60 protein-coding genes and 3 rRNA genes are annotated in these 48,211 nt (G+C 32.9%); 23 read left to right on the plus strand and 40 right to left on the minus strand.

Annotated features, from left to right (window positions below):
- The 14 genes from ACKI32_RS06940 to ACKI32_RS07005 form a co-directional block, all read left to right on the plus strand.
- Positions 1-122: ribosomal RNA gene (locus ACKI32_RS06940) — 23S ribosomal RNA — on the plus strand; the annotation flags it as partial.
- Positions 123-253: 131 nt separating this feature from the next.
- Positions 254-371, plus strand: a 5S ribosomal RNA gene (rrf, locus tag ACKI32_RS06945).
- Between the two features lie 61 nt (positions 372-432).
- A 5S ribosomal RNA gene (gene rrf, locus ACKI32_RS06950) occupies positions 433-550 on the plus strand.
- Positions 551-714: 164 nt separating this feature from the next.
- Entirely contained in the window at positions 715-1,677 is a 963-nt protein-coding gene (locus tag ACKI32_RS06955; protein ID WP_407414950.1) for a transcription initiation factor IIB, read from the plus strand.
- Between the two features lie 56 nt (positions 1,678-1,733).
- On the plus strand, positions 1,734-2,207 hold the full coding sequence (locus tag ACKI32_RS06960) for a hypothetical protein (protein ID WP_407414851.1): 474 nt from the start codon (positions 1,734-1,736) through the stop codon (positions 2,205-2,207).
- A 307-nt stretch (positions 2,208-2,514) separates the two neighbouring features.
- On the plus strand, positions 2,515-3,639 hold the full coding sequence (locus ACKI32_RS06965) for a tyrosine-type recombinase/integrase (protein WP_407414853.1): 1,125 nt from the start codon (positions 2,515-2,517) through the stop codon (positions 3,637-3,639).
- Positions 3,640-4,299: 660 nt separating this feature from the next.
- Entirely contained in the window at positions 4,300-4,458 is a 159-nt protein-coding gene (locus ACKI32_RS06970) for a hypothetical protein (RefSeq protein WP_407414855.1), read from the plus strand.
- Between the two features lie 202 nt (positions 4,459-4,660).
- On the plus strand, positions 4,661-4,963 hold the full coding sequence (locus tag ACKI32_RS06975; RefSeq protein WP_407414857.1) for a hypothetical protein: 303 nt from the start codon (positions 4,661-4,663) through the stop codon (positions 4,961-4,963).
- Positions 4,944-5,168 carry a hypothetical protein gene (locus tag ACKI32_RS06980; protein ID WP_407414859.1) on the plus strand — a complete coding sequence of 75 codons (225 nt, stop codon included), beginning with the start codon at positions 4,944-4,946 and terminating at the stop codon, positions 5,166-5,168. The genes ACKI32_RS06975 and ACKI32_RS06980 overlap by 20 nt, the downstream gene beginning before the upstream one ends.
- Positions 5,161-5,295, plus strand: coding sequence for a hypothetical protein (locus ACKI32_RS06985; protein WP_407381376.1), 135 nt, complete (start codon positions 5,161-5,163; stop codon positions 5,293-5,295). Before ACKI32_RS06980 ends, ACKI32_RS06985 begins: the two co-directional genes overlap by 8 nt.
- A 31-nt stretch (positions 5,296-5,326) precedes the next feature.
- Positions 5,327-5,884: a hypothetical protein gene (locus ACKI32_RS06990; protein ID WP_407414861.1), complete on the plus strand. Its 558-nt coding sequence runs from the start codon at positions 5,327-5,329 to the stop codon at positions 5,882-5,884.
- Positions 5,885-5,916: 32 nt separating this feature from the next.
- Positions 5,917-6,420: a hypothetical protein gene (locus tag ACKI32_RS06995; protein ID WP_407414863.1), complete on the plus strand. Its 504-nt coding sequence runs from the start codon at positions 5,917-5,919 to the stop codon at positions 6,418-6,420.
- Between the two features lie 12 nt (positions 6,421-6,432).
- Positions 6,433-8,127 (plus strand): hypothetical protein, encoded by a 1,695-nt coding sequence (locus ACKI32_RS07000; protein WP_407414865.1) that lies wholly within the window; start codon positions 6,433-6,435, stop codon positions 8,125-8,127.
- Positions 8,128-8,536: 409 nt separating this feature from the next.
- The gene (locus ACKI32_RS07005; protein ID WP_407414867.1) at positions 8,537-8,794 is read left to right on the plus strand and encodes a hypothetical protein; all 258 of its coding nucleotides are present in this window, start codon (positions 8,537-8,539) and stop codon (positions 8,792-8,794) included.
- Positions 8,795-8,840: 46 nt separating this feature from the next.
- Here ACKI32_RS07005 and ACKI32_RS07010 read toward each other — a convergent pair whose 3' ends face one another.
- Genes ACKI32_RS07010 through ACKI32_RS07025 form a run of 4 tightly spaced genes read right to left on the minus strand, consistent with a single transcriptional unit; the run spans position 8,841 to position 11,809 of the window.
- Entirely contained in the window at positions 8,841-9,452 is a 612-nt protein-coding gene (locus ACKI32_RS07010) for a pyridoxamine 5'-phosphate oxidase family protein (RefSeq protein WP_407414869.1), read from the minus strand.
- Positions 9,453-9,457: 5 nt separating this feature from the next.
- On the minus strand, positions 9,458-10,426 hold the full coding sequence (locus ACKI32_RS07015) for a zinc-binding dehydrogenase (RefSeq protein WP_407414871.1): 969 nt from the start codon (positions 10,424-10,426) through the stop codon (positions 9,458-9,460).
- On the minus strand, positions 10,427-11,452 hold the full coding sequence (acgM, locus tag ACKI32_RS07020) for a radical SAM/SPASM domain protein, ACGX system (RefSeq protein ID WP_407414873.1): 1,026 nt from the start codon (positions 11,450-11,452) through the stop codon (positions 10,427-10,429).
- A 60-nt stretch (positions 11,453-11,512) separates the two neighbouring features.
- Positions 11,513-11,809, minus strand: a complete 297-nt coding sequence (locus ACKI32_RS07025; protein WP_407414875.1) for a hypothetical protein — start codon at positions 11,807-11,809, stop codon at positions 11,513-11,515.
- Positions 11,810-11,962: 153 nt separating this feature from the next.
- On the opposite strand from ACKI32_RS07025, the gene ACKI32_RS07030 reads away from it, so the two are divergent.
- Complete coding sequence (locus ACKI32_RS07030) at positions 11,963-12,343, plus strand: winged helix-turn-helix transcriptional regulator (RefSeq protein WP_407414877.1); 381 nt, start codon at positions 11,963-11,965, stop codon at positions 12,341-12,343.
- Between the two features lie 46 nt (positions 12,344-12,389).
- Here ACKI32_RS07030 and ACKI32_RS07035 read toward each other — a convergent pair whose 3' ends face one another.
- From ACKI32_RS07035 to ACKI32_RS07060, 6 genes are all read right to left on the minus strand, one after another.
- Positions 12,390-13,799, minus strand: coding sequence for a phage terminase large subunit (locus ACKI32_RS07035; protein WP_407414879.1), 1,410 nt, complete (start codon positions 13,797-13,799; stop codon positions 12,390-12,392).
- Entirely contained in the window at positions 13,792-14,601 is an 810-nt protein-coding gene (locus tag ACKI32_RS07040; RefSeq protein ID WP_407414881.1) for a hypothetical protein, read from the minus strand. Before ACKI32_RS07040 ends, ACKI32_RS07035 begins: the two co-directional genes overlap by 8 nt.
- A 13-nt stretch (positions 14,602-14,614) precedes the next feature.
- Positions 14,615-14,863 carry a hypothetical protein gene (locus ACKI32_RS07045; RefSeq protein ID WP_296812631.1) on the minus strand — a complete coding sequence of 83 codons (249 nt, stop codon included), beginning with the start codon at positions 14,861-14,863 and terminating at the stop codon, positions 14,615-14,617.
- Between the two features lie 135 nt (positions 14,864-14,998).
- Positions 14,999-15,196, minus strand: coding sequence for a hypothetical protein (locus tag ACKI32_RS07050; protein ID WP_407414884.1), 198 nt, complete (start codon positions 15,194-15,196; stop codon positions 14,999-15,001).
- A gap of 362 nt (positions 15,197-15,558) precedes the next feature.
- Positions 15,559-16,038, minus strand: a complete 480-nt coding sequence (locus ACKI32_RS07055; RefSeq protein WP_407414886.1) for a GNAT family N-acetyltransferase — start codon at positions 16,036-16,038, stop codon at positions 15,559-15,561.
- Positions 16,039-16,155: 117 nt separating this feature from the next.
- On the minus strand, positions 16,156-16,965 hold the full coding sequence (locus ACKI32_RS07060; protein WP_407414888.1) for a pseudomurein-binding repeat-containing protein: 810 nt from the start codon (positions 16,963-16,965) through the stop codon (positions 16,156-16,158).
- Between the two features lie 99 nt (positions 16,966-17,064).
- On the opposite strand from ACKI32_RS07060, the gene ACKI32_RS07065 reads away from it, so the two are divergent.
- Positions 17,065-17,715: an MmcQ/YjbR family DNA-binding protein gene (locus ACKI32_RS07065; protein ID WP_407414890.1), complete on the plus strand. Its 651-nt coding sequence runs from the start codon at positions 17,065-17,067 to the stop codon at positions 17,713-17,715.
- Here the strand turns inward: ACKI32_RS07065 and ACKI32_RS07070 are convergent.
- The 7 genes from ACKI32_RS07070 to ACKI32_RS07100 form a co-directional block, all read right to left on the minus strand.
- Positions 17,704-18,102: a hypothetical protein gene (locus ACKI32_RS07070; RefSeq protein ID WP_407414892.1), complete on the minus strand. Its 399-nt coding sequence runs from the start codon at positions 18,100-18,102 to the stop codon at positions 17,704-17,706. The two genes, ACKI32_RS07065 and ACKI32_RS07070, sit on opposite strands and share 12 nt — an antisense overlap.
- 110 nt (positions 18,103-18,212) lie before the next feature.
- Positions 18,213-19,139: a hypothetical protein gene (locus tag ACKI32_RS07075; protein WP_233144885.1), complete on the minus strand. Its 927-nt coding sequence runs from the start codon at positions 19,137-19,139 to the stop codon at positions 18,213-18,215.
- A gap of 12 nt (positions 19,140-19,151) precedes the next feature.
- Positions 19,152-20,090: a hypothetical protein gene (locus ACKI32_RS07080; RefSeq protein ID WP_407414894.1), complete on the minus strand. Its 939-nt coding sequence runs from the start codon at positions 20,088-20,090 to the stop codon at positions 19,152-19,154.
- An 11-nt stretch (positions 20,091-20,101) separates the two neighbouring features.
- A complete protein-coding gene (locus tag ACKI32_RS07085) occupies positions 20,102-20,596 on the minus strand; it encodes a hypothetical protein (protein ID WP_407414896.1) in 495 nt (164 codons plus the stop codon).
- Positions 20,597-20,938: 342 nt separating this feature from the next.
- Positions 20,939-22,033, minus strand: a complete 1,095-nt coding sequence (locus ACKI32_RS07090; RefSeq protein ID WP_407414898.1) for a helix-turn-helix domain-containing protein — start codon at positions 22,031-22,033, stop codon at positions 20,939-20,941.
- A gap of 21 nt (positions 22,034-22,054) precedes the next feature.
- Positions 22,055-23,461, minus strand: a complete 1,407-nt coding sequence (locus ACKI32_RS07095) for a hypothetical protein (RefSeq protein WP_407414900.1) — start codon at positions 23,459-23,461, stop codon at positions 22,055-22,057.
- 13 nt (positions 23,462-23,474) lie between these two features.
- Entirely contained in the window at positions 23,475-23,657 is a 183-nt protein-coding gene (locus ACKI32_RS07100; protein ID WP_405309040.1) for a hypothetical protein, read from the minus strand.
- A 110-nt stretch (positions 23,658-23,767) separates the two neighbouring features.
- Here ACKI32_RS07100 and ACKI32_RS07105 point away from each other — a divergent pair, with 110 nt between their 5' ends.
- The gene (locus ACKI32_RS07105) at positions 23,768-24,958 is read left to right on the plus strand and encodes an MvaI/BcnI family restriction endonuclease (protein ID WP_407414903.1); all 1,191 of its coding nucleotides are present in this window, start codon (positions 23,768-23,770) and stop codon (positions 24,956-24,958) included.
- Here the strand turns inward: ACKI32_RS07105 and ACKI32_RS07110 are convergent.
- The gene (locus ACKI32_RS07110) at positions 24,955-26,271 is read right to left on the minus strand and encodes a DNA cytosine methyltransferase (protein WP_405309038.1); all 1,317 of its coding nucleotides are present in this window, start codon (positions 26,269-26,271) and stop codon (positions 24,955-24,957) included. The genes ACKI32_RS07105 and ACKI32_RS07110 overlap by 4 nt on opposite strands.
- Positions 26,272-26,438: 167 nt before the next feature.
- Here ACKI32_RS07110 and ACKI32_RS07115 point away from each other — a divergent pair, with 167 nt between their 5' ends.
- Positions 26,439-26,606, plus strand: coding sequence for an AbrB/MazE/SpoVT family DNA-binding domain-containing protein (locus tag ACKI32_RS07115; protein ID WP_405309037.1), 168 nt, complete (start codon positions 26,439-26,441; stop codon positions 26,604-26,606).
- A 127-nt stretch (positions 26,607-26,733) separates the two neighbouring features.
- Positions 26,734-27,450, plus strand: coding sequence for a helix-turn-helix domain-containing protein (locus tag ACKI32_RS07120; protein WP_405309036.1), 717 nt, complete (start codon positions 26,734-26,736; stop codon positions 27,448-27,450).
- Between the two features lie 94 nt (positions 27,451-27,544).
- Here ACKI32_RS07120 and ACKI32_RS07125 read toward each other — a convergent pair whose 3' ends face one another.
- The 17 genes from ACKI32_RS07125 to ACKI32_RS07205 form a co-directional block, all read right to left on the minus strand.
- Complete coding sequence (locus tag ACKI32_RS07125; RefSeq protein ID WP_405309035.1) at positions 27,545-27,811, minus strand: transcriptional regulator; 267 nt, start codon at positions 27,809-27,811, stop codon at positions 27,545-27,547.
- A 76-nt stretch (positions 27,812-27,887) separates the two neighbouring features.
- Complete coding sequence (locus ACKI32_RS07130) at positions 27,888-28,016, minus strand: hypothetical protein (protein WP_407414906.1); 129 nt, start codon at positions 28,014-28,016, stop codon at positions 27,888-27,890.
- Between the two features lie 87 nt (positions 28,017-28,103).
- On the minus strand, positions 28,104-29,210 hold the full coding sequence (locus ACKI32_RS07135) for a hypothetical protein (RefSeq protein ID WP_407414908.1): 1,107 nt from the start codon (positions 29,208-29,210) through the stop codon (positions 28,104-28,106).
- Between the two features lie 628 nt (positions 29,211-29,838).
- Complete coding sequence (locus ACKI32_RS07140) at positions 29,839-30,798, minus strand: hypothetical protein (protein ID WP_407414910.1); 960 nt, start codon at positions 30,796-30,798, stop codon at positions 29,839-29,841.
- On the minus strand, positions 30,791-31,822 hold the full coding sequence (locus ACKI32_RS07145; RefSeq protein WP_407414912.1) for a hypothetical protein: 1,032 nt from the start codon (positions 31,820-31,822) through the stop codon (positions 30,791-30,793). The genes ACKI32_RS07140 and ACKI32_RS07145 overlap by 8 nt, the downstream gene beginning before the upstream one ends.
- Positions 31,823-31,835: 13 nt before the next feature.
- Complete coding sequence (locus ACKI32_RS07150; RefSeq protein WP_407414914.1) at positions 31,836-32,693, minus strand: hypothetical protein; 858 nt, start codon at positions 32,691-32,693, stop codon at positions 31,836-31,838.
- Positions 32,694-32,697: 4 nt separating this feature from the next.
- Positions 32,698-33,687 (minus strand): hypothetical protein, encoded by a 990-nt coding sequence (locus ACKI32_RS07155; RefSeq protein WP_407414916.1) that lies wholly within the window; start codon positions 33,685-33,687, stop codon positions 32,698-32,700.
- A gap of 14 nt (positions 33,688-33,701) precedes the next feature.
- On the minus strand, positions 33,702-34,298 hold the full coding sequence (locus ACKI32_RS07160) for a glycosyltransferase family 2 protein (protein ID WP_407414918.1): 597 nt from the start codon (positions 34,296-34,298) through the stop codon (positions 33,702-33,704).
- On the minus strand, positions 34,288-34,551 hold the full coding sequence (locus ACKI32_RS07165) for a hypothetical protein (RefSeq protein ID WP_407414920.1): 264 nt from the start codon (positions 34,549-34,551) through the stop codon (positions 34,288-34,290). The genes ACKI32_RS07160 and ACKI32_RS07165 overlap by 11 nt, the downstream gene beginning before the upstream one ends.
- A gap of 24 nt (positions 34,552-34,575) precedes the next feature.
- Entirely contained in the window at positions 34,576-34,827 is a 252-nt protein-coding gene (locus ACKI32_RS07170; protein ID WP_407414922.1) for a hypothetical protein, read from the minus strand.
- Positions 34,828-34,989, minus strand: a complete 162-nt coding sequence (locus ACKI32_RS07175; RefSeq protein WP_407414924.1) for a hypothetical protein — start codon at positions 34,987-34,989, stop codon at positions 34,828-34,830. It abuts the gene before it with no gap.
- The gene (locus ACKI32_RS07180; protein ID WP_296811474.1) at positions 34,974-35,165 is read right to left on the minus strand and encodes a hypothetical protein; all 192 of its coding nucleotides are present in this window, start codon (positions 35,163-35,165) and stop codon (positions 34,974-34,976) included. The genes ACKI32_RS07175 and ACKI32_RS07180 overlap by 16 nt, the downstream gene beginning before the upstream one ends.
- 66 nt (positions 35,166-35,231) lie before the next feature.
- Positions 35,232-36,008 (minus strand): hypothetical protein, encoded by a 777-nt coding sequence (locus ACKI32_RS07185; protein WP_407414926.1) that lies wholly within the window; start codon positions 36,006-36,008, stop codon positions 35,232-35,234.
- A 1-nt stretch (position 36,009) separates the two neighbouring features.
- Positions 36,010-37,197, minus strand: coding sequence for a hypothetical protein (locus ACKI32_RS07190; protein WP_407414928.1), 1,188 nt, complete (start codon positions 37,195-37,197; stop codon positions 36,010-36,012).
- 267 nt (positions 37,198-37,464) lie between these two features.
- Positions 37,465-38,118 (minus strand): flavodoxin family protein, encoded by a 654-nt coding sequence (locus ACKI32_RS07195; RefSeq protein ID WP_407414930.1) that lies wholly within the window; start codon positions 38,116-38,118, stop codon positions 37,465-37,467.
- A 33-nt stretch (positions 38,119-38,151) separates the two neighbouring features.
- Positions 38,152-38,277, minus strand: a complete 126-nt coding sequence (locus tag ACKI32_RS07200) for a hypothetical protein (protein WP_407414932.1) — start codon at positions 38,275-38,277, stop codon at positions 38,152-38,154.
- Between the two features lie 330 nt (positions 38,278-38,607).
- A complete protein-coding gene (locus tag ACKI32_RS07205; RefSeq protein ID WP_407414934.1) occupies positions 38,608-39,555 on the minus strand; it encodes a hypothetical protein in 948 nt (315 codons plus the stop codon).
- Positions 39,556-39,677: 122 nt separating this feature from the next.
- Between ACKI32_RS07205 and ACKI32_RS07210 the strand changes: the two genes are divergently transcribed.
- Complete coding sequence (locus tag ACKI32_RS07210; protein ID WP_407414936.1) at positions 39,678-40,241, plus strand: TMEM175 family protein; 564 nt, start codon at positions 39,678-39,680, stop codon at positions 40,239-40,241.
- 18 nt (positions 40,242-40,259) lie between these two features.
- Here ACKI32_RS07210 and ACKI32_RS07215 read toward each other — a convergent pair whose 3' ends face one another.
- Complete coding sequence (locus ACKI32_RS07215; protein ID WP_407414938.1) at positions 40,260-41,570, minus strand: hypothetical protein; 1,311 nt, start codon at positions 41,568-41,570, stop codon at positions 40,260-40,262.
- A 214-nt stretch (positions 41,571-41,784) separates the two neighbouring features.
- Between ACKI32_RS07215 and ACKI32_RS07220 the strand changes: the two genes are divergently transcribed.
- Together ACKI32_RS07220 and ACKI32_RS07225 are read left to right on the plus strand one after the other, a co-directional pair.
- A complete protein-coding gene (locus ACKI32_RS07220; protein WP_407414940.1) occupies positions 41,785-43,572 on the plus strand; it encodes a DUF4209 domain-containing protein in 1,788 nt (595 codons plus the stop codon).
- A gap of 58 nt (positions 43,573-43,630) precedes the next feature.
- The gene (locus ACKI32_RS07225) at positions 43,631-44,929 is read left to right on the plus strand and encodes a hypothetical protein (RefSeq protein WP_407414942.1); all 1,299 of its coding nucleotides are present in this window, start codon (positions 43,631-43,633) and stop codon (positions 44,927-44,929) included.
- 643 nt (positions 44,930-45,572) lie between these two features.
- Here the strand turns inward: ACKI32_RS07225 and ACKI32_RS07230 are convergent.
- Positions 45,573-45,809: a transposase gene (locus ACKI32_RS07230; RefSeq protein ID WP_407414952.1), complete on the minus strand. Its 237-nt coding sequence runs from the start codon at positions 45,807-45,809 to the stop codon at positions 45,573-45,575.
- A gap of 31 nt (positions 45,810-45,840) precedes the next feature.
- Complete coding sequence (locus tag ACKI32_RS07235) at positions 45,841-46,071, minus strand: hypothetical protein (RefSeq protein WP_407414944.1); 231 nt, start codon at positions 46,069-46,071, stop codon at positions 45,841-45,843.
- Between the two features lie 73 nt (positions 46,072-46,144).
- Between ACKI32_RS07235 and ACKI32_RS07240 the strand changes: the two genes are divergently transcribed.
- Positions 46,145-46,279, plus strand: a complete 135-nt coding sequence (locus ACKI32_RS07240; protein ID WP_296851874.1) for a hypothetical protein — start codon at positions 46,145-46,147, stop codon at positions 46,277-46,279.
- 124 nt (positions 46,280-46,403) lie between these two features.
- Here the strand turns inward: ACKI32_RS07240 and ACKI32_RS07245 are convergent, their stop codons facing one another.
- Complete coding sequence (locus ACKI32_RS07245; protein ID WP_407414946.1) at positions 46,404-46,886, minus strand: transposase; 483 nt, start codon at positions 46,884-46,886, stop codon at positions 46,404-46,406.
- Positions 46,887-47,160: 274 nt separating this feature from the next.
- Positions 47,161-48,211, minus strand: a 1,051-nt coding sequence (locus ACKI32_RS07250) for a peptidoglycan-binding protein (RefSeq protein ID WP_407414948.1), incomplete at its 5' end; no start/stop codon positions are given.

Below are 48,211 nucleotides of genomic sequence, written 5' to 3' on the forward strand. Positions count from 1 at the left end.
TGAAAATAGATTGCTTAGGACGCGAGTAGAAGACTTGTTTGATGGGGTAGGGATGTAAGCTTCGAGGTTTTTTTTCCGAGTTGTTGAGTCCGCTGCTTCCAATTGTTCGCTTGCATTATTTTAATTGTTAGTAGACTAATACATTCTTTTTAAAGAATGATATGTAGTTTAATAATAATTTGGTTAGGTGTTAACAGTAAGGGTGAAAGTTGCACTGATAATTATTATCATTCTCATTGGTTTGTATATTAGGTATTGCGGTCATAGCATGGGGGTTATACCTGGTCTCGTTTCGATCCCAGTAGTGAAGTCCTTTTGTGTTTTGTTTGTGTACTATGGTTTTCTATGGGAATTTCATTTCGCTGCAAGCCTTCTATATACAAATCATTTACTCTATTACTTATTACATTATCATTTTCATAACATAATGAGTATTGCGGTCATAGCATGGGGGTTATACCTGGTCTCGTTTCGATCCCAGTAGTGAAGTCCTTTTGTGTTTTGTTTGTGTACTATGGTTTTCTATGGGAATTTCATTTCGCTGCAAGCTCATTATATTATAATATCACCGAACCTTGAATTTATACAACCACCCCGTTAAAAACAGATTTGTGCATAACTAATTAAACTATTTTTTATCCTTTATTAATTAGTTTTAAGTTTGTTGAAAACTTTTTATTGGATTAATCCATTTATCCTTCTGGAGGGGATACTATAGCAACCAAAACCACTTATCCTAATAAGGGATTTAGACAAACAGATTACACTAATGAGGAAGTTCAATCTTGTCCATTTTGTAATTCTACCGAAACAATCGTTGACCACCAAAGGGCAGAGGTTTCCTGTGCTCGCTGTGGCCTAGTTCTTGATGAAAGCTTAATAGACAATGGTCCTGAATGGAGAGCCTTTGACCATGAGCAGAGAAACAAACGTACAAGGGTTGGTGCCCCATCAACTTACACTATTTCTGATCGAGGTCTGACCACAACAATAGACTATAGGAATAGGGATTTCAATGGTCGCAGCATTCCTGAAAGTAATAGGGCTCAAATGTACAGGATAAGAAAATTGAATAAAAGACTCAGAGTTTCAAGAGCAGGAGAAAGAAATTTAGCGTTTGCCTTAAGTGAACTTGATAGAGAATCTTCAACATTGGGCCTTCCAAGATCCGTTAGGGAGGATGCTGCCTTCATTTATCGTAAAACTGCTAAAAAAAATCTAATCCGTGGAAGAAGTATTGAGGGTGTTGTCGCTTCAGCTCTATATATTGCATGTAGGCGGGGAAATATCCCGCGTACATTAGATGAGATTGCAGAAGTGTCTAAAGTTTCCAAAAAACAAATTGGAAAAACATATAGATTCATATCTAGAGAATTGGACATCAAATTAAAGCCAACATCACCTGTTGATTACATTCCAAGATTTGCAACCAAATTGGGGTTGTCAGGTGAAGTTCAATCTAAAGCAATTGAAATTATTCATGAAGCTAAGGATAAGGGTTTAAATTCTGGTAGGGGACCAACTGGTCTTGCAGCAGCGGCATTATATGTCGCATCCGTTTTGCTTGGCGAGAGAAAAACTCAAAAGGATGTAGCAAAGATTGCTAACGTTACTGAGGTTACTATTAGGAATAGGTATAAGGAATTGTCTGAAATGGACATCGGTGCATCTTTTTAATAGTTATTAGAAAATTTTATATTATATTATTCATAATAGTAATATGGAGGTATTTAATGAAATTTAGTAAGACATTTTTACTTTTAATCACATTGGTATTTGTTGCTAGTGTAGGCATGGCTGTAGCAGAAGATACAACTGTAGCACCATATACTTTTACAATACCTGATGATTATACTATCGCAACTGCAGATGATACTACATGTGCAATGCAAAAAGATGAATCTAACGCTATTAGTTTTGCAACTGGCGTTGGTGATGATTTAGAAGCTGCAAAACAAACATTAATAGATCAAGGTAAGACTTTTATCAGTGAAGAATCTATGGAATATAATGGCTATGATGTTACTCTTCAAGCATTTTCCGTGGACATTAACGGAAACACATTATACTGTTATAATTACGCAGTCTTAACTGAATCAGGTAATTTTGTAGTTACCGTTACAACAGATGATGCTAATTTTGACACTGATTTAAATTCAGATTCAAATCCTGCAAAAGTTATCTTTGATTCTTTACAAGTTAATTAAATTTAACTTGTTTTTATCTTTTTTTTTAAATCTTTGAAAATTATTAAATATTATTTTTTATAAAATATTATTGTCATATCAATTTTTTTGACTGATGCCTACGGTCCTTCTATGAGGAAAGTTTTAGCTGTCGATGATTAGGAGAAACCCAGCATTGGATAGGCTGCCCGTTTCGAGGGTTACTCGAGGAGCGAAGGGTATTCTAGCGATGATTCAAGAGAGTTAGTATACGGGCAACATTCATCAAAATATTTATTACTTATCAAATGCTCTTGGTAAAAAGTGATTTTATATAGGAGTAATAAATATGGATATGCACGAAAAAGATGAAGAATTAATAAAAAGTTTTTGCGATGAGCGAGGACTTAAAGCCGTAACCCTCAAGAGTTATACCACCGCCATTGGTTTGTATTCAAGATACCATAAAACACCTTTCTATAAATTATTGGAAGAAGCAGAAGCTGAAGAAAGGGAAGATGTTAGATGGAAGTATTCTAAATTGAGAGCAAGACTTCTGGCTTTCAGAAACCATTTGCTGCAAAAAGGACATCTTGCAACCACAGTCAAAAATTATGTCAGTAGGGTCATGACCGTATATGAAGAAGGTTTTGACATTGAAATTGGTAAAATGCCTAAGTTAAATCAGAAAAATGTTAAAAAACCTATGCCTATTTCTTATAATGATTTGCCTGACAAAGAATTGCTTAGGCATATCCTGAAGATGGTCAATCCGTTAATGAAGGCAATAATTCTCTTTATGACCAGCAGTGGATGTGCAAAAAGGGAAACTTTAAATATAACCATTCAGGATTTCATTGATGCAACCTCTGCTTATCATCACAAAGACAATATTGATGATGTTATTGAAGCCCTCCATGGCAGAGATGATGTGGTTCCGTCCTGGAGATTAAGGAGGCAGAAAACCAACAAGTACTACACTACCTTTTCAAGTCCTGAGTCCACAGCAGAAATAATTCACTATCTTGTGATAGATGAGAGGGAACTTACAAATTCAACTCCTCTTTTTGATATCAGTTCCACTCACTTGAACAATACCTTCGGTAAAATCAACAACAAGCTGAACCTTGGAAAGGCAGGTTCCTATAACAGATTCCGTTCCCACATGCTGAGGAAGTTTCATGCAAGCCAACTTTATAATGACGGTTTGAGCATGGATGAAATCGATGAACTTCAGGGTAGAGGAAAGGATCAGACCAGAACTTCCTATTTCATGGAAGACCCTTTGCGTTTAAGAGAAAAATATATTGAGCATATGGGTGCAGTCACAATCAATCTTGATGTTGAAAAATTATCCATCAAATCTCCTGAGTTTCAGGAAATGGAAAGCGAAAACAAAAAATTGAATGCTGAACTGGATGGTCTTAAGGGAGAAATTGATTTTATCAAAAGAGCTTTAAGAAATAAGACTTAAAAGTTATTTCCATTTTTTATTTTTTTATATTTTTTTAACTACAATTTTTCAACATAATAGTCTCATATTGGGAGTTTCGTATTGTAGGTTTTTCTAGTTTTTTTCACATTTTTCTGTTTATTTGTTTATAGAATTTTGGAAAAATACATGCCTTATCTTCAAGTATAACATTGTAATAATTAAACAATTAACATTAATAGGGCAATAGTAATGTTTATATATTCATTTTAACAAACTATGATTAGCCATTACTAAGTGAAGGCAATTTTTATGAGTGAGAACAATTTTTCACACTCGTACAACTTTTTTTTAGTTTGGCGAGAAAATCAATATCTGGAGGTATAATATCAAAAAAACAGTAATCATGAAAAAAATAAGCAGAATATAAGTGGGCCAGTAAGAAAAATAAAAATAATTAGACACGCCGCAAAACAGTGTTAAAAATTAATATTTTCCAAAACTTAACCCAATATTAGTTTATTTTAAGCAATATATAAAGATTTTCAATTAAAAAACTTATTTTATTCTAAATATTCGGTAATGAATGGAATATTGATTTTACCTACAAACTATTTTTATTTTCAAAGACTTCTGGCCACATGTGAGTTTTAGACCGTTGATCGCTAACTCCCAATAAGGGAAAACAGGAGATTCAAAAGAATGTGTGAACTAGTAAAACCCCGGCCCAATGAAATAATAATTTTCAATAATTTCAGGGCACTTGAAGAAACTATCTCTGAAATTCAGGAATCAGAAAACATCCGAAACGAAAGGGAATTCTTCGAGTCATACAGAATCAAGATAATAAGACTTGATTAAACACGCTAAGACGAACTAAAAATTTAAGATAATATCAGGAGCCTAAAAATAATGTTGGAACAAGAAGTAAACGGAGAAGTTCATGTTTTAGTCCCAAAAGATCTATGGGCTAGAATATGGCTGGTATTTGATAGAATCGAACACCTGGGTGAATACCAATGAATAGCTTTTCACCCATTGCATTAACTGAGGTTGATAAATCATGACAACCTCAATTAATCAATTTGAAGATAATTTCCACGGCATTTTAACTCACAATGGTGAAATCAAAATTGCCAAAGGAGATGTTGAACAGGAAATCCTCTACATTGACGATGACGGTATCGTACTGGTTGATGGCGGTAAAAAAGCATACCAGACAATAATACATGAGAAATTATTGTCATTAATTCAATATGCAGCTGAAGGCGACATCGGTTTAATCAAATTCATAAGAGGAGAAGCGTTTATTGTCGGATTTCGCAAACACAAAAGGGATGAGAAATATGGAAAGTACAATTCTTGAAATGCAAAGGAATCTGGATGAAGAACATTTCATTGCACTGGTATCTGCAGATGAAAATCCGTATTGTGCGGTAATGAAATCAGATGAACTGAATTTCCCAGACAATAAAACAGTTGTTATTCACAAAAAAGGCGGAATGACTACAATAATTAACTTGAATTTCATTATTGAAGTCTGCATCAGGAGAGTTGGTCAGTATGCCTAAACCAGCAAGATTATATCCGAAAGAAGAACCGATGGATCCCAATCCAAAAATGATTTTCATTGGAAGCATGGTAGTTGCTGCAGTTGTCGGCTGGATCGGAATAGCAACAAGTACTGGAGGATTATAAACTAATCCTCTAATTTTTCAAGGTGATAATAATGGTAAAAGCAGAACTTATAGAAGAACCGCAGGTTTCACAGGAAACTGAATTAGTTAAAGTTGATAATGTCCCTGACGTTGATGTGGCCATTGAACAGTGGGATGCTTATCAAAAACTCTGTAAAGGATTATTGAATGATACAGACTATCAGGAAATAATCGTTAAAGAAAAAGATGAAGAAGGAAACTATGTTAAAGTGAAAAGACACTTTAAGAAAAAGTCAGCATGGCAAAAGCTTTCAAGAGCATTCAATGTTGACACTGCAATCGTTGACCGTGATTTGGAAAGGACAAAAACCGGCAGAATAAAAGAAGCCTACTACTGTGTAAGAGCAACTCTACCGAATGGCAGAAGTGTTGAATCAGATGCACTATGTTCCCGTTCAGAAAGAGGAAAAGACAAAGTTTCAGACCACACTATCATGTCAACTGCTAAAACACGTGCAACCAACCGTGCAATAGCTGAACTGATTGGAGCAGGTGAAGTGTCAGCAGAAGAAATGTCAGCCGAAAAGATTGTAAGTCAATCAAGATTTCTAAAAGAGGATGCTAACTAATCCTCTTTAACATTTATTAGGAGAGAATCAAAATGAGTTTTGAAAACACAAAACAAACCATATTTACAGGTACAGAACTAGATTACGAAGAAATTGTAGAAATTCCGGAAGGATATGAAAAAGCAGAATTAAGAGACTTTGAAGACGGAACCCTCTTAAGAGGCAGACCTGAAATGTCTTCAGTAACATCCTACACCTTTGATGATGACGGTGAAGAAAAAACCGTAAACAGATTCAAACTCTACATCTTCCAGGATGATGATCAGTTATACATTGAAATCAACGTTAATCTTAAAAACGATGGTGACATTCACAAAAACATCAGAAAAGGAAGCGTGCTCTTTGACTTTATCACTTCAATCCTTGAACTTGAAAATGCAGGTTCAGTAGGAAGATCAAATATTTTAAGAAGTGTCAACCTTGCCGAATACCGTGAATTCGTTAACGGCTTAGATGAAATGACAATCCAGGTCAAAGAGAAATCCGGAAGCTATGTCTATTACAGTTTCATTGTACGTGACGTCCAAGTAGAATAGATGAGGAATAAAATGAGTAATGTGGCTGAATTACCTACCAAAGACACAATAACTCTCATTATCAACAGAAAGAAAGTTAACAGTGTCACTTATGTATTTAAGAATCAAGATGGTAATAAGATTGGAGAATACTTAAATAAAACTCCAGCTACATTATCTTCCCAAAGTAATGTCGCAAGACAGTTCAAACAGATTGTAAATCCAAAAGGTGACATGAATCCGAAGATTGTCAACAATCAGTTTGCAGAAGTAAAACAGCTCCTTCAGCTTCACTATGAAAATGAGCTGTCTGTTATAGAACAGGAAATAGCTGACAAGAAACAGGCTGAGCAGGAAAAGGATAGTGTTAAATTGAAGGAAGCTATCACTAAACTGCAAACATTGAATCGTCCTTTGATTTATATCGGCAGTATTGTTGAATGGTTTACAGCAGGTGAACGCAACAACATATTGTATGCATTTGCCGTATATGCAGGACAAGTTGTACTTGGAAATCCTGTATCTGTAATATGTCTTGGTGAGGCAAGCAGCGGCAAGTCACATATTCAGGAAGTTGCGTTAAGATTGATTCCTAAACGTTTTGTTGTCAATGAGAAAAAGATTACTGAAGCTGCACTCTTCAACCGTGCAAAAACGGACAAGTATTTCTATGATGGTAAAATCGTCAACTATGGGGATATGGGAGGAAACAACGACCATGACTTTATGGAGGAATCCAAAAACCTCATGAAGGAACTCCAGTCAGACGGATTTCTAAATAAGCCATTGAATATTCCTGACGGTGAAGGTGGATGGGAAGTGAAAGACCTTGAACTTGTGGGAAGGCCATGCCTTACATACACTACCGTTCCAAATCATTATTTTGATGATCAGGAAATGAGCAGAAGCGTTTTCATTACTCCAAGAATGGACAATCAGAATATCTTCAATAAAAGAAACAGTGCACTGGAATTCAAGCATGGCAAAAGCTACAAAATGTTAAAGCATTATGAAAAGGAAGCTGAGCTAGTGCCATACATGTTACTGCACCTTAAGGAAGTCTTTGAAAACATTGTAATAATAAATCCGTATGTTTACTTTGTAATCAACTTCCTCAAGGACTCCGCTTTCTATAAAAGGGATTTTGATAAGTTCAACGGAATACTGAAAACAATAACTGCTCTGAATTACTATAATCATGAAGTCTATGACATTGACGGCAAGAAAGTGATTCTGACTAACATTGCGGATGTGCAGGAATTCATGAGTTTGTTAAAACCGTACAAGGAAAGCATATCTGCAAACCTGTCACCTAAGGCCGTTGAGGTTTTAAATGACATCAGAAACAATATTGATGACTGGAAGATAAGTAAGGACAGGGAAGTGTTGAATATGGGAATTACAACCAATGAATACTTCGCACTTCAAAATCTTGGATTAAGTAAGGCATCAGTCAGAAAATACATGTATGAATTGGCAGACAAGGGATTTCTTCAGGTAACCGACCATTCAGGCAGAGCCAATATATATGATTTGGCCAAAAGTGAAGTTGCATCAATCAACTACGACTTAAAGCACATTGACGATTCAATATACGAAAACATCTGCTATGAAATCGGCGAATGGGTAATAGACATTATGAAGGAAGATAAATTTATCGAGGGGTTAAGTATCATGAACTTTGACAGAGAAGTTAAAAAACCGACATGGATAAGTAAAAAACCATAAAAACCATGAAAACCAAAAAACTCAAAAAACTTTGTAAACTTTAAAGAACTTTGATGAAAGTTTTTATAAAAAACCGCTTACAATTGTTTTTAGGTTGATTAGAGAATTATCAGTGGGAATTGGTAATTGCTTTTGTGAGAAAAACTGAAGTTTCCAGGATAAGGGTGAGGTAACTTTAACAATACCTCCCGCATACCCTGGAAAATCATGGTTTTTTAAAAAATCATAATCTTGAAAAGCGATGATAGCTATTCTTTTTTGATTTAAAGGATTCTAAAAGCTATTTAAAAAAACCATCCCAAAATTTCTCAATAGTTTTTATGGTTTTTTAAAATTTTGATTTGTTATGAAATCTATAAAACAACAGATAAAGGAAGCCAAAAAGGAAAAGCAAGAAAGGGAAGAGGAATTGTGGTTTGTGGATTACTGCAATAATTGCAGGACTGGATTGGCTTTTAAAAATGATGTGGCCTGTCATCATTCGTGGTACTGCTGGCATGAAGGAGAAGCAGCTATTGTGCAGGCTGAGATTGTAAGGATTGATGAGTATCGAAGACTGCATGGGCATGTTACATCACAGATGTATTGGGAATATAAAGAACTGAGGAAAAGGCAGCGTCAGTTAATATGGCAAGGCAGAAGACGATTACTTGAATGTTTTAAATAGCTATTTATGTGGAATACCATTTATCCACAATGGTATACTTTAAAAATTATTCTTTCTTAACTATTGCATCATTAGGACAGTTTTCATAACACATTCCGCAATGCAGACAATTTTCCTGAGGAATTTCATAGTGATTCTCACCTAAGAAAGGTATTCTTTGAGGACAGCTTGCATAACATGTTCCGCAGCTTACACAGTCGTCAGTTATTTCAAATCCTTTCGGAATAATCTCCCAGTCGCCAAACTTGAATGTGTGTCTGTAGATTGGCTTTTGAGTCAGATCGAAAAATTCCATCTGATAGTTTTCAATGCAAAACGCTTCCAGAATATATCTTGTTCCTTTAGGATAGACATTATTCATGAAAGGGTTTTCATCAAAAATCAAATCAATCCAATGCTTTTGGTCATCAAGCTTATGGGCTTTACCGGTTATTCTGATTGATTTGTTGTCTTTCAGGCTAAGATAGCTTACTTGTGGATGTGTCATGATTTCCTCATAGACATGTTTTCCACGACCGGTTAAAAAATAGATTTTATCATTTTCAATGTGCATAATGTCTATAATCCTTGATTGAGGATTGCCGTCTTTATCAACAGTAGATAAAACTGCATCAATCACTTCCCTTAGCTGTTTAAAACATTCTTCTTTAGTTACCATAATAATCACTCCAGTTTGAATATGATTTTTCCCTGAGCATTGTTGGATTCCATAAGCTCATGGGCTTTTCCAATATCTGCCAAATCGCTGAAAACCTTTGAGATGCTTGGTTTGATATTGTTGTCTGCAATAAATCTGAATAAATCGTCAATTATTTCCTGTGACGGATAATTTGAAAAAAATGATGTCAGATATCTTCTGTTTGGAATTGTCTTAATCGGATCAAATTCAGCCATGTATTCGACCCCTCCCAAAACACCTGTAACGCAGCATATTCCGTTTTCATTTAAGCATTTCATTGAATCGTCAAGAGTTTTAGGTCCAATCAATTCAAGAACCTTATCGCATTTGATTTTTTGTGATAGTTCACCGTCATCAACAAGACATTCATCAGCACCATTTTCTTTAAGTTTGGCGAATCTCTCTTCGCTTCTGGAAGTTGCAATCACATTTGCACCTATTGCACTTGCAATCTGCATTGCAGTCAGTCCCAAAGCTGAAGTCGCACCCCTGATCAATATGGATTCATCCTTTTTAAGGTTTAATGCATCAATAGAACCGAATGCCGTGAAATAGGTTTCAGGAATGGCTATTATCTCCTCCAAGGTTAAGTCGTTGAAGATATCGTCACTTATTTTGAAGACGTTTTTTTGAGGCAGGAGTGCATATTCGGCGTAGCTTCCGTCAAAGCTTCTTCCCATTCCGCCCATCAGGGCAACGACAATGTCATCCTTTTTGAAGTGGGTATTTGACGGGTCTATTATTCTGCCGACACATTCTATTCCCGGTATTACCGGCAGGTTGATGTAGTCTTCGTCAGCCTCATAATCTCTCAATATTATCTCTGCACGGTTTATTCCAAAGCCCAAGACTTTTACAAGCACCCAATCGTCTTTGACCTTTGGAATTTCAACTTTGCTTACTTTCAGTTCATCTGCTTTGCATGTTTTTTCTAAAACAACTGCTTTCATCATTTATATCTCCTTCCAGCATTGTGGGTCTTTTGAATACATATTGTGTGTTGTTCCGTAGCTTACTGCGGGACATCCCCTGCAGAACCTTAAAAGTTCACATCTGCTGCATTTTTCGAATTTTTCGAACTGCCTGTATTCATCCATATTTTTTCCCATGAATATATCATATACTGATTCGTTTATTGCATTTCCAACTTTGCTGTCCATTCTTCGGCATGCAAACACATCGCCTGAGGGCAATATTGTCAGATGGCTGTTTCCGCAGTTGCATCCGTCATATATCACATCATCCTTCAGGTTTTGCGGAATGGTATACAATCCTTTTTCATATAAAAATAATGTCCATAAATGGTCTTTTAGGGTAAAAAATGTTTTTGAATCCTTGTATTGCCGGTATTTTTCCCATACTTTTTCTAAAAGATTTTTATATTCTTCAGGCGTCATTTGAACAGCCTTTTCAAGGCTTGTGGGACAGTATCTTGCAAAGCTGAATAATCCGGCATTGTTTTCAACGACAACATCAATCAAATCAGGAATTTCATCAATGTTTGTTTTTGAAACTGTTGTCATGATGCTTGGCCTTACTCCGGCATCATTCAGGATTTTGATTTTTTCCAGGGTTATGTCAAATGAACCAGGTTTTCTGAAATAGTCATGAGTATCCCTTAAGCCGTCCAGAGACATCTGATACTGTCTGCAGCTTAATTCTTTAAGTCTTTCTGCAACTTCATCAGTAATGTGGAAAGGATTTCCCAGTATTGAATAGTGGATGTTTTTCTCATGCAAAAGTTCAAGCAGCCTCCAAAAGTCAGGATGCAGAATGGGGTCTCCGCCGGTGATGCTGAAATATGGTGCTCTCTTGGTTTTCCTGCAGAATTCAAGACAGTTATCCAAAACCCTTTGCATGTCTTCATAGCCCATGCTTATCAGTTCCTTGTCATTTTCCTCTGAGAAAATATAGCAATGTTTGCACCGCTGGTCACAGTCATCCAGAATATGCCACTGAAATGCGAAAAAATCGGCCATGAAAAACAGCTCCAAAAAAAGTATTTTAAAAAATAAAAGATTTAAGATTAAATGTTAATCTTAAAATCTGTCTGAACCACATGCTGTGCTGATGTCAGATCCGCAAGCGGTGTTGATGTCTGAGCCACATGCAGATGCAGTTACATCACTGCCACAAGCAGTATTAACATCTGAACCGCATGCTGATGCAGTTACATCACTGCCACATGCAGTATTGATGTCTGAGCCGCATGCTGATGCAGTTACATCACTGCCACATGCAGTATTAACATCTGAGCCGCAAGCGGTCGCTATTACGTTTTGTGCTATTTTTGATGAGAAAAATGTCTCATTTTCATTCCATGCATTGAATTTCATGATATTCACCTTAAATTTTTCAATAAAAGTCAAAAACCTTTATTCTATTAAAATATCTATTCAGACCCATATAAAAACAGTTAAGTTACCTGCAGGTAACTTAAAATTAATTAACTTCAAACCATAAAGATTAGTTTAGTTAAGGGGATTTCAATGAGTGATAATGGAAAAGCAGTAAAATGTCCTATGGAACTTGCAGTTGAACTTATCAGTAGAAAATGGGTCATCCAAATATTAAGAGACATGTTTTTTGGAAAAAAACGTTTTAATGAATTTAAAGAAGGAAAACCCAATTTATCCAATAAAGTTTTAAGCAATTGCCTAAGGGAAATGGAAGAAAACGGCCTTATTTCAAAAGGCAATGATGAAAATAATATTGAATATTCATTGACGGCTAAAGGGCAAAAAATGAATAAGGTAATCTATGAACTGGCAATGTTTACATTGACTACTGACTTGGGTGATGACTATTATAATGATGATGAAAAAACTGAATTTGCAAATATCTTTAAAAAAGTACTGATAAAGGAATAGGCATCCAAAAGGTTCGTCTATAACATTAACTGTTATGGAAGACAAGTTATGTGGAATACCACTTATCCACATTAACTCTTTGAGTTTGAACTTCAGAAACTATTTTTTCATAAGCACCAGTGAACGCAACTACACAGTCATCATGAATAGCTTCATTCGGATATGCAGTTATTTTTTCCAGAAATTCCATCGCCCATTTTTTCGTGAACCCGGTCGAATCCTTTCCAACAAGGAAAATTCCCTTCTTTTGAATATCTGCTGAGACTCTTCTTGCACGGTCAACCTTGTTTTCTCTTGAGTTACCGGTTCCTGTTGTGAATCCTCTTCGGTTCAGCTCATCGATAATCAATAACCCGAAGTTCCTGCCTGTACTTCCGTCGAGTTCAATGTATTGCACATCGGACTTGTCACGTGCAGCAGTATTTAATATTTCATTGATTAAGTTTCTGGATTCCAATTGGAATTCATAGGAATCAAGGATGTAAATGTTTCCGGACAGATCTTTAGCCAGCAGAACTCCAGCCGTAAAATCCGGATCACTTCCTCTTAATTTATCATCATTCAATACTTCAGTTGCAGCAAGATCCCAGTATCTAATGACTTTAACGATTGGTATTTTCATGTATTCATCATGAGAGATTAGGTGGAAGTCTGATTCATCGAATAGTTGACCTTTAACTGAAGCATACCAGTTACCGTTCATTAACTGTTCCCTTGTTACTCTATCCAATCCCATAAGGTATTCTTCATAGTCTTTTCTGTCCAGATAAACATTATCGAGATAGCTTGAGCTAATGAATCTTATTTGTGATTTATCTTGAATATCAGTATCAATTTTTTCTATGAATCTTTCCCTTACCCATTTGTTTCCACGTTTGCCTGGATTGCTTGAGCACATTAACTGTGTAGGTAGTTTGTTGTCTTTTGTTTTCCTTACCCTTGACCTCATGTAGATATATTTGAATCTCTCCAATTGAGTTAATTCATCAATTCCAATGAACTGATATTCGGAACCCTGATATGTATCAAGGTCATTGATGTTTCTCAAATATCCGAAAGTCAGTGAATTTCCATTGGGAAATGTCCATGAATGTTCGGTTCCATCCCACTTTGGTTTGATGCTTGCATTATTTTGAACTTCCTTTCGATTTAACCACTGACTTGCTTTGTGTATTAAAGCTCCTTTACGCTTCAAGTCAGATAATGTACGTCTCAAGATGAGGGCATGATATTCATTAACATCATCCTGAACATAGAACAGTGCCCTCATCAAAAGACTTGTTGATTTGGAACCTCCTGCAGCACCACCGATAAGGACTTCCTTTTCAGTAGCTAAAATCATCTCTGCCTGCTTTGGAAACGGATTGAATGGTATATATGGATTCTCGTATACGCACTTCTGAAGAATAGCTTTATCTTTAGCATCTAAATAGAATTCACCTTTTTCATCATACATTGTTATCATCTATCTGTTTTGCAAGGATTTCTATTTCATTCATAATGTCTCTTTGTGAGATTTCAATTTTCTTATCTTCTAACTCTAACACACGGTTTTTGAACAGTCTGTCCATTTCATCCTTGAATAATCTGTTTTTGGCTTCAAATGCTTTAACGGACAATTCCAGATATCTGATTTTAAGTTCGGTAATGTCGATTAAGTATCTGGCCAAGCTTTTTTCATTGGCATTGTATCTTACTTCCTTATCCAGTTTTTCAAAGTCAATTTCAAGGCCAACTGCATTTTTAGTTATTTTATCTAAGTTTTCCAAACCTGTTTTAATGTCTGTGACCTGTTGCTGAAGAATTGAATCAATAGCTAAATCTATATTGTCCTGATGAACGTTATTGTCAGTAATTTGCTTTTGTGTTATGGCTCTGTTTGTCAATGCTTCTTTTTGTCTTGCTCTTGGATCTTTATCATTATCTGTTAGATGATATTTCTTTTTGAATCTTGAGAATGTTGCTCTGCTTACTTCAAATTTGTGTTCTTCATCAAGCCATCTTCTGACACTTTCATCTGTTGCGCCTTGGGTTTTCATTACCTGTATTTCATCTAATAGTGTTTCCAGGAAATCTCCTTTTGTTATTTTTAATCCTGCCTTGAATTCCTTAAATGTTGTAAGTGAAACTTCACGATTGTATTTTGTCTTTAGCAGTTCTATGATTTCCTTGTTGCTCATCGCCTTCTTGCAGCAGTTTATTATTTCCTGTTCGTGCTGTTCTAGAAAATAATGGATGTCTGAATTTACTCGACTCATGGTGATGGTTCTCCTATAAATCCCTTAATTCTCTTTCAAGTTCCTGTTTTCTCTCTTCAATTAACTTGTATTCCCTTTGTTTCATAATTCTTTCATAATTGGGATTGTTGTGTATTAAGGTTATGGTTTCCTGGGCATCGCCGATAGCTATTAGCATTGCTCCAAGTTCATATGCATCCTTGTGTGTAAAACTGGATTCTTCTACTATTTTTTTGAGTGTTATTTCAACTCTTGCGCTGATGTTGGTTTTTTCCGGTAACATAATAAATAATTATATTATGTATTATATATAAAATTTTATTATAAAAAAAATATAAAAGTAATAATAAATATTACTTTTGCTTATGAAAAATAGTTTCTTTTTAAGAGTTATATACGTGAGATATATTTTTTGAAGCTATTCATTGTCATCCATTTCGTCAAGTTCCTTTTGAAGATCGTGGATTTGCATTTCCTTGTAGAATCTTTCGAACTTGCCCACTTCAATGAGATAAGCTGAAACTTCAAGAGCATCTCTATAGGTATAATTTGACTCTTTGATAATTTGCTTTTTGTCTTCATCCATGTAGGATGATGTATTATTTATATTGGCCATAGCTATTACAACCTGTATATAATAATTAATATAATATTTTATTATTTCAATTATATAAAATTATCATTAAAAATTCATAGCTAATGTTTCAAAAATAAGAATTAATCGTCTGAATATATTGAGTTGAATTAATTATGGAGTTTTTTTTTAAAAAATAGTTGAATAACGAGCTATCTCCATAATAATTCAACTGCCTCACCAATATCTAGCCACGCAAATATTTTTGAGTGGTAATAATTAATCTTATTTTAAACATATTTAAAGAAAGTGCGAGAGAGCAGATGATGACTATTATTATATCAATCATCAATGATGATTTTGGATTATTTCATAGTCTATGTTTCCAAATAGGATAAGGTTAATCATAATTCAATATAATATGGGCAGATGTTTTCAAAACGATTGTCTTTTGTTTTAAATCCTTTTGGAATTACTCCCAATTGCTTAAAACCCAGTTTTTCGTATAGGTGGCGTGCCGCATGATTTGTTTCAACGACAGCATTGTACTGCAATATCAAAAACCCCTTATCCTTTGCAACATTCATGGAGTCCAATACCAATTTTTCTCCAATGTGTTTCCCGCGCATAGCTGATGACACGGCATAGCTTGCTTTTGCAATATGGCTGCATCTTCCTACATTATTCGGATGGAGAATATAAAGTCCAACCACCTTTTTATTTAAAATAGCTACTCCAGTATATGTCTGTGATGAAAAGAAATCTTTTCCGGAGTTTAAATTCAGAATGTCCTTCTGGGGAAATGCAATTCCTTCCTCAACTATTTCATTCCAAATTTCAATCATTTCTCCAATGTCATTGTCACAAAATTCCCTAATATCCATTGATTAATATTTTACTGACTACACAATAATAATGTTAATGTTAAATAAGTCAATTTTAATAATCTGTGTTTCCAGTAAGATAATCTTAAAATAAAAAAAAGAAGGTTAACATTAACGTTAACTACTATACAAATTTGTAAATATCCATGAGGGGTCATATGCTATTAAATAACCATCTTCACACCAGATTGCTCTGACATTTCCTGAAGTTGTATCTGCTACTGCAGCAGGATCTCTCGCAATCCAGTTTCCTCCAGTATGCTTTTTATGCCTCAATCTTAATCTTATATGGCCAGTCCCGCTAACACGACATTTAACATGGACAAACTGCACGTCATAACCTAAAGATTTAGCTATTCTGTAATACACTTGCCCCCAGTCTACACAATTGGAACCTTTTCCCTGGCTGGCATCATTAATTGTTTTCTTGTCTGTTTTCTGTGAATCAAAGTATTTGCTGTATAATTTCTTCTTTGCTATAATGGCTAAAGCCTCATCAATTGTGGTTCCTTTGTAGTTGAATGTCTTCGCAAACAGCTTCATTGTTGAGTCACTGTAATCCGGAAGCTTTGACATTCTGTAAACGATTGCAGGAAGCCTTCCGTTTGCCATGATATAGCTTTCAGTCCTTATGGCCATATCCACATATTCTGCCTTGTCGATTTTGGTTCCGTTCTTTAACATCACATAGTTTGGAAGGAAATCCAAAGAACTGTTATCCTTAATCAAGGCCATTGTATACATTGCTACTAACTTATCTGAACCTAATTTCTTGGCTTTCTTTTCAATATCACTACAATTACCTTTCAATGTTAATATTTGGTAATAGTCACGCTTCTTGTACTTCTTTTTGTTCTGGATTAACCAGAATGCTATTGAGTTCATCGCCTGGCAAAAACTTGTCCCGCTGATATTATCTTCTGTCATATACTATAATTTGTATTATCTTATTTATTATATTTTTTATATAAATTACATAATAAAATATTATAACCATTAAATATGTTGACCTTAAGATATTATTCCATGAGAGATTTATCCGGCATGCTTGAAAATAGAATCATAATCAGAAATAAGCTTACAGACTACGGTTTCAGTCAGGATTACGTTTATGAAAAAACACTCGCCAATCCCAACTTCAAAGCAGTAATAACATGTGAAAACGACACAATGTATGCTAAAGTGATTGATATGGAACTTGATGAGGATTATGTTCTCGTTGATGTCAAAACGCCAATCGGCAGGTTTGCAGCAGAGCTTAAAATGGAATATGAAGACATAATCACAGACATCATTGACAAATGCACAAAACCCAACGTCTTCAAGTTCGCCCAATCAAAAAGACTGATGGATGTCATTGAAAAGAAGTATGATACACATTTGGAGTTTCTATGGGAGAAATTTCCAAAGGCTGCAATCTACAGAAACAAGGACACCAACAAATGGTTCGCCATTCTAGTAGCACTTGACAAATCAAAAATAGGTCTTGAAGGTGAAGGGGAAATAGAAATAGTCGTCATGAAAAACGATGATGTGTCCAATGTTGTTGACGGTGAGATTATTCTTGAAGGATATCACATGAACAAGAAACACTGGATAACAGTTCCCCTGGATGAGAGAATCAGTGATGAGGAGCTTTTCAAACTGGTTGATGTCAGCTATAATCTAATATCCTGATATGTTTCTGTTATGGATCCATTCCCTATGTTTTCCGATAGCTACCCTTATGATGACTTCTATTAATTCAGTTTCATCTTCCTTTTTGAAATAATAATAAGCAGGTCCTTCAAGCATTTGCCTTAAGTCATAGAATGGCCTTGGCTTGACTGCATCAGGATGCATCAGTCCGTAATTTTTTAAAAGTTTTACATTTTCTGTTTCGTATTTCTCCAGTTTAGATTTCTGAACTTTAGTAGCTACCGTCTTTTCTTTTTTATCAAACAGTTTAGCTATTTGAGAGCTATCAATTAATATACTGGATTCTATCAATAGCAAGGTTATTTCTTTACCTTTAACTGTTATTGTTGTCGGATGTGAATTTTCAGTATCTAATATCAGTTTCATTTTATAGCCTCAATTATATAATATAGCGATTATCGCATAAAAAATATGAGCAGAAGAAAATTAGTGAAGCTATTTAAACTTCACTAATATTTAGGAGATAAAATATGGTTCTATGCTCTGAAATTACCTTTGATGATTCTGTTAGGTGCATTCATTAATACTCCAACGCTTGACAGGATGAAGAGTTTGGTATACATAGGAAGTTCATCCCTGATGTCCTTTCTCATGAATTCGATCAATGGATAGAAATCATACATCTCACCGTCAGGTCCTAACGGAGCAACGGTTGTTCCGGTAGTTCTGGAGTATAACAATTTCATTCCAGGGTTGATGTAGTCCATACCGATATAGGTCTTGTCACCCATCTCGGAACCGCCGTCGCACACTGCTGTTCCTAAGATATCGATGTTGTCAACACCGTAATAGCTTTTGATTAATTCTACCGGTTCGACCTGTCTGTTGCTTGAGAAGATATCTGATTTCAGGGTTGTGAGTGATTTGTAGCTTACGGCCATGCTGTTTAAGTTGGCATAGCTTCCAGCTGATTCCTTGAACTTTTCCTGAGCTTTTAAGATGGTCATTCCAGTATCATCACCACTTTCAAAGTTGTAGGTAGCCACTTTAGATGAATTCATAATCATGTCAATAGCTGCCTTTTCAATGCTTCTGCCGATGAGAATTCCCACATCCTGCAGCATGTCATTAACGGAAATCAAATTGGAATCAAGCATTTGAGCGGAAACGTTTAAGACTCCACCGATAGTATCAATGGAGATAGTTTCGCTGATTGGTTTTCTGACGTTCAATTCCTGTAAAGTAGCACCGGGAGCAATGTCTTTGGCTTCACCAAGAACGCCGGATTGAATAGCTTCCTCAATATTGACTCTTTGGGACATGTAAGTGTAATACTGTGAGTTCTCTTCAATTTCCTGCTTTGGCAATAATCTTGTGAATTTCATCCACTTTGCGGAAGTATCGGCCACAATCTGTGCCATCACTTCATTTTGTACTTTCGCATCATTTCCTTTGGTTAACATTAACAATCCTCCTTATGGTCTGCAAGTACCTTTCAGGGCAAGTCCAGGTTTATTTAACAATATTCCGACTTTACTTTGTATGAATAATTTTGTATATTGGGGTAACTCATCGTAAATGTCTTTACGCATGATTTCAATTATAGGATAGAAATCTGCAATGTTTTCATCTGATGTAATTGGTGCAACTGTAGTTCCTGAAGATTTTGAATATAATACTGTTAATGGAGCATTTCTTAAATCGAAACCGATGTACTGTTTTTCACCTATTAGAGATCCTCCGTCAGCCTGTGTTGTTCCTAAAAGATCAATGTTATCAATGCCATAGTATTCCTTAATGTCTTCAACAGGCTGAACTAACTTGTTTGAAGAGTAAGCCAACTGTTTAACGTATGATAATGTTTTGTAGGACTCTACCATTATTGTCAAGTCTGCTCCCGCTCCGGCATTTCCTTTGAATGCTTCCTGTGCTTTGATGACAAAGTTACCGAATGCTTCCATTGTGTCATCAGTTTGGGTTGTGTTATATTGCGGAACGTTTGGTGAGCTTATTAATGTATCGTAAATGTTGTATTCAATACGGTTAGCAATAACGGTAGCCACATCACCCAATAAATCCTCAAATGAAACAATATCTGAGTCGAAAACATCCTTGTTGACATTCAAGACTCCACCGACAGTATCAATGCTGATGGTGTCGGTTACTGGCTTTCTGATGTTCAATTCCTGCAAGGAGGCGCCAGGAGCAATGTCTTTAGCTTCTCCAAGCAAACCTTTTTTGATAGCTTCATCGAGATTGATGTTCTGTCTGAAATAGGTGTAGTAATCGGAGTTCTCTTTGATTTCTTGTTTAGGAAACAATCTAGCTAACTTCAATCTTTTTGCAGTTTCATCAGTAATGGTTTGAGCTATTACCTCATTTTGAACTTTTGTATCATTTCCTTTTGTAATCATTAATTATCACCTTAAGTTGAACCTGTAGTTCCGATGTCATATGGTCTGAACACTTCGATGTATTTGTAATCATCTGAGCTAGTTACAGGATGCATTGCAATATATTCTCCCTCATCTGATTTGATAGCACCTGTACTGGTTAAAGCTATTCTGTTATTAACAGCAATGTTTGAAATTCCAGATGCTAATTTTAATCTGAATAAATGACCCAATACGAGAATAGCTGTTTTTCTTTTACCTCCGGTCATTGTAACCGGATCGTTTACTGCAATGCCTAAGATGAGTTCTCCTTCCGCACCAGTGAATTTCTTGACTGTTGGTTTTCCGATGTCTGAGTTGGCTGATAGTGTAACAGCATCATCGACTTTTATTTTGGTTCCTGCATATTCGTAACCTGGAGTTTCACCTGTAGGGGTTGTAACTGTAGTTGCGGTGATTGTACCTTCATCCAGAAGGAAGGTTGTGACTTCTTTTCTCTCTTCAAGTAAAATTATAGAATCTGCCATTATATATGTCCTCCACTTAAATCTAATATTACTTAATTTATTATTTAATTTATTACTTATAATATATAAAGATTTATATATAATAGCTACTTTTTTAAAAGTTTGCTACTGTTGACATTAACGTTGAGAGTTTAATATTAACTGTTAAAAATTAGAATAGGCGATGATATTGATTTGTTATTGTAAAAATAAGATAATAAACTAGAAATAAGCTATCAAACACTAATGATGCGGAAAATTCATGATGGATTATTCTATGGAAAACAACATATGAGTTAATTGTTTTCAAATAAATATTCATCTTTAGCAATATATAAATTAGGAATTTTAAGAATTAAATTTTCATCTTCTCGTTTCATATTTCTTATCATATCCAAAATGATTCCAAAATTGTAGGAACAAACTTGAAACATCCTCATCAATTGTTTCTTCAGATTCAAATATAATTCCGGATGCATCCAATATATTTCTTTCTTTATCAAATATCTCTCCTCTTCTTTTATCCAAATGATCAACTGGAACATCACGCCCTTTAATATTTGTAAATGTCACGAAAAATACGATTGGACAAAAAATATTTAAACTTTCATAAACTCTTAACATTTGTTTAACAAATTTTTTAAATTCATCTTCAAAATAAACAAGTGCCACTGGGTCCTCTTCGCCATCTGTTTTTCTAACTTTTTCAAAAATACCATTTCTAAACATCTGCCCAAAGTTATCTGAACGAGACTGATAAATACCCTCAAAATTATAATTCCATTCAGGATATGATGACACCCTATTGTTGATTAAATAGTCTTTAGCATCCTCAAGATTAATTTGAAGATTACTGAATGAATTTAATGGAATTGAATGATGAATAACTTTATAATGATTCACATCCTCTGAAGAATATTTTAAAACACGTCTACATCTAAAATCATTAATTCGATCTGTCAATTTATTGTTCATATCAAACATCTCTTTAAGTTCATTAAATTCCATAGGTTCTGTTCTGCCATTTCTTCGCATATAAAAATCTTTTTCTTGGCCTCTTTTTACACGATGAGGTGCAATCCAACTTTTTGGAGTTTTGATAATAATCAGCACCTTACCATTTTCTAAATTTAACTTTTCGATACCCACATCAAAATAAGGTTCTATATTATCTCTAAGAAGAGTTATTAATCTTTGTTTATCTCTTTCCCAATCATTTTTTAATGTGACTCCTTGAATTTTATCAAATCCCTCTTTATCATCATAAATACCCAATATTAAGAGCCCACCATCTGAATTTGCAAAACCACAAACAGTTCTAGGAATATGTTTTTTCTCACCATTTTTGTCCAGCTCCCCTTTATATTCAATGAAATTATTTTCATCAGTTTCATCTTCAACAAGACTGTAAATATCATCTAAAGTGATATCTGCAATATTCTTTTCATAAATTAACATAATTACTCTCCTATTAACTTATTAAACCGAATATTCATTATTGATAAAAATCAATTCTGAAAGAAAGTCCAAAATCATGAAACATCTTATCATATAATCTTTTCTACCATAAACTGTGTTTTCTCCATGGAGAATCTTATGTCTACTAAAATGAATAGATTCATATCCATTCTTTGTATCTTGAAATAACACGTCTAAAAAAATATCATTCATTAAATCAAAGAATTCATTATTTGAAGTTAAATTTCTAAAATAATCCTTTTTATATAATGTATTACCATTTTCATCTTTTAATTTTTCACCTGATGAATCATAAATTCCTCTTCGACCTACTGAAAGCCCATTAATTTTCATAAATTCATTCTGAATACCATCAATTTGAGTTATTAAAGTAGGAACAATAAAATTTGAGTAATTAATGTTTTTCTCATTAGTTTTAATAATATTAATACAATCTTTAATGATTTTTATTCTTCCATCAAATAAAGGATTAGTAGCCCATCTATCAACCATGCTGTCTAATTTTTCACAATCATTATCTAAAAAATAATTAATTAAAATTTTATTAATTTCTTTTTGTTTATGTCTAGATGAACTATTACAAACTTCAATGATATCATATACTATATGAGCATCCATATTCGGACTAATAAACCAATGATATTTTTTTAAACATTTTTGCGCATCCAATGAAGGTATTTGATAATCTATTTGAAATCTATCCCAAAATGAACTAATAGTCTCAGTTATCTTAAGAAAAGTGTCACTAACACTCATCCATTTCTGCCAAATAGCAGTTTGTTGATTTACTACTTCCATCATATTTGCTGCAGATAATATTGCTGACGAATTTATCATTTGAGAAACATAACTAGTAATGTCTGGGATAGCTAATTGATTCACTGTGGTTAAAACTTTACTTGTCTGTGACATTGCCCCTATTGACATCTCATTTACCATATTTAAATAAGAGGATAAACTTTCATGAAAATTAAAAGAATTTATTATTGAGTTTGCAGATTCCAATAATGCTAATTGATTGCTTCGCACAATAGAATTAACATGATCCCTATAACATTCCATACCTTCCTTAAATGTAGTAAAAATATCATCAGAACTATTAAAATCAAAATAATCTTCTAATTTTTCTACTTCGAGATATTTTTTCAATATTGAACAAATTTCTTTATCATCAATATCATTAAAATCATCTAATGTGAGTTTTGGGTCACAAATTTGATTAATTAAAAATTGTTTACAAAATATCTCTTGATTTATATCTTCATTAAGACATTTTTCTATGAATAAGTAATCATCATTATAAATGCGCCTAAAACTTAAAGTTCCTAATGTTTCACTATTGATTTCGATAGGTACTTTGAGTAATTCAATTAATTCTTCTAAACTAACAATATTTTCTTCTCCCATAAAATCACTCATATTAATGTTTATTCTTGTAAACTAATTGGTAATTAATAATTATTGATTCTTCGTCATTTATTACTTTAACTTTAAATAAATCTCCAGCATTTATATCAAATTTTTTACTTAATTCAGCAGGTATTGTTATATCTAAAGATTTTGTTCCATGTCTTCCTCTAACTTTAACAACTTTATCTGTCATGTTTACTAATTATGCTAAATGTACATTTAATACTTTATGTATCTAATGTACATTAATCATTATTTTATCTAATTTTGATAGTTATAAACAACAGAAAAGTTGTGGTTAAAATGAATAAGGATAATTGGAAGGAATTGCAAGAATATTTACCATTGTTTTTTGAACTTAATTTAGATATGTCTTTTTTATTTATTACTGAAATAGGATATGAGAAAGGAATTATTGATGCTACAATACCCGTTAGAAATTTTTTAAAAAGAAATAACTTACATAATTATGAAACACAAGGACAAGGACAAAAAGAAAATGGAGCCACATTAGATGCAAAACTTATTCTGCCTACTGAGACTGTTGATTTAGAATGCTCATTATATCGACCAAAAACTAAAAAGGGAGACCCTCGAATTTGGTTTAGAAAAATAAAAAACTACTGTGAAGCAAATAGTTTTATTGCTTTAGCAACTGACAAAAAAATAGTATATTTAATCAATTTATCAGATGAAAAAACCATACACTCTTTATCTTCCAAAGGATATGTATATCAAGAGTTGCTAAAATTATCAGAAGAAAAACAAAATATTGCACGTGAATTATATAATAAAATCAAAGCTATTCATAATAAGGGATTTCTGCAGACGGTAGTATCTGGTGATACTGGTGTTGGAATGACTTTAGAAAAAGAACTTCAAATTAAACCAAACAGTTCTAGAAAGCCTGATTATAAAGGTATTGAAATTAAAACTTATAGAATGAACAAGCATAAAAAAATAACAAATAGAAGCAATTTATTTTCAAAAACTCCTGATTGGAGAAATAGTAATTATCATTCATCAAAAGAGTTATTAGAAGAATTTGGATATGAATCAAATGGAAGAATTAACTTAAAATGTTCCTTAAAAGCAAATCAAATTATCAATAATCAAGGATTATATTTGCAAACTGATTTTAATGAGAATATGTTATATGTTATGCATCAATCTAAAGGAGAAGTTGTACAGTGGGATTTTGAAGAATTACATAAATCACTACTTAAAAAACATCCTGAAACTTTTTGGATAGGTGCAGAAACAAAGATTGTTGACAATACGGAATATTTTAGATATTCTAAAATAACACATACAAAAAATCCTCAAGCAAATATATTTGATTTATTAATCGAATCGGGTATTATTACACTTGATTTCACCATGCATATTAAAGAAAATGGCGAAGCAAGAGATCATGGATATCTCTTTAAAATATCAAAAAAGAATTTAAATAAATTATTCCCTGAAATTAAGGAATATAATTTATCAAATTAATTTAAAATTTTTATTATTTCTAAAGCAATAGCTTTAGCTAATAATGGTGGGACGGCATTACCTACTTGGGAGTATTGAGGAACTTCAATACGTCTCCTTTTTCCACCTGTAGTTCTTTTGCCTAAGAATTCAAAACTATCATCAAAAGATTGGAGTCTTGCAGATTCACGAACAGTTAAAGTTCTATTTTCAAATGGGGAAATATAATCATCAGGAATTGTCACGATAGTCGCAGAAGGTTCATTCCTGCTTAATCTATGCCTCATATTTTTTTTAGTTAATAAACTATCAACTAATTCATCATCAACATCAGCATTTTTGAATTTAATAATGATTTCATCTTTTGTGAGTTTGGAATTATTTGCTAAATGATTTAATATGGTAGGTTTGTCAGATAGGTCAATTCCTTCAGTAATAATCCTATTTCTTAAATTAGTGCCTGTTTCGCCTTCTTCAAATAAAGAGAATCTTTCTTTAATCAACTGCAAATGCCTTGATAAATCATTGTTCAATATCATTTTAGAAGCAATAGGCTTTCCATTTACATTAGGAGTTCTTCCATTAATTGAGTCTAACTGATATGGTGTTAAGACAGGGTTGACGTCTTCTTTTATTCTTTGATTGCCAATAAGGTCGCCAATTGCATCCTGAAGTGAAACCATATTATTTTCATCATGTGTTGGTTTAGGATAACTTGGAGGTTTCATACCTTTTTTATAAGCCATTATGATTATTCTATTTCTTCTTTGAGGAACTCCATAATTAGCCGCATTAAGAATCTTTGGTTCTAAAATATCGTATCCTATTAAATTTAATTCTTCTTTAAGGATGTCTGGAATAATCATATCATCATAGTTATTTCCCTGTAAACCTTCAAAATCATAGAGTTTCATATCGCAGAAACCCGCAACATTTTCCAATACGACATAATCTGGTTGGACTTCATCAATTACGCGAACATATTCTTTGAATAATTTATTTCTAGGGTCGTTTGGGTCTCTTCTACCGGCTCTACTAAAACCTTGACAAGGAGGTCCCCCAAATATAGCATCAATATGAGGTATCTCTTTATTTTTAAAAATATCAAGGTTAGATATTGAATTTCTTATAAGGTCTCCTGTTAAATCCTTTATATCAGCCAATTCAAAATGTGTATTAACGCCTTGTATCAAACCTAATTGTTTATGTCTATTAATGTATGTTTTCTGTACAGCTTCGTTAATATCGCTAGAGAACAAAATATGGAATCCTGCTTGGATAATCCCTTCGCTCATTCCTCCTGCACCAGAAAATAAATCAATAGCATATGGCATCTATGTCACCTCGAATATAGTTTTATTTATCAAAATTAATTCATATAAAATTATGTTTTTTACATGACTTGAGTAAATATATATTCTTAATGTTATTTAAATGTTATTTATTCAACTATTTAAACAATGCAAAAATGTTATTTAAGATAAATTATATATAAGTACATATGAATATTGAAGAAAAAACAAAAGTGAGAAATCAAGGTGAAATTTCCTTGATTACAACAATACCAAAAACATATGTAAAAGCATTAAATATTGGATCTGGCGACACATTAGAGTGGATACTTAATACAGAGACAGAAACATTAGAATTAAAAATAGCTAAACGATGAAAATAAAAATTATGTATAGATTTACCATATTTTATGGCAAATATTTTTTTAATCATGTACCGGAGAATATAAGAGAATTTACAATCTGCGATATCTAATTATTGATATAAGTTATAAGGTGAATATTATGAATAGTATTAAAGAGAATTTTGCTAAATTATTTGATGATCCAAATAGAGTTACATTAAAAGATTCCTTGATGAATTTAACTACAGAATACGATGATTATGAATTTAAAGAAATTGAAATTGAAACCCCCATTTTAGCAAAACACATTATTGGAATGGCCAATACAAATGGAGGAATAATTATACTGGGTGTAGAAGATACAGAAAATGGCCTTAAACCATGTGGCCTTGAAATTAATACTGATACAACTGACATGAAAAAACAGTTGGCAAAATATTTACCTCATGAATTAAGATATGATATTCATCAAATTGACTATGATGAAAGAGATGAATGGGGTGATTTGAAAAATAAGTCCTTTAAAATTATAAAAATCGATTTTACACCAGAATACATCCCCTTTTTACCTATTAAGGGGTCTAAATATTATGAGAAAACAGATGTTTTCTGTAGAAAAAATTCAAGCACAACCCGATGCGAATATGATGACTTACAAGATATTTTTAATAAACGAAAAAGTATTAATCGTTATGGAATTAGTGCTTTAACACTTAGAAATGAATTAGAAGAGTTAAAAATATTATCTTCATACAATAGTATATTTTATCAAGCACTTTATATTTCAAATCCTTCATTTATAAATACAGTTAAAGATTTCGAAAGAAGAAAAATAAAATATATTGAACAAGGATTGAATATTGAAGATATAGACTAATTTATTCATAATATACTTCAAATAGACTAGATATTGTATTTATTACTAGAACAATAAGAAAAATAATTATTAGGTATTATTGATTAAAAAGAATTTATTCTATTTTATTAACTATTTCTTCACCTTTATCTGTAAGTCGATATAATCTACCCTTTCTAACTTCTGGATTAATGCATTCAACAAGTTCATGTGCTTTTAATTCCGCTAGAACCTTTGAAATATGGTTTGTTCTAATCCCTGAGTTTTTAGCTATTTGGGATGGTATCAAAACTTCCCCATCCAAGGACTTCATTACTTTAGTCCTGTACTTTGAGATATTCACATAGCTAATTTCAGTTAACATTTCATCAGACAATTCCATACTATCACTTATGAACTTCTTACAAAATAAATTGTATCATTATCATAGCTACTTAACGCATCATATGCTGCTTGTGTCATGAAGCGGAATTTTCCAAAGACTCCCTAATCAACTCCCATGTATACCTACCCTGAAGATTTAGCAAATACATTTGTATTTCTTCAGAATGCTTCAATGAACTAACAGAGTATGAATCAGGATTCAATATCCTATGATGTGCTTGAATCCTTAATAACTATAATGGATATAGTATTTAGTTACACAAACTACACTAACACTGTTACTGAATAGCTTAATTTATTGTTAAATTTATTAATTCAATGACCCTTCTTTTGTAATCATCATTTTTATTGTAATAGTTTAAAATTATACAATATTCTCTAATATCATTCACATCATCCAAATATTTTATTAAAAAACAAATTAATTCTTCAGCAATGGTTTTTACTAATGTTCGATCGTATTGTGTAATTTCATCATGTTTATTTTCATGAACAAACGAATTCCTTTTTTTATAAATTATATCTATTTTATCAATCATAGACTCGAAATTGTTGAAACATTTCAAGATATTTATCATGAATTTCTTTAATTGGGTATCTTTCATGTCTCCACAGATATCTTTTAATATTTTTTCACTCAATGACCAAAATTTAATGAATGAATTTTCTAACATTTTTTCGTTTGAAGCCAAATAAAATAAATAAAAATATTCCTTTATATAATTAGAAATTTTATTTTTATTCTTTGAATTAAAATTTTTAATTAAAAATTCATTTAAATTAGTATCATTCCATTTAGATTTTTCAATTTTATTGGCTGAAATAATAAGTTTATGTTGAGCATATAAATTAATAACTTCATTGTTTTGTTTTGTAATTATAACAGCATTACATTCTAAATCTGAAATTTGATTATTTAATGCCAAATCATTAATATGAAACTTAGTTAATACACGATCAAATTTTTCAATGAATGTTAAATATCCAAAAAATGAATAAACTTCTTTCAATGCATTATATTTAATATAATTAGCATCTCTAACCTTTTCGGCATATTTAAACATTACGCAATTTAAATCAAAGTCTTTTTTTATATTATCTAAATTATTTTTATAATAATCAGAATCAATATAACCTCCAATTTCATTTTCATCAATTTTAAAAATATACTCTTTAAAATCAAAAATATCTAAATTAAAAAAACTTAAAATATGCTTAAAATTCTGATTATGAAGAAGTTCATTACTAATATTTGTATACACAACAGCATTCAAATATTCTTTTTCAATAGACCTTTTTTGAGAAATATAATATTTATTTACTTCTAATAAAAATTCATATAATATTATATCTTCAGAACAATCATTTAATGATTTAAGAATATCTTTTATTTCCAAATAATCTATTCCATGATTATTAAAAATATTCCTAATATTAGTCAACTCAAGTAGATAAAATATGATATTTTCATAATTGAATTTTAAGTTAATACGGTCATCATGTTGAATATTTAAAGTTTCAATTATGATTTTTTTTAAATTATCAAAATCATTTAATGATTTTTTATCATCATATTTAATTTGTTTATCAAATAACTCTATAAATTCACCACAATTTTCACAAAATTTTGCTTTATCAGTAATATCTGCATTACAATTAGGACAATTACTCATATACTTATATTAATAAATATTATTTTATAAAATTAACATGTACCATAAAATTACGGCATATTACCATACAATTTAAAATTTATTCACAACTTATGATAATCTAATTTGTTTCCCTCTTATCAGTTAATCTATACCATACACAATAGTATCTTCCAGATTACAGCTTTCAACAAGGTTATGGTCTTAATTCCAAGAACTTTTGAAATATGATTTGTTCTAATTCCAAAATTTCTATCTATTTGGGATGCATCAAGATTTATACTCTAAAGATTTACTTTGATTATATGCTTTGAAATATTTACATTAGATAATTTCTGTTAACCTTTCATCAGACAATTTTTCCTAATATCCGTTAGGAACTTCTTACAAAATAAATTGTATCATTATCATAGCTACTTAACGCATCATATGCTGATTGTGTCATAAAGCGAAACTTACCAAAGACTCCATATTCAACGCCCATGTAAACCGGGCCTGTTGATTTTGCCAAATACATCTGTATGCTTCCGGAATGCTTTAATGGTATCACTGAATACGGATCAAGAGATTCTGTTTCCCATGATGTTCCATTATACTCCTTAATGGCCATAACAGAACTGGTAACAATAGCTACACGATAACCTGCACTGACGCCTGTAGGCAATGTTGTTGTAGTTAATATTTGATCAACTGGCAGTTTCCAGCCTGCCTCTTCATCACTACCTTGGCCAGCGGCTCCGGTTGCACCAGTATCACCTTTTGGTCCACTTGCTCCAGTGTCTCCCTTAGCTCCGCTATCACCAGTATCTCCTTTAACACCTTGAGAACCTGTATCTCCAGTGTCACCTTTTTCTCCTTTTATGTTTCCTACGTTTTCCCAAGCATTATTAAGCCAAACATAAAGGGAACCATTAACCAAATAGCTATCGCCATCATTGCCTGTCGGATGAGCATTAACTAATTCCTGGTAAGTGTTATACGAACCTTTAATAGTAGTACCAATGCCAGTAGCTCCAGTGTCCCCCTTTGCGCCGGCCGGTCCAGTATCTCCAGTAGCTCCTGTGTCTCCAGTATCTCCCTTAAGTCCTTGTTCTCCTTTTTCTCCAGTTGCTCCAGTCTCGCCCGTGTCTCCTTTATCACCTTTCGCACCAGTTTCTCCCTTATCACCCGTATCACCTTTTGGTCCTGCCGGTCCGGTATCGCCGGTATCTCCTTTCAGTCCGGCTAACTGTTCCGGCGTAAAATCGTCATAAGTGAATGCGTCACCAGTATCTCCTTTTTCTCCGGTATCTCCGACTACTCTTCCGATTGCTATCCATTCTGTTTCACTCATTGTTTTCCACCTCGTGTGTCCATGGTTCTATTTCTATACTTTCAAATTGGATGTGTCCTCCTGCATCATAAATCATTACTGCCGGATAAAATGTATCGAATGTTATCTTATCGCTTATATCTCCTTCATAAGAATATATGGAATTTGAACCTGCTCTTATTGTTGCTTTAACATATCCGTTGTCGTAATATAAATCAAAGTAATAAAGTTGTGAATCCAGTGTCAATTGTCCTGAGCTAACATTCAATTCCCTTACCACATGGTCAGATGTTGAATATTTCAATCCTTTCTTACTTGGATATGCACCCAATTCCAAAATCTTAGTGTCTCTGTAGTGGCTTAATGATTTTGAATTGACTAAAGCTATTGCATCTCCCCATCCCTGATTGCTGTCCTTTTTCTGATAGATGGCTACTTCCATATGAATTCCGTTAGTTCCGCCAATGCCTCCGGAATATACTTTAGGTATTGCCATTACAACACTTGAGCTTCCCACATCTTTTGCTAGGTTATATACTTCGGAATAATTTACCTCGCCTATGTTAAAGGTGTGTGAAATGCTTGTTGGGTATTTTACAATGTCATAACTGTCAGTATTGTAATCCCACGCATAGTCTGAAAAGCTTACAAATGGAACGCAAGTATAATTGACGTTTATAGCTTCCTTTTTTCCGACTTTACAGACAACTGTTCCAGTAGCATCCTGAACATATTGCACAGTAACAGCGGAATTTCCATTGCTGTTGGTTCTAACAACACTATGAACTCCATCAATCCACCAGTCAACCGGGACTCCGGAATCCTGTAATGTTACGCTATATTCGAATCCTCCAGGTGTAATTATTGTTGATTTTACTGTGTTCAATACAGTCACTGAAAACATCAGAACAAGTCTTTCTGCGAGTTCAAATATTGTGAGTGTATTGTCCCACCAGATATTATACTCAGTCAGTTTGTTTCTGATTTTTGTTCTTGTTGTTCCAAGTCTTGTGTTTTCTAAAATAACATTGCTTGCTATGCTCACATTAACATCCTCCCTATTCCGGTTCATAATATATTCTGGTTTCCCATGCATTGCAGGTGGTATGGCTATATGATTTGTAGCCGTCAGATCCGTATGCGCCAAATACTATCTCATCTGAATTCCATGTGTCAAACGGATCCCAAGTTCCAGACATCAATTCATTTCCATTTGTGTCTTTGAAAAGGTAGCTCATCTCATAGTCATCGCCTTTCTCCAGAATCATTGTTCCTGAAGGGAAGGCATGGTCATTGTCATGTACTGAACTCCTCTCCAATCCCCATCCGTCATCAAGTGAGAATACTCCAGGATATCCTCCAACGGAACCTATGAATGTTCCTGTATATCCGCTGGCATTGTAGTCTTTAACCATTCCTGATTCGCTGCCGTTTGCATCTATCAGAAATCCTATTCCCATAAGTCCGTTCCATCCGTCGGTTATGTTGAATTTTGATTCTATTCTCCATCCGTTATTGTCCCCGTAATAGAATGTTCCTGGTGTTGTGATGAATTTGCCGAATGCTGCTGTATAATACCAGTCGTCTTCTTCGAATTGGTCTTGAGTGGTATCATTTGTATATGCGACATGATATTTTCCATTGTTGGCACTTGACCATGTTGCAGCACTGATGTTTGCCATCTTATACAATGTTCCTAGTTTTCCGGCAGTGTTTGGGTTGACATTAACATCCGTTTTGAATATCGGAAGAATCTCATACTTGTCTATCAATTGATTGATGGTATCGGATTGACTGTAGCTAATCCCAGCATTTGTTAATCCTGTTCTTAAATTGTTTCTTAATGATGTCAGTCTGGAATTCATTGTCTGTTCATTAGCTAGAATCTGTGAAAAGTCGGGTGGTGTAAATGTCATTTAGTTAGCTCCCCAATAGATTTAAGTTAGCGGTTTGTGTGGATGTTATTGTTCCGATGCTTGTTTGCAGGTTTTCAATAGCTGTAGCTACCGGTGCATTTTTAATTGCGTTTGTTGTATCTGTAGTGTCTAGGCTGCTTGCTAGATTGACTGGTCCGGTTGCACCTGTTGCTCCAGTATCTCCTGTGTCACCTTTAGCACCAGTATCACCTGTCGCTCCTGTGGCACCAGTGTCTCCCTTAGGTCCAGTTATTTCATCGAAATAAATAACGGCACCTGTATTTGCACCTGAAAATATTATCTGTCTGTGGGCATTGTCTTTGTATACATCAATACTTTCACCATCATCTCCGGTGTCTCCTTTAGCACCAGTATCACCTTTTGCTCCGGTTGCACCAGTATTTCCTGTATCTCCTTTCGGACCAGTTTCACCTGTTGCTCCTGTATCTCCGGTATCGCCTTTTGGCCCTGCAGGTCCTGTGTCTCCGGTGTCGCCTTTAGCACCGGTTGCTCCTGTACTTCCTGAACTAGCTATTTTAAAACAATTAACGTAATTGTATTCATCAGAATCTTCTACCGGATGTAAAGCCAAAAATTCACCTGAAGAATCTTTAATAGCTCCGTTTTCGCTTAATTTTATTTTATCAGCAGGTGAAATATCACTAACATTACCGGCCAGTTTGAGTCTGTATAATTGACCTAACACTAACACACTGGCTTTTCTATGGCCATTATCCATAACGACAGGATCATTAACGATAATGCCTATCGGCACTTCATCATTGTCGCCTGTGTATTTTTTAACCATTTCTTTTCCTATCTGTGAATTTGGAGAAATTGCAACGGTATCTTCAGGATATAGCTTATCAGTGTATTCATAACCGATATCCTGGCCGGTTTCTGTTACTACTTCCTTTGATGTTATATCTCCATCATCCAGGAGAAATGTAGTGACTTCTTTTCTTGCTTCCAATAAAACTGTTTGATTTGACATTAACATCACCTATTTTACATTAACACTTCATATATGTGGTCACCTTTTACATTTGGGTTGCATTTGATATTCATTCCATATTTTCTTGCTTCACTGCAGAAATACAAGTCTTCAGACAATATTGTGTCGTTATCATAGATTACATATTTGAAATATGGATATGCCATTTTTCTAAAGACATTAACATTAACGAGACTGATTCCAAGACCGCCACCTTTAACTTCAAACGGATCATTGAGTTCTGACAATGTTTTTGCATAAATCATGTTTTCACCCGTGAAGTCTTTTCCAAAATCAAAGATAACAGACTCATCTGTTCTTGTTCTCTTCTTGAAATACCATCCTAAAGCAATGTCTGACTCACATTCCAATAGCTTTAAAAGAGCGTCCTTTGGAACACTAACGTCTGAATCTACCATCAGCACGTAATCAAAGTCATGTTTGATTGCTAGTTTAGCTATTTCGTTTCTTGCACGTGCACAGTCATAGCCTTTAACGTAATCAAAGTAGAGATTAAAATCCTTAGGATTTGTCAGGCCATAGATGCTTTTGAAGCATTCCGGTTTGATGGTCTCAAAGGTTGGAACTGCAATGAGGATTTTACCTTTCATTAACTTCCTCCAGCTTTTGAAGTCTTTCATCCAAATCATCAATAACGTCCTTATCTTCCCGCTCGCATCTATACTCATAAATATCAATTAATCCAACAATGACAATGGCTAATGTAAACGGCAATAGTCCTTCGATTAAAGCATACTTTGTGGCATTGGTCATGATAATGTTGATGGCAACTGCTGTTAAAACAGCACTTGAAATTGTTTTGGTAAAGTTGCATATGATTATCTTCTTTTTTAATTGGTTCATGATAGCAATATCCTCCAGAGAAGTTTATTGTTTTTCAGGGTAGCCCAAAACTCTTTTAGCTTTTTGTTTGGCGTCTTCCACATCTCCTTCGCCTCTTATTCTGCTTGCGTAATGACTGGCTATTCCCAATACGATCATGAGAATACAATAAGGAATGGTGTTTTCACTGATTCCCAATGCTTCTGAGTATAACATGATTATTGGAATAGCTGTAACAAGAAATGAAGTTAAAATGTCAATGTCCTTTCTGTTTTTCTCCAGGAATTCGTAAATCATTTAAATTTCCTCCTCTTTATATGTGTGGCTTAAGATTACTCCGTCAACAAGAATCTTTTCTTCTGACTGGTATACTTCTTCAGCGTTTTCTTCTATTTTCATCCAGGACTCGTACTCTTCAACGGTTTCAAAGTATTTTATGTATTTCATTGTGCCTCCCAAGTTATTGAGTAGTATAATATTCCATCTTCGATTTTAAATGATATTATGGGTTTAACGGCATAAGGATATCCTGAATCGACGTATCTTGTGCCGTTCCAGTAGAACCAGTGGCCTGTTGACTGGTCGATGTATGGTCCTTTGTTTTCTAAAGTTCCGACGAGTTTCCTTATTGTCATGTTAATCCCCCACTAATAATATTATATATTTTATTATGTAATTTATTATATAAATTATTATTTATTTTATATAAAATATACATTTTGGCCATCATCACAACCTTCCCATTCCATGTACAGTTTGTTGTCTTCCCATACGAACCTTACATTATTGACAATAGCTACATCCGGAAGCTCACAATAGGTAACACCATCTGCATCCTTGACATAATTGGCCTGTGCCATGATGTTTGATTCTGTCGGTACGATCATATTAACGACATGTGTGATTTCATCCTGTTCAAAACTGCAGTCTCCAAGATCAATGCAGTTCTGAGATTCCGGATACATTTCCACCTCAGACATCTGACGGTAAACTCTAATGTAATCTGTATCCTCATTATTTTGGAGATTAACTATTGACAATAGTCTTAAATCATGGCCTTCAACCGGATTGCATTCACCGTCACTGTCAATGTAGATTCTTGTATTTGGCAATATATCTTCAGCTACTGGCCTTTTGAGTTTCAGTCTGAAAACATCACCAAGCACTGCCACAGTAACAAGAGTCAAACCTGAAGTCTTGACTTGGACTTTGCCTAAAAGATAACCGAAAGCCAGTTCACCTGCCTGAGCTTTTCTGACTATTGTATGCTCCATAGTTGAAGACATGTCCAATGTTACCATATCCCCTACCGCACACTGATTGGAACAAATCCAAGCAGTATGCTCATCATTAACATATGTCCTTTCGCCCTCATCAAGAAGGCAAGCTATTACGTCCATTTTCTGCGTATGTTCAAGGCCTGTCGGATATCCACGGCCATGTCCTATTGTTGATGAATCCTGATAATCTATAATCATTTTAAAACACCCAATCCCAATTATGGTTAATAATTTTATCTGGAATATGAAGTCCAGTATCGCTCATGTCCTCATCATTGGCATCCCACATTAACGTTGAGCCTTTGTAAGCTTTGGTATACTCATGACTTCCTTTATATAATCGAATGCCAGTTTTATCCCTTTCAGTTACAGTTACCTGGGCAATTCCATTAGCTGCAAACAATGGGGATGGAAATACCATCATCCATTTCAAATCAACATAGTTGAAATCTTCAAAATCAGTTGTAGCATACAATGTTGGAGAGATTTCAATCTCAGCATAATTGGATTGATAAATTTTACTTGGATTGTTCCTGCTGAATCCTTCAAGATAATCTGATGTATTTGATGAACCGGTTCCCACACGGTCATGAAAATGATATTGTTTCCAGTTTCCCTCCTCATCACTTCCCTCGTTGTAGGCGTCAAATGAACTGGCCAATACTAAAGTTTTTGCACCAGTAAACATGCAATAATCTTTTTCACCGCCCCAATAGCAGGTAGTGGCTTTTACATTGGACTCATCAGGTGAGAGAGTTCCATCAATTTGCATCATCATGCCTCCAATGGTTGAACCATGATATGTTGCATTATCATTAACAAAAACATTACCGTTAATATATTTGAATCTGGCTACAACAACACGATTGTTGGCTAATGGTTGACCTGAAGCAAATGTTGTAAATAAATCAGTTGGAGAAGTTCCCTCAAGGTTTGGAACAAATCTGGCTCTTAAGAAATGCCCTCCATCTGTTGAATCATTATTTGATGATAAACCTGAGTAGTTCATGAAAAATTGTGAGTATGTATCATTATTTGCATCAAACATTAATACATCATTACCAGTTGATAAAGTGCTTGAAAATGCTGTTCCGGTATCATGAACGTCCAAGAGTAGCTTTGTGGTTTGTGAAATCTGGCCAACAGGAACTCTTGCAAGTATTGCTGCGCCTTGAGATCCATAAGCTGGAATGTATAATGCCTGACATTCAGTACCGCCAATTGTTTTGATCTTCAGGTTTTTCAAATCACTTCTGAAATAATTGGAGTAAGAACTGCTGGCTAAATTATCCAGGAAGATATAATCATAGCTTGATGAATAGCTACTGCTCCTCTGGTTGTAATTGCTCATGACAATATTGATTTGTAATTTTTTCTGCAATGTCATAATTAATATTTTATTATCCTTTTTATATAAATTATATAATAAAAAAAGTAATATTAACATTAACATTAACGATTCAATATTCGGATTTTGTTTTCCCCTACACTTTGATATATATATGTGTGTTGAAAACAAGTCGAATATTAACAACCACGATTGTTAATGTGATATATGCATCAGATAATTAAAACCAGAACCCTGCTTTTGATTTAATTGACATTAACATTGATAAATTCAATAAGCAAAGTATGATTAGAAATAAAAAAAGATTTATTCCCCAGATATTTTTCGGCCCAGTTCATAGGCTCTTTTTAAATCTTTGGGAAATTGTGTTTTATTGCTTTGATCTTTGAGTTCAGGGTCAAACATATTATTCAGATATGCGGAATACTGTTTGAACTGTTTTGTATCATAAACATATAGCGCTTCACATTCTCCAAATATGTTTGTAAGATATCCCCTCATTATTGCAAGCTGGTCTTCACCATTGAAATAGCTCATCTCTTCTGTGACATTCATTGTATAAATCATTGCGGTTTTGATTTCTTTTTTGATTTTGGAAATTCTGTTTCCTTCCTCATCAAGCAGATAAGTGTCTGCTGCAAACAATAGCCTTTCAAGGAATGCCTGAGCAGAAGATGTGATTGAACCGTAATATATTGGTGTGCCTATAACAATTGCATCTGCCTTAAGACATTTTTTAAGAATCTCTTTTAAATCATCCCTCCAATAACATAATGGATTTTCTTTATTTTTCTTTAGGTGACATGCAAAGCAGCTCATGCAACCTTTAAAGTCATAACTGTATAAATCTATATATTCAACTTCAGCACCATTATCTTCAGCGCCTTTCACTACCTGTTTACATAATTCTGCAGTATTAGCCTTTTTCCTTGGACTCGCATTAAGAACAATTACTCTCATGATTATAATATTTCAAAATTAAATTAATTAAATTTAATCAATAACATTAACGATAACAATAGCCTTAGCCAAATCCAGATTAACATTAACCTCAGCCATTATCAGAAACTTGCTTTTGAAAAGTAAATCCTCTCTTGTCAGGATTGTGTAGGTAAACAACTAATAAAAGATTATGTTCCGTCCGAGCGTAAGCGAGGACTGGACGCCTTGAGCGTTAGCGAAAGGCTATACTATAGACATAACAATAATGTCATTGTCAAGTCCGAGGAACAGGGGCTTGTCCCCCTGTTCCGAGTTTATGGATTTGGCATAGATGAATTTGTCAAATTTAAGAACCGACCCTTTAGCGGTCGGTTCGGGGTTAAGTTTGGTAAACTTAATTATAATTTTTAAGGAGAAGCGTCACATTAAACACTTCCCCAACAATAACGAGTTTCCTACATATCAAAAATTTTAGCTCCGGTGAAAAGCAATAAAACACCATCATCGCTAAATTCTGGTACGATTAAAACCCATATCTTTTAATATCTTATTATATTCTTCACGAGTTGTAAAGGATGGTGCATCTTCATCTCCAGTGTTGCCAGTTTCACCAGTTTCTCCAACATCACCAGAGTTTGAAGGATTGCGGCCACCAGGAGTTGAACCATCATTACTAGCTTCAATTTTAATTCTTCTCTCAGCCAGTTTTTCCATTAATTCCATATCAACATCACCGGACAATAGCTTATCAATTATCTCTTTATCCTGAGGGTTTTCATTATAATTAAAGTTGTATTTGGCTTCGTATTCTTTTATTTTCCTTTCGTTTTCAGCTTTTCTTAATTCAGATAATTCTTTTAGAATATCATCTTTAGAATCTATAAATTCCTTATTTTCTTCAATAGCTTTTTTAATCTCATCATATTTTTTAGATTCTTCTTTAAGATTATTTATTTCATCCTGAAGCTTTCCAATCTCAGCATCTTTACCTTGCAGCTTCTCTAAAAGCAAGCTAGTTGCGACATTAGCATCTTTGCTAGGTGCAGGCTGAGGTTGTGGTGCAGGTTCAGGATTTCCAGTTTCACCAGTTATTTCAGAATTCAATAAGGTAATTTTTCTAGGGTTTTTAGTTACACCGACATCTATTAAGCTCATAGTATCAATTCCAAATGAATCTCCTTTATCTTTTAATAAGACATCAACTTTAGGAGATAGGCCTTTTCCTTCCATATCCAGTTCGTCCGGAACTTCAATGAATAGCTTACCTTCCTCATATTCAATATTATTTCCGATGCCAACGTAGATATTGTCATGCTCTGAAGTTAGTGGAATTCCTCCTCTATAGTTTTCAGCTATTAGCTTTAGATCATCTTCGCTCCATATTACAGGTTTGTCAAGTCTATCATCCAGGTCGGAGTAGTCATATGATCCGATTTTAAAAAGTTCATGTTTCATCTTATCACATTTTATTATATTATTTATTATATATTTTATTACTTATTTTATATAAACTTTTATTATAAAATAATTCAAATAACATAAATTCCAAATACAATACCATGGGTGAAGAGAATCTTATGGATACAAATAGGCTTGAAGCTTTTTATGATGCAATCATTGCAATTATAGTGACAGTGCTTGTTTTGGAATTGCCTCAGCCTGCAACAGCATCCCTTGCATCAATCTGGGCTTTAAGAACATCCTATTTCGCATACTTCATAAGCTTTCTTGTGTGCGCCAACCTATGGCAATACCACCACATTATCTACAATCATGTCGACAAAATCAATACAAGGATAATCTGGCTGAATATCCTTTTGATGCTCGTTTTTTCACTTGTTCCTTATATTACGACTTTTGTTGCAAACAACCCCAATTCATTCATTCCGCAGGCGATATATGGCCTGGACTTCATTGCGGTTGACATAATTCTATTTGTAATGGCAAAATCATTGCTTAAAGTCAACGAGGAAAACAGGGACTACATAAAAAGGGCGATGAACATTCAAACAGCATTGTACACTCCTTTTGTAATCTTCATATTTGGATTTGTCATTGCGCTTTTAGGCTATCCGATTGCAATAAGCATATGCTGTCTGATAACAATGGTAAGGTCAATAATAGCTTCCCTGAGAAGCTAAAAAAGGATTGAAGCATAATTATACTTCAACCCCACTTTCAGTTAGGATTCTCTCACCTACAGGCTGTTCCTCTTCAAAGTTGGAAAGATAATTCTTATAGATTTCATCACCTTCAGAAGACAATTCCATAATGTATCTTAAAACATCATCTCTTGAATAGCTGAAGTAAATATCTAAAGTTTCACTAACTCCCATTAATTCCAGCTGCATATTCAATAGCTGATTGCAATACTTTAACACCCACTTCTGGTCATTTGCAACATTAACAATGAAACCAGTAATTGCTGAATCGTTAATGTATTCCGCAACGTTCTGGTTGGATTTCTCATTACCTGCCTGAGACTGTGGAGTTACAAAAGTTCTTAAAATATTATTCCTAAAGATTTCAGTTTGTCTTGTATAATCGGACTGGTAGTTGTTACCACCTAATATTTTGGATTCAATTCCTGGGGGTACAATAGCTACATTGCTTCCGGCAGTAGTTCCATAATCAGCATAAAGATTTTCCTTAGCAGTGGATGAAAGTTCAGTAATATATGGTTGACCGTTTGCATCCATTGCAGGTTTAACTTCAATAATATTATCTTTATTAATTCTCTCTACCTGATTTCTCTCCAAATTACACTTGTGGTATATATCATCAAGGCAATTCAGGATAATGCTTTGCGCTTCTGAGTAAATCTCATTATACATGAAGTTAATAACATCAGTTGGTTCGTACTTGACCGTTAATGTTCCCTCTTCAACACTGACATAGTTATCAAACTCTTCCGGAGATCCGTTAACAATATCCTTAGGCATTTCATGAAGGTATAGCTGCACTTCATTATCGTCATTGAATTCTTTTTTTAATCCGTAACCGTGAGCGCCGATTTCTAAAAATATAGGTTTAATGTATTTGCCTATGGATTTATCCCATCTTTGTACTGGCTTAATCAGACCTTCTCCATCAACCATTCCTCCCTGTAGAATATTTTTAGCTACTTGGGAAATGTCAATTTTTCTGGCCCATAAAATCAAAGTTAGTTTCTGTTCCTGAGATAATTTGTTTTCCTTATCAACAAGAACCATATTTACATTAGCTTTATCAATTCTGTTTTTCAATATTCCTGAAGTGTAACCGTCAAGTTTAACAGCATAACGGGCATTAGCTATTGTCTTATTAATAACTGGTGGAAGTGCATCAGGCAAGTCAAGACCAGTATTGATCCCATCAGTTTTAGGCTGCCTTTCATCTTCACCCCAATAGCTGCGCTTGGTGTTGTACTGCTCCACACGATTATTCAATAATCTTGTTTTTATGTAATCAGTAATTCCCATATTAATCATTTTATATTTTTTATTATATTATATATTATATTTTTTATATAAAATATATAATAAAATTAATGTAAACTTTGTGGACTATTTGTAAAAATTAAAGTTTAATATCAATTAATTATTTGGCAAGCAAAACTAGTTTAATTAATATAATTGAATAAATTATTATAATAATAAAACTATCTTTCATCTTGATAACTTCTATGTCTTTAATGGTGATATTATGGAAAAACTTAAAAATTTAGAAGATATGTATGAATTAATGGAAACAATAAATTCAAGTAATTATTCAAATATTAAAGAAAGGATTAATTCATTTTTAAAAGAGACAATTAATGAAGAAAATAAAAAAGCCATTAAGTGTGAACATACATGTTTGGAATTTAGAATAATTGATGCTAAGGTTGACGGAGTATTCACTATTGAAAATAATGATGGAAAAATGGTTACGATTCCTAATTTAGATAATCTATCTGAAGAAGATTTTAAATACATTGAAAATAGAATGAATTCCGTTAATAACAAGTTCCTTAAGTTTAGATATTCAGCCATATTATGTAATAAATATCCTCATATTGATAAAGCCAGAATATGTTCAGATTCATCTTTTGAATTAATTAATGATGTGGAAAATGAGATTATTGAAAATAAATCAATCGATAGTTTTTATGTTATAACAATAATTAATTCTTATAGATTTTCATTTAAATTTGGGTATAATAAATCCCGAATTAAAAATAAAATAATTGAGATTATCAATAATGAAAATTATTGGAATAATGAGCTTTATTTAATTCCTTGTAAATTAATTCAACATATTTTAGATGAAAAAAAGAATTTCAGAGATGTGGGCAATTTAAATACAATTTGTTGGAATATTTATGAGAATATTAGTTCAATAAATCCTCAGGGTGCTATTGATGTTCTTGAATTGGGTGAGAAAACTGATAAAAACTCACAATACAATTGGAGATTAGAAATTGGTAAAATGTATGAATGTCTCATGGATCAGAATGATAATGCAAATATCAAGGCAGATTTCTGTATTTTAGCTAGTGAAAATTATAAGAAAGGTGGTGCAAATTCAGAAGCAGAGGCCTTATTAAAACAGTATGAAAAATTTTCTGCAGATTTTCAATATTTCAAACATTCTGAAGAAATAGAAAATTATTCTGAAATAATGGATGGGGTATTTGATTATGCTGACCGTATTGTTGAAAATTGTAGTTCTTATGAAATTTTACAATATTTGATGAATGATCCAGAATTAACAAAGCATCATAAGGGCGGTTTAGAATTTGTTGAAAAATCTAAGAGGGATTTTCCTTTATTGCATGCTTTTTCAAAAAATTTACGTGACAAAAATGGATTTGTCATTGAAAAAATCGTATCGGATGAAGAAAAAGATAATCATGCTGTTATGGAATATTATTCATGGGGTATTTCAATTTTTTATTTGCCTTTCATTTCACGAATAATCAATACTGCATATTTTAAAGGAAAATTATCTCCAAAAATTGTTTTACAATTCCTAAAAGAAGAAACTTGGTTGGGTTGGAGTGAAATCCCAAATGTGGGAGAAAATCCCTATTTCATGATGATTGTCCCAATAATTAATAATTATTTTTATGAATTGGAATTAATTTATTTGTATAATATCCCACAACCTAACTTTATTTTAACTATTGATTCATTAATTTTAAAAATTGAGGGGATGCTTAAATTAGTTTACAGTATTGACAATGTTATTAAAGAACCAACCGGCGATGGAGCAACTCAGGATAAATCTTTAAATAAGCTATTGGAATATGGAACTTTTGATTTAATTTCTGAAGATGATCTTTTCTTTTTTAAATATTTGCTAATAGATAAATCTGGACTTAATTTAAGAAATAAAGTGGCACACTCTTTAATGAAAAAAAGAGATTATTATTGGGGTAATGCAAATTTATTGATTTTAGCATTGCTTAAAATATGTGCATTTAAATTAAATTTAAAAAGGAATGATTAATAAGGGACTGGTGAATTCAAATATTATTTTCCAAAATTAAGATTTATGGGCGGTAGTTATGGGCATTGATTATAATTTTACAATGAATGAGGAAATCGGTGATAATTTAGTAAATCTAATTGAAAATCCGGAGTATACATTAAAAAATTTTGTTTATGATTTAATCATAGAACCTGATTATTCATTAAATGAATTTTCCATATCTGATGATGAATTAAGTGAAGTATTATTGAAGTTTGTTGAAAACAATAAACTCTATTTTCCAAAATTTAACACAAAAACTAATAATGTTCAAGAAGAATTCTTAAAGTCATTTGAAGAGCATTATACTACTTTAAAAAAAGAGCGTGAAAAACAAATCATGATTGCGACTAATAATCTCCCCATTGATTTGATTAACAATTCTTTAAATGATTTTATGAGGGTTTCTGATCAAGTTATGCAAATATATGATTCTCCAATAATTAATCAAGCCGTAGAAATGATGAGTCTTCAAAGTCAGATGATAGCTCCATTTATATCTCAAGTTGATTTATTTGTTAAAATGATGCCTCCAATTGATCTAATTAAAAAGTTAACCTTAACAAATGATGCATTAACTAGAGTTCATGAAAGTTTTAATTTAATTAATTGGAATCAAATTAATTTAATTGCAAATACGGCTATGCAAACATTTGCAAATATTAATTTGAATTTAATCATTATCGAAAAAGAGATATTTGCAAGAGAGTTATATTCGTGTGTTTGTGAAAGTGATGATGATTGGATAAAATCTGTTTTCACATTAGATTTTATAAGAAGAATAGTTTTTGATGACTGGTGGATTATCCCAACAATAGATAAGGAATATTATGAAGAATTATCCAAAAGTGATGATGAAAACTTTAACCAATTCTTCTTAAATAATTATTATGATAATCCTAATTTAATAATAGAAAAAGTTAATGGTTGGCGATTATCCGATATTCGAAGAACTGTTATTGAACAAGCCATATTTAATTATATGAACGGAAAATATGAGGCTGCTGTAATTATTCTTACATTACAGCTTGAGGGAATATTGAGGGATGAATTGGGTGTTAATAAAATGTTTGGGGGTTTAAGGAAATCTTTAGAAAATAAGTTAAATCAATGTACTAATGATGATCCATGGGAAAAATTTTTAAATAAAGTTAATATAATGTTCATTTCTGAAATATTGAAACCATTAGGTGATGATATAGATTTTAAAGAAGATATTGGACAAGTAAATCGGAATGGAATAGCACACACAGGGGTTGTTGATGCAAATCAAATTGTTGCTTTGAGGTTGATTTTTATAATAGATACTTTAATTTATATAACTGGAAATCTTTGAGTTTATGTCCTTAATCTTCAACTTTATCAATTATAATAATTATTCTTAGAAAACCTGCAATAAATTTTATAAATTAATACACTCGGTTAACAGATAGAAATGTTAACTTTTTCCATATTTTGATTGGTAATTATTTATTATATTAATCATTATTTTTTTTATATAAAACAAGTAATAAAACTTTTGAAATATGGGGCAAATTTAAAAGTAATAAAAATATATATACCTCTTGTTTGTATATTATAATTTGAGAGCGAAAAGTAGTAAATATTTTGTATAGTATACGGGCAACAAGATTTTTAAATGATTTATGGTCTTTATAAGATCTATTAAACTTTAATATTTATTTCAGCACATGATAACTTGGTATCGGTTATTAAATAGGTTAATCAATAATTATTCTTTCTTATTTTCATAAAAACAGTTTTTAAATAATTATTTTTTAAGGCTGTTTTGGCTGTTTTTAGGCGGGTGCTTATATTTTGTATAGTATTGTTGGTATAATACTAAGCATCAACATTTCTCAATACATTTAAAAAATTTATGTGGTTGATGATTAACATGTTTTTTGGTTGATGATTAATTTTTTAAAGTTCTTTAAATTACTTATTTTCATGATTTAAACGATTCTAATTATAGTTAGTTACCAAACTTTTGTTATAAATGTTTCGAGCCATTTGTCATAAACTTTCGTTCCAGAAATCGATTTATTGTAGGTTTTTATTGTTAATTCTTGTAAAAATTCTCTTGATTCTAGATAATAATGTTTAATTTCTCGTTTCATTTGTCTCCATATTTGTTCTATTGGATTTAGATGTGGGGAGTATGGTGGAAGGTATATTAATGCAATATTGAGATGTAGTGCTATTTTTTGATGAATGCAGACTTGTGAACGCTGTAATTATCTAAGATTAAACATATTCTTTGTTCGGTTTGTATTTTTGTTTTATGTTTTCTTTTTCCAGTAGATTTAAGGTTATTTTTCTTCTTATTTCTCTTCTTTTTTTCACATTATTGATTGATTCTCGATTGCAGTGTTTTCCGATGATTCTAGCAATTGTTGAGGTCGTATCATCTTTATATTTTTCAATTGTTTTTATTATTTTTTCTGTGAAAACTTTGTTATTTTCATTGTTTTCCATTAAAATTTCATCTATTTCTTCATCAGTTAAGTTAACTTCTTCGATTATTTTATTTAATAATTTTACTGTATTTTTGTTTTTTGTATTAGCACATCTTAATTCTAAGAGAGCTATTGCTATTTCTGGTGCTGTTGAAGAATTTGTGATTGTGATGGTTGAATTTCCATTAATTGCTAAGGATCCTGTGGCATTGATTTTAAATTTGTAAGGATTTACAGTTTGTGTGTGTTTTGTTCCTTTTTTATATAATGATTTTTGAGTGTAGGGTTCATTTTGGAAGGATGCTTCATCAAATAAGACAATAATATCTTTTGAAGATAAATTGTGTTCTTCTAAGTTTTTTTTAGCTGTTCTTCTGCATCTTCAGGAGATTTCGAAAATTTAGGATATGCTTTACTGTAATTGTATCCTAATTTCATCACAATTTTTCCTATTTGCTTTAAACTATAATCTACATTAAATTTTTCATTAACAAGAAGATGTACATCTTTCATTGACATATTTGGTGTTTCTTCAATGATTTTATCTAATTCAATCAATTGATCATAATTTAATTTTGATGGCCTCCCTCCGCCAAATGATGGTTTTAATCCTTCTAATCCTTCAGATTCGCAAGTTTTTATCCATCTGTGGACTGTTTGATAGGATTTTCCCAATATATTTGCAGCATCTGCAATTGTATTTCCTTCACTAACTATTTTAACTGCAATTAACCTCTGATAGTACCTATGATAAGCCACATAAGCACTTATTTCTTCATCTAAAGCAGTTTTTGTCATTTTGTTAAAAACATTAATTTTAGATTTTCCTGACATAATTTATTATTTGTCAGTCATCTATAATAAAAGTTTGGTTAGTAACTATAAATCACAAAAAATACTACCTAATTTTAAATAGAAACTAAAAAATCATCAACAGGTCTAGAATAGTTAATATTATAAAGCTCCACAATCCGATTTTCATCTTTTAATAAGTGATGTTTGATGAAAAAATAAAAGAAGTAAAGAGCCAAATTATATAGATAGACAGCAAAAACTAATTTAATTGGCTCTTTTTTGGAGATGTTAAATTATAAATTTTCATATAAGTTCATATTATTTTTAGTTTTTTTGCAGTTGTTTGGTCTACTTTTCCAGTTACTTTTAATCCTTTTGATTTTTGGAATTGTTTCACTGCATTTTGTGTGTGTTTATCATAGATGCCATTTACTTTTAAATTATAGCCTTTATAATACCCTTTCTTTTTAAGGGCATTTTGTATTTTTTTAACCATAGCTTTATCCTTGCTGCCTTTTGAAACAGTTTTGAACTTAACTGACACTTTAACGTTTGCTTGGGATTTTTGATATTTGCTGTCTCCTGCAAATGTAATTTTTGCATTGTAATTGCCCACTTTATTTATAGCAAAAGTGACTATTCCTTTACTATTGGTAGTGCTATAGTAATTTTCACCGGCAATAGTAAGTTTAATCTTTTTAGATGCCACGGGTTTTTTATTATTGTCCAGGAATTTTATGGTTAATTTTTTGCTGTCCTTATAATATTTTACAAGATTATTGGCACTTAAAGAAGTTTTGATCTTTTGAATTTTTACAGTAATATCTTTATTCTGATTTCTATAATCATCATCAGCAAAACTTATTTTAGCACTATAGGTTCCAGGATTGGAATTGATGGAAAATCTTGCTGTTCCATATTGATCTGTCTTTTCACTGTAAGTTCTTCCAGATATTGTTAAGTTAATGGTTTTGTTGGAAAGACCATTACCGTTACCATCTGTTATTTTCACTTCTAACTTTTTGTTTGATTTGTAATATCCTGTGAAATCATTGACTGTGAGTTTGGAGTCATTTTTCAATTTCACTGGAATTTCCAGTATTTGATCGTTCAATTTGGCATAAACTGTTCTTACATTTGCCCCCGGTGAATAGGTTATTGCAGCGGTTCCGTTTTCGAGGACGACATTACCTATTGTTCCGGCATTTGTATAAAATTTAACAGTTAAAGGCAAGTTAATGGTCTTATCATAATCATATATCTCTTTGGTTTCATTATCGAAGTATTGGTGCAGGCTGACAGTCAATATGTTGTTTTTGTCCTGTTGTATTATTTCATTATTTGATGTGAAAGTCATTATCAGC

The organism is Methanobrevibacter sp. (assembly GCF_045611865.1).
In the GTDB taxonomy this organism is placed as follows: Archaea; Methanobacteriota; Methanobacteria; order Methanobacteriales; family Methanobacteriaceae; genus Methanocatella.

Coding starts and splice junctions, on each gene's coding strand:
- ACKI32_RS06960 (WP_407414851.1), top strand. CDS start 1,734: ATGAAATTTAGTAAGACATTTTTACTTTTAATCACATTGGTATTTGTT.
- ACKI32_RS06965 (WP_407414853.1), top strand. CDS start 2,515: ATGGATATGCACGAAAAAGATGAAGAATTAATAAAAAGTTTTTGCGAT.
- ACKI32_RS06970 (WP_407414855.1), top strand. CDS start 4,300: ATGTGTGAACTAGTAAAACCCCGGCCCAATGAAATAATAATTTTCAAT.
- ACKI32_RS06975 (WP_407414857.1), top strand. CDS start 4,661: ATGACAACCTCAATTAATCAATTTGAAGATAATTTCCACGGCATTTTA.
- ACKI32_RS06980 (WP_407414859.1), top strand. CDS start 4,944: ATGGAAAGTACAATTCTTGAAATGCAAAGGAATCTGGATGAAGAACAT.
- ACKI32_RS06985 (WP_407381376.1), top strand. CDS start 5,161: ATGCCTAAACCAGCAAGATTATATCCGAAAGAAGAACCGATGGATCCC.
- ACKI32_RS06990 (WP_407414861.1), top strand. CDS start 5,327: ATGGTAAAAGCAGAACTTATAGAAGAACCGCAGGTTTCACAGGAAACT.
- ACKI32_RS06995 (WP_407414863.1), top strand. CDS start 5,917: ATGAGTTTTGAAAACACAAAACAAACCATATTTACAGGTACAGAACTA.
- ACKI32_RS07000 (WP_407414865.1), top strand. CDS start 6,433: ATGAGTAATGTGGCTGAATTACCTACCAAAGACACAATAACTCTCATT.
- ACKI32_RS07010 (WP_407414869.1), bottom strand. CDS start 9,452: ATGGTAACTAAAGAAGAATGTTTTAAACAGCTAAGGGAAGTGATTGAT.
- ACKI32_RS07015 (WP_407414871.1), bottom strand. CDS start 10,426: ATGATGAAAGCAGTTGTTTTAGAAAAAACATGCAAAGCAGATGAACTG.
- acgM (WP_407414873.1), bottom strand. CDS start 11,452: ATGGCCGATTTTTTCGCATTTCAGTGGCATATTCTGGATGACTGTGAC.
- ACKI32_RS07025 (WP_407414875.1), bottom strand. CDS start 11,809: ATGAAATTCAATGCATGGAATGAAAATGAGACATTTTTCTCATCAAAA.
- ACKI32_RS07030 (WP_407414877.1), top strand. CDS start 11,963: ATGAGTGATAATGGAAAAGCAGTAAAATGTCCTATGGAACTTGCAGTT.
- ACKI32_RS07035 (WP_407414879.1), bottom strand. CDS start 13,799: ATGTATGATGAAAAAGGTGAATTCTATTTAGATGCTAAAGATAAAGCT.
- ACKI32_RS07040 (WP_407414881.1), bottom strand. CDS start 14,601: ATGAGTCGAGTAAATTCAGACATCCATTATTTTCTAGAACAGCACGAA.
- ACKI32_RS07045 (WP_296812631.1), bottom strand. CDS start 14,863: ATGTTACCGGAAAAAACCAACATCAGCGCAAGAGTTGAAATAACACTC.
- ACKI32_RS07050 (WP_407414884.1), bottom strand. CDS start 15,196: ATGGCCAATATAAATAATACATCATCCTACATGGATGAAGACAAAAAG.
- ACKI32_RS07055 (WP_407414886.1), bottom strand. CDS start 16,038: ATGGATATTAGGGAATTTTGTGACAATGACATTGGAGAAATGATTGAA.
- ACKI32_RS07060 (WP_407414888.1), bottom strand. CDS start 16,965: ATGACAGAAGATAATATCAGCGGGACAAGTTTTTGCCAGGCGATGAAC.
- ACKI32_RS07065 (WP_407414890.1), top strand. CDS start 17,065: ATGAGAGATTTATCCGGCATGCTTGAAAATAGAATCATAATCAGAAAT.
- ACKI32_RS07070 (WP_407414892.1), bottom strand. CDS start 18,102: ATGAAACTGATATTAGATACTGAAAATTCACATCCGACAACAATAACA.
- ACKI32_RS07075 (WP_233144885.1), bottom strand. CDS start 19,139: ATGTTAACCAAAGGAAATGATGCGAAAGTACAAAATGAAGTGATGGCA.
- ACKI32_RS07080 (WP_407414894.1), bottom strand. CDS start 20,090: ATGATTACAAAAGGAAATGATACAAAAGTTCAAAATGAGGTAATAGCT.
- ACKI32_RS07085 (WP_407414896.1), bottom strand. CDS start 20,596: ATGGCAGATTCTATAATTTTACTTGAAGAGAGAAAAGAAGTCACAACC.
- ACKI32_RS07090 (WP_407414898.1), bottom strand. CDS start 22,033: ATGTTAATTTATGAAAAGAATATTGCAGATATCACTTTAGATGATATT.
- ACKI32_RS07095 (WP_407414900.1), bottom strand. CDS start 23,461: ATGGGAGAAGAAAATATTGTTAGTTTAGAAGAATTAATTGAATTACTC.
- ACKI32_RS07100 (WP_405309040.1), bottom strand. CDS start 23,657: ATGACAGATAAAGTTGTTAAAGTTAGAGGAAGACATGGAACAAAATCT.
- ACKI32_RS07105 (WP_407414903.1), top strand. CDS start 23,768: ATGAATAAGGATAATTGGAAGGAATTGCAAGAATATTTACCATTGTTT.
- ACKI32_RS07110 (WP_405309038.1), bottom strand. CDS start 26,271: ATGCCATATGCTATTGATTTATTTTCTGGTGCAGGAGGAATGAGCGAA.
- ACKI32_RS07115 (WP_405309037.1), top strand. CDS start 26,439: ATGAATATTGAAGAAAAAACAAAAGTGAGAAATCAAGGTGAAATTTCC.
- ACKI32_RS07120 (WP_405309036.1), top strand. CDS start 26,734: ATGAATAGTATTAAAGAGAATTTTGCTAAATTATTTGATGATCCAAAT.
- ACKI32_RS07125 (WP_405309035.1), bottom strand. CDS start 27,811: ATGGAATTGTCTGATGAAATGTTAACTGAAATTAGCTATGTGAATATC.
- ACKI32_RS07140 (WP_407414910.1), bottom strand. CDS start 30,798: ATGAGTGAAACAGAATGGATAGCAATCGGAAGAGTAGTCGGAGATACC.
- ACKI32_RS07150 (WP_407414914.1), bottom strand. CDS start 32,693: ATGACATTTACACCACCCGACTTTTCACAGATTCTAGCTAATGAACAG.
- ACKI32_RS07155 (WP_407414916.1), bottom strand. CDS start 33,687: ATGTCAAATCAAACAGTTTTATTGGAAGCAAGAAAAGAAGTCACTACA.
- ACKI32_RS07160 (WP_407414918.1), bottom strand. CDS start 34,298: ATGAAAGGTAAAATCCTCATTGCAGTTCCAACCTTTGAGACCATCAAA.
- ACKI32_RS07165 (WP_407414920.1), bottom strand. CDS start 34,551: ATGAACCAATTAAAAAAGAAGATAATCATATGCAACTTTACCAAAACA.
- ACKI32_RS07170 (WP_407414922.1), bottom strand. CDS start 34,827: ATGATTTACGAATTCCTGGAGAAAAACAGAAAGGACATTGACATTTTA.
- ACKI32_RS07180 (WP_296811474.1), bottom strand. CDS start 35,165: ATGACAATAAGGAAACTCGTCGGAACTTTAGAAAACAAAGGACCATAC.
- ACKI32_RS07185 (WP_407414926.1), bottom strand. CDS start 36,008: ATGATTATAGATTATCAGGATTCATCAACAATAGGACATGGCCGTGGA.
- ACKI32_RS07190 (WP_407414928.1), bottom strand. CDS start 37,197: ATGACATTGCAGAAAAAATTACAAATCAATATTGTCATGAGCAATTAC.
- ACKI32_RS07195 (WP_407414930.1), bottom strand. CDS start 38,118: ATGAGAGTAATTGTTCTTAATGCGAGTCCAAGGAAAAAGGCTAATACT.
- ACKI32_RS07205 (WP_407414934.1), bottom strand. CDS start 39,555: ATGAAACATGAACTTTTTAAAATCGGATCATATGACTACTCCGACCTG.
- ACKI32_RS07210 (WP_407414936.1), top strand. CDS start 39,678: ATGGATACAAATAGGCTTGAAGCTTTTTATGATGCAATCATTGCAATT.
- ACKI32_RS07215 (WP_407414938.1), bottom strand. CDS start 41,570: ATGATTAATATGGGAATTACTGATTACATAAAAACAAGATTATTGAAT.
- ACKI32_RS07220 (WP_407414940.1), top strand. CDS start 41,785: ATGGAAAAACTTAAAAATTTAGAAGATATGTATGAATTAATGGAAACA.
- ACKI32_RS07225 (WP_407414942.1), top strand. CDS start 43,631: ATGGGCATTGATTATAATTTTACAATGAATGAGGAAATCGGTGATAAT.
- ACKI32_RS07235 (WP_407414944.1), bottom strand. CDS start 46,071: ATGGAAAACAATGAAAATAACAAAGTTTTCACAGAAAAAATAATAAAA.
- ACKI32_RS07245 (WP_407414946.1), bottom strand. CDS start 46,886: ATGTCAGGAAAATCTAAAATTAATGTTTTTAACAAAATGACAAAAACT.